44 protein-coding genes and 1 pseudogene (2 of these 45 running past the window's edge) are annotated in these 57,671 nt (G+C 63.2%); 20 read left to right on the plus strand and 25 right to left on the minus strand.

Annotated elements, in window-relative coordinates:
- The 3 genes from ACMGFH_RS18785 to ACMGFH_RS18795 form a co-directional block, all read left to right on the plus strand.
- Positions 1–52, plus strand: partial view of an NAD-dependent epimerase/dehydratase family protein gene (locus ACMGFH_RS18785; RefSeq protein ID WP_415380061.1) — the end only. The gene continues 890 nt to the left of window position 1, outside the view; only the last 52 of its 942 coding nucleotides appear in the window; its start codon lies beyond the left edge, outside the window; the stop codon is at positions 50–52.
- Entirely contained in the window at positions 49–1,266 is a 1,218-nt protein-coding gene (locus tag ACMGFH_RS18790) for a DegT/DnrJ/EryC1/StrS family aminotransferase (protein WP_415380062.1), read from the plus strand. The genes ACMGFH_RS18785 and ACMGFH_RS18790 overlap by 4 nt, the downstream gene beginning before the upstream one ends.
- A 63-nt stretch (positions 1,267–1,329) precedes the next feature.
- The gene (locus ACMGFH_RS18795; RefSeq protein ID WP_415380063.1) at positions 1,330–2,388 is read left to right on the plus strand and encodes an N-acetylneuraminate synthase family protein; all 1,059 of its coding nucleotides are present in this window, start codon (positions 1,330–1,332) and stop codon (positions 2,386–2,388) included.
- On the opposite strand, the gene ACMGFH_RS18800 is transcribed toward ACMGFH_RS18795, so the two are convergent.
- A complete protein-coding gene (locus ACMGFH_RS18800; RefSeq protein ID WP_415380065.1) occupies positions 2,376–2,897 on the minus strand; it encodes a GNAT family N-acetyltransferase in 522 nt (173 codons plus the stop codon). The genes ACMGFH_RS18795 and ACMGFH_RS18800 overlap by 13 nt on opposite strands.
- 83 nt (positions 2,898–2,980) lie before the next feature.
- Here ACMGFH_RS18800 and ACMGFH_RS18805 point away from each other — a divergent pair, with 83 nt between their 5' ends.
- Positions 2,981–3,658 (plus strand): PIG-L deacetylase family protein, encoded by a 678-nt coding sequence (locus ACMGFH_RS18805; RefSeq protein WP_415380066.1) that lies wholly within the window; start codon positions 2,981–2,983, stop codon positions 3,656–3,658.
- Here the strand turns inward: ACMGFH_RS18805 and ACMGFH_RS18810 are convergent, their stop codons facing one another.
- From ACMGFH_RS18810 to ACMGFH_RS18825, 4 genes are all read right to left on the minus strand, one after another.
- Positions 3,659–4,909 carry a methionyl-tRNA formyltransferase gene (locus tag ACMGFH_RS18810; RefSeq protein WP_415380067.1) on the minus strand — a complete coding sequence of 417 codons (1,251 nt, stop codon included), beginning with the start codon at positions 4,907–4,909 and terminating at the stop codon, positions 3,659–3,661.
- A gap of 71 nt (positions 4,910–4,980) precedes the next feature.
- Entirely contained in the window at positions 4,981–5,985 is a 1,005-nt protein-coding gene (locus ACMGFH_RS18815) for a PseG/SpsG family protein (protein WP_415380068.1), read from the minus strand.
- Positions 5,986–5,990: 5 nt separating this feature from the next.
- The gene (locus tag ACMGFH_RS18820) at positions 5,991–6,644 is read right to left on the minus strand and encodes a fumarylacetoacetate hydrolase family protein (RefSeq protein ID WP_415380069.1); all 654 of its coding nucleotides are present in this window, start codon (positions 6,642–6,644) and stop codon (positions 5,991–5,993) included.
- Positions 6,645–6,728: 84 nt separating this feature from the next.
- Positions 6,729–8,048: an aminotransferase class III-fold pyridoxal phosphate-dependent enzyme gene (locus tag ACMGFH_RS18825; protein WP_415380071.1), complete on the minus strand. Its 1,320-nt coding sequence runs from the start codon at positions 8,046–8,048 to the stop codon at positions 6,729–6,731.
- Positions 8,049–8,230: 182 nt separating this feature from the next.
- On the opposite strand from ACMGFH_RS18825, the gene ACMGFH_RS18830 reads away from it, so the two are divergent.
- A complete protein-coding gene (locus tag ACMGFH_RS18830) occupies positions 8,231–9,829 on the plus strand; it encodes a hypothetical protein (RefSeq protein ID WP_415380072.1) in 1,599 nt (532 codons plus the stop codon).
- A 171-nt stretch (positions 9,830–10,000) separates the two neighbouring features.
- Positions 10,001–10,639: a pseudaminic acid biosynthesis-associated methylase gene (locus ACMGFH_RS18835; protein WP_415380073.1), complete on the plus strand. Its 639-nt coding sequence runs from the start codon at positions 10,001–10,003 to the stop codon at positions 10,637–10,639.
- 101 nt (positions 10,640–10,740) lie between these two features.
- On the opposite strand, the gene ACMGFH_RS18840 is transcribed toward ACMGFH_RS18835, so the two are convergent.
- From ACMGFH_RS18840 to ACMGFH_RS18860, 5 genes are all read right to left on the minus strand, one after another.
- On the minus strand, positions 10,741–11,757 hold the full coding sequence (locus ACMGFH_RS18840; RefSeq protein ID WP_415380074.1) for a Gfo/Idh/MocA family protein: 1,017 nt from the start codon (positions 11,755–11,757) through the stop codon (positions 10,741–10,743).
- A gap of 151 nt (positions 11,758–11,908) precedes the next feature.
- A complete protein-coding gene (locus ACMGFH_RS18845) occupies positions 11,909–12,610 on the minus strand; it encodes a cytidylyltransferase domain-containing protein (protein ID WP_415380075.1) in 702 nt (233 codons plus the stop codon).
- 86 nt (positions 12,611–12,696) lie between these two features.
- On the minus strand, positions 12,697–13,824 hold the full coding sequence (locus ACMGFH_RS18850; protein ID WP_415380076.1) for an N-acetylneuraminate synthase family protein: 1,128 nt from the start codon (positions 13,822–13,824) through the stop codon (positions 12,697–12,699).
- Positions 13,825–14,101: 277 nt separating this feature from the next.
- A complete protein-coding gene (locus ACMGFH_RS18855) occupies positions 14,102–14,857 on the minus strand; it encodes a cytidylyltransferase domain-containing protein (RefSeq protein WP_415380077.1) in 756 nt (251 codons plus the stop codon).
- Positions 14,850–16,307 carry a glycosyltransferase family 2 protein gene (locus ACMGFH_RS18860; protein ID WP_415380079.1) on the minus strand — a complete coding sequence of 486 codons (1,458 nt, stop codon included), beginning with the start codon at positions 16,305–16,307 and terminating at the stop codon, positions 14,850–14,852. The genes ACMGFH_RS18855 and ACMGFH_RS18860 overlap by 8 nt, the downstream gene beginning before the upstream one ends.
- Before the next feature lie 166 nt (positions 16,308–16,473).
- On the opposite strand from ACMGFH_RS18860, the gene ACMGFH_RS18865 reads away from it, so the two are divergent.
- The gene (locus ACMGFH_RS18865; RefSeq protein WP_415380080.1) at positions 16,474–18,111 is read left to right on the plus strand and encodes a hypothetical protein; all 1,638 of its coding nucleotides are present in this window, start codon (positions 16,474–16,476) and stop codon (positions 18,109–18,111) included.
- 104 nt (positions 18,112–18,215) lie between these two features.
- Positions 18,216–18,971 carry a class I SAM-dependent methyltransferase gene (locus tag ACMGFH_RS18870; RefSeq protein ID WP_415380081.1) on the plus strand — a complete coding sequence of 252 codons (756 nt, stop codon included), beginning with the start codon at positions 18,216–18,218 and terminating at the stop codon, positions 18,969–18,971.
- Between the two features lie 31 nt (positions 18,972–19,002).
- Here ACMGFH_RS18870 and ACMGFH_RS18875 read toward each other — a convergent pair whose 3' ends face one another.
- Positions 19,003–19,950 carry a hypothetical protein gene (locus ACMGFH_RS18875; protein ID WP_415380083.1) on the minus strand — a complete coding sequence of 316 codons (948 nt, stop codon included), beginning with the start codon at positions 19,948–19,950 and terminating at the stop codon, positions 19,003–19,005.
- Positions 19,951–20,039: 89 nt separating this feature from the next.
- Between ACMGFH_RS18875 and ACMGFH_RS18880 the strand changes: the two genes are divergently transcribed.
- From ACMGFH_RS18880 to ACMGFH_RS18890, 3 genes are all read left to right on the plus strand, one after another.
- The gene (locus ACMGFH_RS18880; RefSeq protein ID WP_415380084.1) at positions 20,040–21,359 is read left to right on the plus strand and encodes an O-antigen ligase family protein; all 1,320 of its coding nucleotides are present in this window, start codon (positions 20,040–20,042) and stop codon (positions 21,357–21,359) included.
- Between the two features lie 69 nt (positions 21,360–21,428).
- The gene (locus ACMGFH_RS18885) at positions 21,429–22,376 is read left to right on the plus strand and encodes a glycosyltransferase family 2 protein (protein WP_415380086.1); all 948 of its coding nucleotides are present in this window, start codon (positions 21,429–21,431) and stop codon (positions 22,374–22,376) included.
- Positions 22,377–22,498: 122 nt separating this feature from the next.
- Positions 22,499–23,530, plus strand: coding sequence for a glycosyltransferase family 4 protein (locus ACMGFH_RS18890; protein ID WP_415380088.1), 1,032 nt, complete (start codon positions 22,499–22,501; stop codon positions 23,528–23,530).
- 36 nt (positions 23,531–23,566) lie between these two features.
- Here ACMGFH_RS18890 and ACMGFH_RS18895 read toward each other — a convergent pair whose 3' ends face one another.
- Together ACMGFH_RS18895 and ACMGFH_RS18900 are read right to left on the minus strand one after the other, a co-directional pair.
- Positions 23,567–24,091 carry a hypothetical protein gene (locus tag ACMGFH_RS18895; RefSeq protein ID WP_415380090.1) on the minus strand — a complete coding sequence of 175 codons (525 nt, stop codon included), beginning with the start codon at positions 24,089–24,091 and terminating at the stop codon, positions 23,567–23,569.
- A gap of 2 nt (positions 24,092–24,093) precedes the next feature.
- The gene (locus tag ACMGFH_RS18900; RefSeq protein ID WP_415380092.1) at positions 24,094–24,567 is read right to left on the minus strand and encodes a hypothetical protein; all 474 of its coding nucleotides are present in this window, start codon (positions 24,565–24,567) and stop codon (positions 24,094–24,096) included.
- Between the two features lie 149 nt (positions 24,568–24,716).
- On the opposite strand from ACMGFH_RS18900, the gene ACMGFH_RS18905 reads away from it, so the two are divergent.
- From ACMGFH_RS18905 to ACMGFH_RS18915, 3 genes are all read left to right on the plus strand, one after another.
- Positions 24,717–25,622 (plus strand): hypothetical protein, encoded by a 906-nt coding sequence (locus ACMGFH_RS18905; protein WP_415380094.1) that lies wholly within the window; start codon positions 24,717–24,719, stop codon positions 25,620–25,622.
- A gap of 105 nt (positions 25,623–25,727) precedes the next feature.
- A complete protein-coding gene (locus ACMGFH_RS18910; protein ID WP_415380096.1) occupies positions 25,728–27,062 on the plus strand; it encodes a sulfatase in 1,335 nt (444 codons plus the stop codon).
- A complete protein-coding gene (locus tag ACMGFH_RS18915) occupies positions 27,059–28,543 on the plus strand; it encodes a sulfatase (RefSeq protein ID WP_415380098.1) in 1,485 nt (494 codons plus the stop codon). The genes ACMGFH_RS18910 and ACMGFH_RS18915 overlap by 4 nt, the downstream gene beginning before the upstream one ends.
- 50 nt (positions 28,544–28,593) lie before the next feature.
- Here ACMGFH_RS18915 and ACMGFH_RS18920 read toward each other — a convergent pair whose 3' ends face one another.
- The 5 genes from ACMGFH_RS18920 to ACMGFH_RS18940 all read right to left on the minus strand — a co-directional run bounded on the left by ACMGFH_RS18920 (position 28,594) and on the right by ACMGFH_RS18940 (position 37,266).
- Positions 28,594–29,682: a glycosyltransferase family 4 protein gene (locus ACMGFH_RS18920; RefSeq protein WP_415380100.1), complete on the minus strand. Its 1,089-nt coding sequence runs from the start codon at positions 29,680–29,682 to the stop codon at positions 28,594–28,596.
- Positions 29,683–29,748: 66 nt separating this feature from the next.
- Entirely contained in the window at positions 29,749–32,160 is a 2,412-nt protein-coding gene (locus tag ACMGFH_RS18925) for a hypothetical protein (RefSeq protein ID WP_415380102.1), read from the minus strand.
- A 112-nt stretch (positions 32,161–32,272) separates the two neighbouring features.
- Positions 32,273–33,712: a sugar transferase gene (locus ACMGFH_RS18930; RefSeq protein WP_415380103.1), complete on the minus strand. Its 1,440-nt coding sequence runs from the start codon at positions 33,710–33,712 to the stop codon at positions 32,273–32,275.
- Between the two features lie 1,215 nt (positions 33,713–34,927).
- The gene (locus tag ACMGFH_RS18935) at positions 34,928–36,184 is read right to left on the minus strand and encodes an RNA-guided endonuclease InsQ/TnpB family protein (RefSeq protein WP_415380105.1); all 1,257 of its coding nucleotides are present in this window, start codon (positions 36,182–36,184) and stop codon (positions 34,928–34,930) included.
- Positions 36,185–36,975: 791 nt separating this feature from the next.
- Positions 36,976–37,266 (minus strand): hypothetical protein, encoded by a 291-nt coding sequence (locus ACMGFH_RS18940; RefSeq protein ID WP_415380107.1) that lies wholly within the window; start codon positions 37,264–37,266, stop codon positions 36,976–36,978.
- Positions 37,267–37,841: 575 nt separating this feature from the next.
- Between ACMGFH_RS18940 and ACMGFH_RS18945 the strand changes: the two genes are divergently transcribed.
- Positions 37,842–43,118 carry a right-handed parallel beta-helix repeat-containing protein gene (locus tag ACMGFH_RS18945; RefSeq protein WP_415380108.1) on the plus strand — a complete coding sequence of 1,759 codons (5,277 nt, stop codon included), beginning with the start codon at positions 37,842–37,844 and terminating at the stop codon, positions 43,116–43,118.
- Positions 43,119–43,340: 222 nt separating this feature from the next.
- Positions 43,341–45,020, plus strand: a complete 1,680-nt coding sequence (locus tag ACMGFH_RS18950) for a PKD domain-containing protein (RefSeq protein ID WP_415380109.1) — start codon at positions 43,341–43,343, stop codon at positions 45,018–45,020.
- 34 nt (positions 45,021–45,054) lie between these two features.
- Here the strand turns inward: ACMGFH_RS18950 and ACMGFH_RS18955 are convergent, their stop codons facing one another.
- Positions 45,055–45,210, minus strand: a complete 156-nt coding sequence (locus tag ACMGFH_RS18955; protein ID WP_415380111.1) for a hypothetical protein — start codon at positions 45,208–45,210, stop codon at positions 45,055–45,057.
- Between the two features lie 50 nt (positions 45,211–45,260).
- Between ACMGFH_RS18955 and ACMGFH_RS18960 the strand changes: the two are divergent.
- The 3 genes and pseudogenes from ACMGFH_RS18960 to ACMGFH_RS18970 form a co-directional block, all read left to right on the plus strand.
- Positions 45,261–45,443 (plus strand): annotated as a pseudogene (locus ACMGFH_RS18960) (RNA-splicing ligase RtcB); the annotation flags it as partial.
- 1,051 nt (positions 45,444–46,494) lie between these two features.
- Positions 46,495–47,061 (plus strand): gluconate 2-dehydrogenase subunit 3 family protein, encoded by a 567-nt coding sequence (locus tag ACMGFH_RS18965; protein ID WP_415380112.1) that lies wholly within the window; start codon positions 46,495–46,497, stop codon positions 47,059–47,061.
- On the plus strand, positions 47,058–48,656 hold the full coding sequence (locus tag ACMGFH_RS18970) for a GMC family oxidoreductase (protein ID WP_415380113.1): 1,599 nt from the start codon (positions 47,058–47,060) through the stop codon (positions 48,654–48,656). Before ACMGFH_RS18965 ends, ACMGFH_RS18970 begins: the two co-directional genes overlap by 4 nt.
- A gap of 118 nt (positions 48,657–48,774) precedes the next feature.
- Here the strand turns inward: ACMGFH_RS18970 and ACMGFH_RS18975 are convergent, their stop codons facing one another.
- From ACMGFH_RS18975 to ACMGFH_RS18995, 5 genes are all read right to left on the minus strand, one after another.
- Entirely contained in the window at positions 48,775–49,473 is a 699-nt protein-coding gene (locus ACMGFH_RS18975) for a hypothetical protein (RefSeq protein ID WP_415380114.1), read from the minus strand.
- Positions 49,474–49,846: 373 nt separating this feature from the next.
- Complete coding sequence (locus ACMGFH_RS18980) at positions 49,847–50,734, minus strand: carbohydrate ABC transporter permease (RefSeq protein ID WP_415380115.1); 888 nt, start codon at positions 50,732–50,734, stop codon at positions 49,847–49,849.
- Positions 50,727–51,665 (minus strand): carbohydrate ABC transporter permease, encoded by a 939-nt coding sequence (locus tag ACMGFH_RS18985; RefSeq protein WP_415380116.1) that lies wholly within the window; start codon positions 51,663–51,665, stop codon positions 50,727–50,729. The genes ACMGFH_RS18980 and ACMGFH_RS18985 overlap by 8 nt, the downstream gene beginning before the upstream one ends.
- 24 nt (positions 51,666–51,689) lie before the next feature.
- Positions 51,690–53,099: an extracellular solute-binding protein gene (locus ACMGFH_RS18990; RefSeq protein ID WP_415380117.1), complete on the minus strand. Its 1,410-nt coding sequence runs from the start codon at positions 53,097–53,099 to the stop codon at positions 51,690–51,692.
- A gap of 164 nt (positions 53,100–53,263) precedes the next feature.
- A complete protein-coding gene (locus tag ACMGFH_RS18995) occupies positions 53,264–54,430 on the minus strand; it encodes an ABC transporter ATP-binding protein (RefSeq protein ID WP_415380118.1) in 1,167 nt (388 codons plus the stop codon).
- Positions 54,431–54,582: 152 nt separating this feature from the next.
- Between ACMGFH_RS18995 and ACMGFH_RS19000 the strand changes: the two genes are divergently transcribed.
- Complete coding sequence (locus ACMGFH_RS19000) at positions 54,583–56,178, plus strand: GMC family oxidoreductase (protein ID WP_415380119.1); 1,596 nt, start codon at positions 54,583–54,585, stop codon at positions 56,176–56,178.
- 83 nt (positions 56,179–56,261) lie between these two features.
- Here the strand turns inward: ACMGFH_RS19000 and ACMGFH_RS19005 are convergent, their stop codons facing one another.
- Positions 56,262–57,671, minus strand: the 3' portion of a protein-coding gene (locus tag ACMGFH_RS19005; protein WP_415380121.1) for an alpha-N-arabinofuranosidase. The gene runs 78 nt beyond the window's last position; the window shows 1,410 of its 1,488 coding nt (coding positions 79–1,488); the start codon falls outside the window, past its right edge; its stop codon occupies positions 56,262–56,264.

Genomic DNA, 57,671 nt, shown 5'->3' on the forward strand with positions numbered 1-57,671 from the left:
TGAGGAGGGTGTCGACCGACTGCGGACTTGGATGTGCGAAAAGGAAATATGACTGACAATTCGGCTTTGAAGGGCGGCGACGGCACCGACCGCCCAGCGGCCTATGGCGGCGAACCGGTCCGCGAGGAGGGAATGGGTTACGGCGGCCAGTCGATCACGGAGGCCGACAAGGAAGCGGTCGTCGAGGCGCTGGAAGGGGACTACATCACGCGGGGGCCCACTGTCGAACGATTTGAGGAGCGCGTCTCCGACCTCGTCGGCGTTGACCACGCCGTCGCCGTCACCTCTGGGACTGCCGCGTTGCATCTCTGTGGTCGCGCCGCGGGCTTCGGCTCTGACGACGAGGTGGTCACGACCCCGTTGACTTTCGCCTCGACGGCCCACGCCGCCACGTACGCCGACGCTACGCCGGTGTTCGCCGATATCGATCCACAGACCCGGACACTCGACCCCGTCGCCGTCCGCGAAGCGATCACCGAGGACACCGCCGGGTTGATCCCGATGCACTACGCCGGTCACCCGCCCGATGTCACCGCCTTCCTTGAGATCGCGGATGAGCACGACCTCACGGTCATCTGGGACGCCTGTCACGGTTTCGGCGGGGATCACCGAGGCGAACCCGTTGGGTCGCGACCAGATATGGCGATCTTCAGTTTCCACCCGGTGAAGAACGTCACAACCGGTGAGGGCGGGATGGTCGTCACTGACGACGACCGGCTTGCCGAGCGTGTCCGGCGGTTGCGTTCGTTCGACATGAACTACGACCCGTTTGGTCACGAAGACGAGCCTTGGTACCAGATCATCGAAGGCGAGGGATACAACTACAACGTCACCGACTTCCAGGCCGCGCTTGGGCTCTCGCAACTCGACAGGCTATACGAGTTCAAACGCCGCCGCGACGAGATCATCGCCCGCTACGATGAAGCGTTCGCCGATATCGAGGGCCTGCGGACACCGCCCAACGCACCGGACAGTGACCCGATGTACCACCTCTACGCGGCCGAAGTGCGGGAGGAGTTCGGCTGTGACCGGGCAGAGTTCGTTGAGGCGATGCACGCCGAGAACATCTATGTGCAGGTCCACTACGTCCCGCTGCACTTCCACCCGTTCTTCCAGGACGAGTTCGGCTACGAACGCGGCGAGTTCCCCGTGACCGAGCACGTCTACGAGGGACTCGTGAGCCTCCCGCTGTACCCGGCGATGGACGACGGGGACGTCGAAGACGTGGTCAGCGCGGTCCGGCGACTGCACGCCTATCATGGATAACACCGCGGCCCGTGCCTGGTTCAGTGAGGGAGGTTTTTTGCCACCGCCAAGCAGTGTGTCACCATGGACACGTTCGAGATCGGCGATCGGACTATTGAACCGAACAGTCCGACGTTCGTCATCGCCGAAGCGGGGTCGAACCACAACGGCGAGTTTGACCTCGCGACAGATCTGATCGATGCCGCCGCTTCAGCCGGTGCTGACGCAGTGAAGTTCCAGACATTCCGAGCGGAGGATATGTACGTACGTGACAGCGGCGAGGTCGAATATCTCGACGACGACCGCTCCATCTACGAGATCATCGAGTCGATGGAAATGCCCTATGAATGGATCCCGCGCCTGCACGAGTACTGCCAAGAGCAGAACCTGTATTTTATGTCGACGCCGTTCGACGAACGCTCGGCCGACGAACTGGCGGAGTACGTCCCAGCATGGAAAGTGGCGAGTTACACCAGCGGCCATCACCCGTTCCTCCGACACCTCGCGTCGACGAACAAACCCGTCATCATGTCCACCGGCGCACACGAGCTCGCCGAGATGCGCGAGTCGGTCGAGGTCCTGAAGCAGGCGAGCGCCGACGGACTGGCGCTCTTGCAGTGTGTCGCAGCCTATCCGACGCCCCTTTCAGACATAAACGTGCGCGTCGTTAGCACGCTGGCCGAAGAGTTTGGCGTCCCGGCCGGACTCTCGGACCACACGCTCGACCCGGTTACCGCGCCCGCGACGGCCGTTGCGCTCGGAGCCTGCATCGTCGAGAAACACGTCACGCTCGACAAGACGATGGAGGGACCCGACCACGAGTTCGCGCTGGAACCCGACGAACTCGATGCAATGGTCTCGGCTGTACGCGACACGGAAGTCGCACTTGGGAGCGGTGACAAGCGGGTCCTCGACATTGAGCGAGAACTCTACGAGAAAGCCCGGCGCGCGATCCACGCCGTGACGGATATCGAGGCGGGCGACACCCTCACTGAGGACAACATCGCAGTCCTACGCCCGGGCGAGCGGGAGGCCGGGATCCAACCTAAACACTACGAGGACGTCCTCGGGACGACGGCGGCCCGCCGGATTCGTGAGGGAGAGGGTATCCAGCCCGAGGCACTGTTGGACTACGACTCGTAGACGTATCGTATCCAGTCACCCGTCTGCTTCTTGCGTTCGAACCCGCAATGCTCGAACAGTCGCTTAGATGCGTCGTTGTCCGCGTGGACGTCGGCGAACAGTGGTGCCCTGTCGGCAAAGCGGTCACACAACCACCTGACAGCGTTTGTCGCGACGCCTTGGCCGCGTGCAGAGACATCGCCGAGGTAGACACTCACCGCGTCGTCGTCGTCCAGACTCACTACACCGACGCGACGTTCGTCGTAGCTGATCACGAAGTCGTGTCGGCGTACGTCACGCGATTCGAACCACTCGACGTGGTCCTCCCATTCGAGAGGGGCGTCCTGGTCTCGGAAATGACGGTACACCTCTGTATTCGACCGCCAGGCCAGAACGAGTTCGAGATCGGTACGCTCGAGTGGGGCGACCGAGATGTCGAGGTCCCGTCCCGCGAGTGCCACACAGGCCCCGCAACGTTCGTCCTCGTGCTCCCTGTCCATCGGGAGTCTACACTCCGCACAGACGTTCATCGTCTCATTTCACGCCCACACCCTCAAATACCTGTGGCCCGCCGACCCGATACTTTATGCGCCGACGCCGACAAGGCGTGAGTATGTCGGTTCTCTGTATTGTCGCACATCCTGACGACGAGGTTCTCGGCGTCGGCGGAACGCTCGCGAGACACGCGGCGGTGGGCGAAGACGTTCACGTTTGCATCCTCTCGGACGGAGTCACTTCTCGGTACGACGACGAGAGCGCCGCAGACGACGAAATAGAGCGTCGCCGTGACCGCGCCCGGCGAGCCTGTGAGACGCTCGGAGCGACCATGAGCTGCTACGGGTTCCCGGACAACAGTTTCGATACCGTCCCGTTGCTGGACCTCGTCCAGACGGTCGAAACCGAACTCGAAGACCACGACCCCAGGGTCGTCTATACACATCACTACGGCGATCTCAACGTTGACCACGAACTCACATGTCGGGCAACCCTCACCGCGGCGCGTCCCCTCCCCGAGAGCAGCGTCGACCGTGTCCTCGCTTTCGAAACACTCTCTGCCTCCGAGTGGGCTGTCCCGGAATCAGGAAACGCGTTCCAACCGACGTCGTTCGTGGACGTCACCGGGCACCTCGAGACGAAAGTGGACGCTCTGTCAGTCTACGAAGGAGAGTTGCGAGACCGACCCCACCCACGAAACATCGAAACTGTGCGGGACAACGCCCGGGTGTGGGGAGCAAAGGCAGGTATCTCAGCGGCTGAACCGTTCGAAGTACTCCGAGAAGTCCGGCGGTGACTACTCGCCGACGAACAGTTTGAGGTGCCGGGTATCGACGCGCTCACCGTCCCGGTCGAACGCAACGGTGAGTGTCCGCGTCTCTGGTTCTGAGGAGGCGTACTCAACGCGACGACGATACTCGGGAGCGACCGTCACGGAACGCCGGAAGAGGACACGGTCGTCGAGTGAGACCGACACATCGAGGTCGTGGCTCGACCCCGAGAAGGCGACGACATCGACTGCACCGGTCTTGCCTGGCATCAGGTTCGTCTGGAACGCTGTCGGTCGTTTCGGTCCGCGGATCCCGGTGTAGAGCCACGCGGCCGGTGCCTGCTCGCGACCGAATGCGTCACCTTCTGACAGGTTCATCTCGCGCGCGTACTGGTCGCCCCACCGTGGTGGGCTACGTCCCGGCTGGACCTGGACCAGTCTGAGCACGCCGTCGCCCGTCGCGACATCGAGTCCAGCGCCGTCCACGATGTCGACTACCGTCCCCGGCGCCATGTCCGGAGTCGATCCCTCGATGGGCGTGCTCTCCCAGACCGTTAGGCGCGTTCCGTCGTCGAATGTGTACGCCCCTGGATAGGGGTCAGTCTGTGCTCGAACCCAGTCGTACTGCGCTGTGGGGCCCCGGCTCCAATCGATGATCCCGTCCTGTGGCTGGCGTCGTGGCCGGTAGGTGGCGTCGGCGAGCGACTGTGGGTCGGCACGTACAGCGTCGGCGGCCAATTTCGGGTACACCCCCGAGAGGAGGCGACACGCCTCGACGGCCAGCGCGTCGAACACGGTCGCCACGTCGTCGCGCGGTTCGACCGGGACCGACCCCTGCGCGACGACGTCGCCAGCGTCGACCTCCGTGTCGTAGTAAAACAGCGAGATCCACACCTCGTCACTGCCGTCGATGAGGGCCCAGTTGACCGGCGCACCACCACGACCCTCGGGGAGCCGACTCGAATGGAAGCCAAGGAATCCCTCGGACGGGACGTTGAGAACCGATTCGTCGATGATCTGGGACCACCCTCCGCAGAGACAGACGTCGGGGTCGCGGTCACGGAGCCATTCGACGGTTCCGCTGCTGTTGATATCGCTTGTCTCGTGGAGGACGCAGTCGGTCCCGGCGACGAGCGCGTCGAACGGAACGAAATTCGCCTGGCTCTTGGCGAGACGTCCCTCGGGGACGACCACCCCGACGACGTCCCAGTCCCCGGCGAGCGCCTGCCGGAGAACGTGCCGCGCGAGTTTCCGATTGCCGACAACGACCGTTCGCATTATACCGAACCTCCGGTAGAAGCGTGCCAACCCCCGGCCGAAGGGGACACAGAACTAGTTAGGGACATAGGTCAGGCGTCGGCGGCCGAGCGTATCACGTCTGCGGTTCGCTCGACGCCGCGGCCGTCAACGAGCGACCGCCCGCGTTCCCGGTACTCGCGGCGGAGATCGCTGTCCGTCAAGTATCGCTCGACCGCGCGCCGACACTGGTCGGTCTCGGCGCCGCGGTCAAGGACGAGCGCCACGTCCCGTCGCCGGAGCGCCTCGGCGATCGGCTCCTGATTGTCCGCGACCGGGAGACTCACGATCGGCGTTCCGAGCGCGAGCAGTTCGTATGTCGTCGTACTGGCCGTACTGACCGCGAGATCCGCCTCGAACAGCAACTCGGCCATCGCGTCAGGGTCACAGTGGACACGGACGTCACCGGCCGCCGTACGTGCCGCGTCGCGAACCGCTGTCTCCTGACTGGCGGAAAACCCCGGACCGACAACAACGTCCACTTCGATCGACAAACCGTCGAAGGCTCGAACGACGTCGGGCGTCACTTCGGCGACATCGCTGCCACCCATCGAGACGAGCGCGCGTTCGGCGCGCGCGCGCCACGGGGGCTGTCTCGCGGCCCGTTCCCTGATCGCCTCCCGCAGGAGGACGTAGTCCATCCCGAGATACGTTCGCGGCTCCGCCCCACGGAACTTGTATGCGAGGTCCTGGGCGTAGAGGTTTCCGTTGATGAACGCGTCCGCACAGACCGCGTGCCGAGCGTCGTCCTGCCAGACCACGAGCGGCGCGTGGTCGCGGACTGCGCGTTGATACGCCGTGCCGACCGGGTAGGCGTCGGTGAAGACGACGTCCGGCTCGTGGGTCGCCACCCAGTCGACGAACGGGCCCGGACGGTGGCGGTCGGGGAGTTCGAGGACGGCGATACCCGGGCAGATCTCGCGGGCGGCCGTCGCCGTCGCCGTCGCGAACGTGACCGCGTGACCACGAGCGACCAGTTCCGCCGCCAGCGCCCCAGTTCGAACGAGGTGACCGTAGCCGATCTCCGGGCCACCGTCTGCCCGAACAGTGACCTCCATCGGACTTACGTCCGTTCGACGGGGTTCGTGAGCGTCCCGACTTCCGCGACGCGACAGGTAACGGACTCCGCGTCGTCGAGAAACTTCGACGGGCGGCCGGGATCCCCGAGCGCGACGACGTCGTTCTCCTCGAGCGGAACGATCTTGCTGGCGAACGAGACGAGTTCGGGGATTGAGAACGCGAGTAGCGCCGTCGTCCCCTCGACGGCCAGTTCGTCGTCGACGTGGACGGCCACTTCGAGGTCTTCGTACTCCACCAGATCGCGCTTGGGGACGTACTCGGTCAGGATCGGTGAAAACGTCGGCAGGAGTTTGTACCCGACGCCAGTGATCATCCCGTGGTCGGGATCCGACCAACCGGGCCAGTCGCCCGAGGCGGTCACGTCGTTGGAGACGGTGAACCCCTTGATCGCCTCCCAGGCCTCCGTTTCGTCGGCGTCCTGGATCGTTTCGCCGATGACCGCCGTGAGTTCGCTCCCCGGTTTGATATCTTCGACGCTGTCGGGAATGCGGATAGGATCCCCGTCCGGGATCACGGCCGTATCGGGGACGATCCACAGGTCGGGCCATCGATATGCGCGTTCTTTCTCGTCGAGGTGGGTGTGAAACGTCCCACCGAGAGCGACGAACGTCCCGATCGAGTCAACTGGCAGGTTCATGCTGGTATCAGATCTCCGTCCGGTATAATTCTTTCCGCACGGACGATTCGGGAGGGACGGCACACGCGACAGCGAACTCCCTCGTCAGGAGCCGTCGTGTCTCGTCCGTCGGAACGCCGGACTGATCATCTCGCCGTCGAGTCGTTCGTACACCTCGTCATCCCGTATCGCGTCGGACAACGTCTCGAATGCGGCGTCGTACACGTCCAGCGTCCGCTCTATGTCATCGCTCGTGTGTGCGTCACAGAAGAAGTGGTTTCCGTTGAACAGGACACCTCGGTTGACGACCTCGCGCTGGAAGAGGCTCTTCAGCGCGAGGTCGTAATCGTCCGGGTCATTGGCCCCGCCCTCGAAGTCAAGAACTGGCCACGGTTCGAGACCTTTCATTTCGACGTGGTCGGCGAGTGCGTGTCGCTCAACGAGTGTCTCCGTCCGAGTTTGTAGTGTCTCTCCCAGATCCCACATGTGGTCGATCACGTTTTCGTTCTCCAGGACGTCGAGGGTGGCCTCTGCAGCGGCGAGCGAGGCGAGTTCACCGCCGTAGGTGAACGAAAAGAAGACGTCCTTGAGTTCACGCATGACGTCGGCACGACCGACGAGCACGGACAGCGGGAACCCGTTCGCAATCCCCTTTCCGAAGGCGGCGAGATCGGGTGTCACACCGAAGTGTTCCTGCGCGCCGCCCAAGGAAAACCGGAAGCCAGTGATAACCTCGTCGAAAATCAACAGCGCGCCGTTGTCGTGGGCGATTTCCTTGACGCCAGCCAGGAAGTCGGGGTCCGGTCCCTCGGTCTCCATGGGCTCCATGATGACGGCCGCGATGTCGTCGTACTCGTCGAACAGTGTCTTGAGGTCCTCCAAGTCGTTGTATTTCCAGGACTGCGTGTACGGTTGCACGCTATCTGGAATTCCGCTGTCGTTATCAGTGTCTGCAATGGACCAGTCCTGCCAGCCGTGATAGCCGCACTTTGCAATCCTGTCACGGCCGGTGTACGCCCGGGCAAGGCGGACGGCAGCTGACGTGGCATCCGATCCGTTCTTGCCGAACCGCACCATCTCTGCGGCGGGAACGAGTTCACAGATCCGTTCGGACAGGTCGACTTCCCGGGGGTGTGGCTGCGAGAGCAACACGCCGTCCTCGAGCTGATCTCGGACGATGCGGTTGACTCGTTCGTCGGCGTATCCGACTGTGACGGGCCCAAGCCCCATGATGAAGTCGACGTACTCGTTTCCGTCAACGTCGAAGACGTGCGATCCGGACCCGCGCTGCAGGAAGAACGGCGCGTCGTCACCGACGCGGTACCCCGCAGATTTCGTGAACGTCTGTGTCCCGACCGGTATGACTCGTTCGGCCCGTCGTTTCAGCTCTTTCGACCGCCGATATCTGTCTGGGTCGTCGGTCATCCTCTGAGCAAAGATGTGCCAGTGACTTACATATGCGTATCGCATTCCCCACCAGACGGCACCTCGATCCCGCTCAATCGTTCGGGTCTCAGAAACGGTTACCCGGGCGCCGACTACTGTCAAAAACATAATCTGGGGATAGCGATGGGCTTAATTAGCGTGGTTCAAATGAGATTGAATACATGGATCATCGAGCCAGGGTCATCAATCTGGCCACGAAGACCGGCGTTGACCGTCAACTCCTCTACGCGTACTACGATCTCTTCGGAAACGATATTGAACTGGACATCGACGACAGGATCACCTCCTATACGCTGGCCGACGAAGACAGAAAAGGCCGTGTGCTGTTCCCGCTGATAGAGGGAGGCAAGCACGCGTGGACGTACATTTCGTCGATTCTCGGCCACGCCTTTCGAACGCGGGGATACGAACCCGTGTTTCTCCTCTGTGACGGCTGCCTGAGTTTCTGCCCGCGACGGGCGCAGCGAAGCGACGACCCCTCGACCTGTCGAAAGTGCCACTACAAGGGCGACCGCATCCTCAGCCAGTTCGGATACGACCATCTGACGGTCAGCAAGGTACTCCCAGACGACTACCAGCCGCCGGCGATAGAGAACGTCGAGTCGGCACGGGACCGCGTTCAGGACGGGATTGAGGTATCGGAGTTTGCTCTCGCGTCGACCCGACAGGTACTGAAGCGATACCATATCGACTTCGATGACCCCGACGAGGGCGAAATGTATCGCCGACTGGTCGAAAACGCCGTCATGCTCGTTGACGCGATGACCGAACTACTCGATACCCTAGAGATAGACTACGTGATAGGGTCGCGCCCGGTATACATGTACGAAGGGATGCTTCTCGAAGTGGCTGCCCAGCGAGGAATCCCCGCTCGCACGTACGCTTCCTCGGGATACAGGTCCGGGAAGATCAACTTCGGGGACATGACTAACAGACACACGAATCAGATCTACACCGACTACGACTACGTCCAGGAGGTCCTCGAAGAACCACTCACAGAGGCGGAGGCCAGAGAGATAGACCGAATCATGGAGGGGCGTCAAGACGGAACCGAGTCACGTGTACACTACACGAAAGGGGCCGACCGGTCAATCGAGGCGGCCGACGACGAGACGACGCTGGGACTGTTCACGAACGTCCTGTGGGACGCCGCGCTGGAGATCGAACAGATCGTCTTCGACGACATTTTCGACTGGGTGAGGGAAACGATCGACCACGTCGACGGGGACGAGGAGACCCGCCTCGTGATCAAGCCACACCCCGGCGAGGTTGGGCGGACAAACGAGAGTATGTACGACTGGGTCCAGAAGAATCTAGCACCCCTCCCGTCGAACGTCGACCTGTTGCGACCCGATACGGATGTCGACACCTACGAGTTGATCGAAGACCTCGACGGAGGGCTGGTGTACAACTCGACAGTCGGGTTAGAGATGGCGTACTATGGCTATCCGGTAGTCGTGGCGGGTATGACACACTACCGTGATCTCGGGTTCACGTTTGACCCGACCACGTTCGACGAATACACGTCGTTTATCGACCACACGGAAGAACTGACCGTCACTGACGAGATGCGTGACCGGGCCCGTCGTTACGCACATCTCGTGTTCGTCAGAAAGCAACTGGACTTCCCGTTTCATTCTGTCACAGGGTACGGACTCGGCGAGCTCAGACCGGTTTCGCACGACGACCTCACCCCCGGGAACCCGACGTTCGATACGATCGTTGAGCGTATCGTCGCCGACGAACCCGTCGTCCAGTGACCCACACCATCGCACTGGATATTCACGCGTCGACGCAGACCCCCGGTGCGCACAACCGGAAGCGGACCCTGCACCCGGAAGCCGACTCGTACCACGCCGGTCGGGTATCGAAACGCGGCCCCCGACCACGGAAACTAAACACCTATACCAAAGCCACTGCATCCCAGAACTATGACAGGCGGGACCGACCCGGCCGGCACGTGGGACGGCGAGTTCGGGAAGGAGTGGACGGAACGTAATCCCGACACCGTTGAGGAGCTCGACAATCAGTATCAACAGAAGTTCGGGCAGACCCGGACAGCCCTCAACGAACAATTCCTGGGCGAAATCGAGACGGATGCACGTGTCCTCGAAGTGGGGTGTAATACCGGCGTTCAATTGAAGGCACTCCGCGAACTCGGGTTCGAATCGCTGTATGGAATCGACGTGATGGAATACGTGATACGAGAGACCCACAGAAAGTCACCGGAGCTGAACGTCATTGAGGGGGACGTCCTCGACATCCCATTTAAAACAAATTTCTTCGATCTCGTTTTCACGTCCGGAACACTCATCCACGTCCCCCCATCGGACATCGACAGTGCAATGAGAGAAATAGCGCGGTGTGCAGACACGTACGTCTGGGGCTATGAGTACTACGCCGAGGAGTACGTCGAGATCGACTACAGGGACCACGAGAACTTGCTCTGGAAAACGGACTTCCCCGAGCGCTTCGAGGTTGAGACCGACTTGGAATTAGTGGCCACCGAGTATCTGGAGTACCCTGATTCCGACAACAGAGACGTAATGTATCTGTTGAAACACTCGTAGTGATCGCATCGCAACCGTCCTGGCGTTGCCCCGACATCGCGTTGCGGCGCGCGTGACCGATGTCTCGCCCACATGTGACTGAATCCCGCTGTTAGCGTGGATCACTCACGGGCTCGCATGACTGTTCGTGTGCGGCCGTCCGCCGCCGCAGCCCGGATCTGTTCCGCGAGTTCCACGAGACGCTGTCCATCGGCGATATCGACCACTGGCTCCGCCTCGCCATCGATACACGAAAAGAAGTGGTCGAGTTCTGCCACGTACATCTCCTCAAACGTCGAGGCGTACGTTTCAGTCTCGCGCTGGTTCGTCTCGGTGTCGTAGAGCCACACCGTCGATTCCTCCGGGTTCTTTCCCTCGGCGTCCCACCGGATCATCCCCTCGGTTCCGATGAGCTCGTACGTCCGCGCTCGGACGGGTCGGAGATAATCGAGATGGACCGACGCCATCGCCGTCTCATCCTCACGTTCGATCAGGATCTCCGCGGTATCCTCGACGTCAAGCGCCAGATCGCTGTAGGTGCCGGTCGCACTCGTGACGGTGCCGGGGCGCCCTAACCACCACGACGCGAGGTCGAGTTCGTGAATGGCGTCGAGAACGATCCCACCGCCCTGTTCGGGGTCGGTGCTATACGATTCGGTGTAGTCATCCGGCCGCCAGTTCGGGAGATAGTTCCCGTACCGAAGACGCGCGTACTCGAGTCGACCGATCTCGCCCGCCGTGAGCCAGTCGGTGATCCGGGCGACAGGCGGGTGAAACCGCATATTACAGCCGACCAGACCGACACGGTCAGCCTCCCGAACTCGTTCGGCCAGTTCTGCCGCCCTCTCGCTGTCTGCTGCGACCGGTTTCTCCACAAAAACGTGTGCGCCAGCGTCAATCGCCTTGCGAGCGATATCGACGTGACTGGTCGGCGGAGTACACACGAGGACTGCGTCGGGAGCGGCGTCAAGCGCTTCGTCGAGGTCAGTCGTCGACGTGACCCCGTACTCGTCACTCAGGGCGGCCACCTGTCGTTCGTCGACGTCACAGACGCTAACCTCGACGTCGAACGATTCCACGAGATTTCCGACGTGACGGGACCCGATCGAGCCACATCCGACTACGAGGACGTGTCTCACACGGACCACCTCCGGAACCAGATAAACGCAAACTCGAAGGGTGATCGATCGAGCGTATCGGTTTCGGTCAATCGGTCACGGAACCGGCGACACATACGTCGAGGTTCGTCGGGGTCGCATATGTCCGTATCGGCATCGTCCACGGGAGGTTCTACTCGGTTCGCCGTTCGAGCAGGAACTCAGCGAACTCGAAGTCGAACCGTTCGTCCACGTCGACCGAACGTTCGGGCGGCATGTAATGAGGAATGAGCTTCTCGCCGTAGAAAATACGCTCACGTCGGTAAGCCTCGACGTCCATGAGATAGGCGGCCCCGTTGTCGACGACGAGATCGGGGCGCTCTTGGCTCCGCGTCCCATAAAACGAATCCTCATCCCAGTACTCCTCAAGCCAGCCGTCGCGTTCGACGAGCGCCTCGAACGGTGAGAACTGGTACTCCGTGACGCACATCAGAAACTCCGCCTCCTCGTGGTCGCGAAAGCGGTCGGCGGCCCCGCGCAGGTCCGTCGCCGATCGGAGCGGCGAGGTCGGCAACAGGGCGCCCAGTTCCGTGAACTCCTCGCCCCGCTCGTCGTAGTACTCCAGCGCGTGGTCGACGACGTCGACCACCTGCGCGGTGTCCGACGCCAGTTCGGCGGGCCGCTCGAAGGGCACCGTCGCGCCGTACTCCTCGGAGACGGTGGCGATCTCTTCGTCCTCCGTCGAGACGATGACCGTGTCGAAAACGCCGCTGTCGAGTGCCGCCTCGATCGTGTACGCGATCATCGGCTTCCCGGCCAGCGGTTTGACGTTCTTGCGCTCGAGACGCTTCGAGCCGCCCCGGGCGGGGATCACACAGAGTGACCGTGGCTCCATGGCCGCCACTTTCTCCACGCACACAATCACTCTGTCGGTGTCCGGGATGGGTCGGCTGAGCCGTGTGCCGCCCCGGAACCGGGCTGTCAGGAAAGATCGACGTCGTTCTCGGTCAGAAGCGAGTTCGCGCCGAGGTCGATCCTCGCGCGGGCGCCGACCACGTCGTCGATCCGACGCGGGTCGATGCCCGTTGCGGGCCGCAATGCCGTGAGCACATCCTCGGTCAGACGATCGCCCGCAGAAACCGGTTCGGAAACCGCGAGGCTGCGCCGCATGTCGGTACGGATCTCCTCCTCTACCGGTAGGTAGGTCTCGCGATCCCAGTCGTTGACCATCGCGGCGACGCGTTCGCTCTCCTCGACGATCGTCGCCATCTCCTCAGGATTCGCGGAGAGTCGGTGGTCGCCGACGTCTTTTGACTTGTCCAGCGTAAAGTGTTTCTCGATCACGGTCGCACCGCGGGCGACGGCTGCGAGGGGTGCACGGACGCCGATTGTATGGTCGGAGTAGCCTACCGGCACGTCGAACTCCTCGGCGAGCACGTCCATCAGTTCTAGGTGGGCCTGTTCGTCGGGCGTCGGATACGACCCCACGCAGTGTAGGAGCGTGAGGTCGACGTCGGGCAGTTGTGCGACGGCTGTCCGGATTTCGTCCATCGTCGCGAATCCCGTCGACATGACGACTGGTTCCCCAAGGTCGTTGAGATGCCGGAGGAAGGGGATGTTCGTCACCTCGCCTGAAGCGACCTTGATGAAGGGAGCAAGTTCGGCAGTCAGATTGGCAAGTTCTCGGTCGAACGCACTCGCGGCGAAATCGACATCGTGGTCATCGGCCAGCGCCGAGAGTTCGCGCCACTCCGCTTCGGTGAGCTGGAGGTTGCGGAACCGCTGGAACTGAGAGTCGACGTCATCGCTGGCCAGCGGGAGTGGGTCTGCGTCCTCGATAATAAGCGTCTCGGCCCGGTAGAGCTGGAACTTGACCGCGTCGGCGCCCGCCTCCGCGGCCGCCTTGAGGTAGCGTTTCGCAGTCTCGACATCGCCGCCGTGGTTGCCACCGACCTCGGCGATGATGTACGGTGTGTCTCCGCGGAAACTCATGTCTCGACGAAACAGGGGCCGGGGCTTAAAAGTCGCGACAACGGAGCGGTGCCGTCGGGACCCCTCTACAAGAGGCACATACGGACCGCTAGCGGAGTCCTCGATTACCGCGATCACGGGGCCCTCGGTGAACTCGCTAGATCGCTTAACGCCGACCGTCAGTTCGTCCCGGACTACCTGCTTGTTCTCGTAGCCGTCGCACGTTCCCTTGACCGTGTACGAGAACTTGATTTTCTAGTGTTGGTGTTCGTAAAGAAGATATTGTTGTCGTTGACGGCTGAGACAACCATGCACTCGGGATGGTCCACTGGGCGATATCCCTAGTTTTATTGTCAATAATTTCGCCGTCGTTGCCGCCGGCAGCGACAGTGAATGCGCCCGACGCGGACTTGACCTACTGGTCGAACGTCGCCGGCGGTTCGACGCCGGTCGGAAACTCAGCCTCGATCCCATCGTAAGCTACCAGAGCGCGGGCGAGTTCGAGCTGGAACTCGGTGTCGATCTCGACCGTCGACCGTCCAGACTGGACGACCGCGCGCACGTCTTCGCCGAGTCCGAAGTCGGTCCCGTCCCACGTTAAGAGCAACTCCGTCCGGCGGAGGTATATCGCGCCGGTGAACCCGTACACATCTAAACGATCCTGACGTTGTTCCGCTGCCGTCACCGTCAGCCCCTCGATCGGCTTCACGCGGTCGTCCTCCAGCCGATATGCACGATACGGATGGGTCTCGGTCACGCGCTCGACGCTGACGACCGAGTCACATCCCGTCTCCTGAATCTTCTCGACCGCGCTGTCGATCTCCGCACCCGTGGTGAACGGCGAGGTGGGCTGGAGTCCCAGGGTGTAGGCGGGCGCCCCGTGTTCTTCCCGCCAGTACTCGGCGGCGTGAGCGAAGGCAGCGATGACCGGTACGTCGTCGGCGGCGAGGTCCGGTGGCCGCATGAACGGGACCGCTGCGCCTGCTTCCCGGGCCGCGTCGGCAATCTCGTCGTCATCGGTCGAGACAATGACCTCGTCGACGGTCTCGGCATCTAGTGCCGCCTCGATCTGGTGGGCGACCAGCGGCTTGCCGTCGAGCAGTCGCAGGTTCTTCCCAGGGACGCCCTTGGAACCGCCACGTGCTGGGATGACGGCGAGGACCTTAGTCATCGTCCTCTGTGAGTGTGTTTACTGGTGTCCCGGTCTCGGTCGCCGTCTCGAGGACCTGCTCGCACAGTTTGAGATCGATCCAGGAGTCGACGTGCACCGACGTGTGTCGCTGCATCAGGACGTGGCCGACGTGCTCACCGGTGATCTCTGACCGGTTACGGACGACCGACGGTCTGGTCACGTAGACAGCGCCATTCTCTTGGTAGAGTCCTTCTTTCTCCTCGCGGAGGAGTCGCTCCTCGAAGAGGGGTTCGAGCCCGAATTTCCCGGGTTGCCATAGGAACTTCTTGTTCTGTTCAACCGAAATCACGGAGTCGACCGAAAAGATCTGCATCGTGTCGACCGCCTCATCGACGTGGCCGGCTGTGCGCAAGGGTGTGACGTACGGCAGGACCGCGACGACATCGGGTTCGTAGGCGTCGCTCGCGGCGATGATGTCCAGATGGTTCTCGATGACCTCGGGAAGCTGAACGTGTGGGTCAGCTAGTCGGTCCGGGCGCAACGCTGGAACCTCGGCGCCCGCTTCACGGGCCGCTTCCGCGATGGCCTCGCTCTCCGTCGAGACGGTGACTCTGTCGACGCGGTCAGCGTCTCTGGCTGCCTCGATCGTGTACTTGATGAGCGGGCGCCCGTTCAGTTCGTACAACGCAAGTGGCTGTCCGTTGAGCGGGTCTTTGACCCCGTTCGGGGCGTCCACGCGGCGTTCCTCACGGGCCGGGATCACCGCGAGGACATCCCGGGACTCGAGGTCCTCGGCCAGGTTCGTCTCGACGAACTCACGTTTGACCGACCGGCGGGCGTCAAGGCGCCCGCTCAGGTTTGTCGACATGCTGTCGCCGTGCTGGCGGTAGTACATCAGTGGGAGGTTTACGTTCTTGACCTCGAACTCCGAGATGAAACGGATCCAGAAGTCGTAGTCCTCCTGATAGTCTAGAGACTCGTTGTACCCCTCCAGTTGCTCCCAAGCGGACTTGCGGTACATCGCGCCGGCCGCGAGTGGGCTCCTGTTCAAAAGCTTGAGTTCCTCGCCAACTTGCGGGAGCCGCACATGGTTAATGATCTCTTCCCCATCGTCGAACGTGTAGTAGTCGGGGTAGACCAGGTTGACGTCGGGATTGGCGTCGAGGTAGCTCGCCAGCACCGTCAGGATGTTCTCGTCAAAGTAGTCGTCGGCGTCGAGTCTGACGACGTACTCTCCCTCAGCGGCGTCGATCCCGGCGTTGGCCGCGGTGGGGAGTCCCTCGCCTGAGAGCCTAACCACCGTGAAGAGGTCGGGGTACTCGTAGGTATACTCCCGTAAGATATCGGGTGTCTCGTCGGTAGAGCCATCGTCGACCACGACCACCTCGTAGTCGTCATAGGTCTGGGAGACCGCACTGTCGAGACAGGCCTTGAGGTACTCGGCGTAGTTGTGTGCAGTGACGACGATGCTGACTTTCGGCGAGGACATTCGTCTTCCGTTGTGGTCTTCTGGCCACGAAAGTATAGCTGTCGTTTCTCCGAGCCGACGGTAGAGGGGTACACGGGCCAATCAGTCATTGGAGTGGGTTCGCGAGTTTGACGATACAGTATCGAATGTGAAAGGGTTATATCCGGCTCCTAACTACCCCGTGATCATGCCGACGCGACACGACCTGAAGTGGTGGGCCATAGAAGGGATGCTGCCCGTCGCGTCAGCCCTCGGTCAGCGTGAGGCGGTGATCGACCGAGTTATCGACCGGATTACCGATGAACACGAAATCGTCGACCCGGCGATCCGCCAGTTCGAGTACAAGGGCGAACCCAAGGGGCGGATCGTTTATCCGGTCGTCCAGGGACGGGCACCGGTCCGCAACTACATGGTCTGTACGCTGGCTCACGCTTTTCGCGTCCGGGGGTACGAGCCCGTCTTCCTGCTCTGTGACTCGAGCCTCTCGATGTGCATGAAAAAACGCCGCGATGGCCACGACGACGCGAGGTGTGAGGTCTGTACGCACACCGGACGGCGGCTCTTCGAAGCGTTCGGGTACGACCCCGTTACGCTGAGCGAGTTACCGGGAGCCGACCACAACGCAACGGTGGAGGTTGACGACCTTGCGGACCCGTTCGACATCACATATAGAGGAGTTGATCTCTCTGATTTCGCGGTCGCGTCGACACGTAATCACCTCAAGATGAACGAAATCGACCTTTCGGACCCGGAGACCCGGGCGCTCTACGAGGGGCTCCTTGACGGGGGCGCACACCTTGTCGACGCGACTGCCGCCCTCATCAAAGAGACGGGCGCGACCCGGATTGTTGGGAATCACCCGGCGTATATCTACGGCGGCGTTCCACTGGCGACCGCCAGAGAACAGGGGCTTCAGGCGGTCACGATTATGGGTGGCAAGCGTGACCGGACACTGCTCGTCGGATACTTCGATGAGGAGACACCACTACCGACGTACACCGACCAAGACTACCTCGACGAAGTACTCGACCGCCCGCTGAGCGACGGGCAGGACGCAGAGGTAGAAGAGATCATGGCGGGCCGACGCGACGGTTCAGAGATACGGTATCACTACGCCAGCAACTCGGAGGTGTCAGTTGAGGCCGGGAGCGGGGACGGACTCACTGTCGGCGTCTTCTCGAATCTCATGTGGGACGCCTCACTGGCCTCGAAAGCGATCACGTTTGCCGACCCCTACGAGTGGGTTGTCCGGACATTGTCGGTTCTCGCCAGACGTGAGGATGTCCACGTCGTAATGAAACCACACCCCGCCGAAGCAATGCGCGAGTCCAACCGCCGGGTGGACCGTTGGCTCGAAAGCGAACACCCAGACATCGTCGACCGCATCGAGTTGCTCCCGCCGGACACGGACGTCAGTCCCTACGAACTGATGGGCGACCTTGATGTCGGCGTCGTCTACAGCACCAACCTCGCACTGGAAATGGCCATCGACGGGATCCCGGCGGTCGTCGCCGCCGACGTCCACTACCGTGGTAACGGTTTCACGATAGACCCAGAGAACCGAGAGGCGTATCTAGAGATACTCCGGAACATCGACAACGTTGGGATGACCGACGAAATGCAGACACGCGCCCGGCGATACGCCCACTTGCTGTGGGTCCGCAAGCACATTCCGTATCGCGTCTATGAGACGAGTTCGAAAGACGACTTTGGGAGCGTTCACGCGCTCCCTGTTGAACACGAAGATCTAACACCCGGGAACGAACACGTCGACTTCATTATCGACCAAGTGCTCGCCGGCGAACCGGTTGTCCGACCGCTCTGAGTGGAGGTCGACACACGCTCGAAACTGTGGATCCTGGGGCCAGGGATCCGACCGACTATTCCCGGACCGACATTCTTACTATGGTCTGTTTGCAAGCGGATTTCATGACGAACGACGCGGTCGCGGCCATCGACGCACTCGCCGAAACCCGGCCGTTCTCCCCTGACGAGGACCTTGACGACTGGGCGGGCGAGTACTTCGAGAGCCATCGCGGGTACTACGTCGACATCCTCCGGCGGTTGCCCGACCCCGAGTGCGTCGACCGTGTCCTCGAGGTCGGTTCGATCCCCTGTCACCTCACATTCGGGATGGACGCACTGGGATACGATGTCGTTGGTCTCGACATTGACCCCAAGCGGTTCGACACGTTCATCGCCGAGCACGGACTTGACATCCGCCAGTGCGACATCGAGCGCAACGAGTTCCCTTTCCCGGACGTTACCTTCGATTTCGTCCTTTTTAGCGAGGTGTTCGAGCACCTGCGCGTAGACCCGATCCATACCCTCGAAGAGATCGAACGCGTGCTCGTACCCGGCGGGACCCTGCTGTTGACGACGCCGAACCTCTACTTCATTGGGCACGTCTACCGGTACCTCCGAGGCAACGCCTACGACGAGCCCTACCACGAGTTCGCGAAACTCCGGACACTCGGTCATATGGGCCACGTCCGGGAGTATTCGACCGATCAGGTCGAAACCTTCCTCCGGAATACCGGGTTCGAACCCGTCGATGTGGACTACGCCAACTGGCACTGGGACGGGTCACACCGCGGTCTCTCGGGAGATATCGGACGATGTGTCTCGTCTCTGATCCCCTCGGTGCGTCGCTTCCAGATCATCGAGGCGAAGACCACAGTCTGAATCGAGCCCGTCGACTCCCCAAAGCATACGTTCACTTGTACCCGAGTGCCTCCAGTCGTCGGTCGGCGTCGTCCCCGATCGACTCGTCGGCCCGCGACCGCTCGCCAGCGGTCACTTGCTTGCGCTCACCTCGCTCGAAAATCAGCCACGGCACCTCGACCAGTTCGGGCGTGTAGATGCCATAGGGGTGGCCATACAGGCGAAACGGGAGAGGACCGACGCGCTCGCCAGCCATGTTGCCGTGGTCGGAAGTCACGACGGTCCGGCCGGTAAACGCCTCTAGGAGGGTCTCGATGTGAGGGAGGACGAGTTCGAGGTTCTCGACGTAGGCGCTCCAAACTGTTTCGTGGTCGAGTTCGCCTGCCTGGAGACGTTCCCAGACGGTGGCGTGGTCGCGGTCAGGGTCCACCTTGCCGTCGGCGAGGCGCCGGGAGAGTTCGGCCCCGGACTGCTCGCCGATCGCCGCACGGGCAGTTTCACCGACGAACGGGTAGTGTGGTTGCATGTAGTGGACAACGATTCGCTTGTCGGGGTACTGCTCGTAGGCGTCGATGGCCGCTTCGGTCACTGGGGCGGGCGGGACCGTCCCCAGCTGTTCGTCCCAGGCGGACTCCCAGACGCTCACCACTTGATAACACTCCCCATCAAGGTGGACATCAACCTGTGGGTTGCCAGTGACGTAGACCGTATCGAGCAGGTCCCGGTCGACGAAGTTCTCTTTCAGGAATTCAGGAGTGTTGGACCCTCGCGAGCGGCGAGACTCTAGCCGATCTGCGTGCCAGCCGGTTTCAGTGAGCATATCGTAACGGCAGGCATCGAGCACCACTAGGTTGTCCCAGTCTTCCTCGAGTACGCGGATCCCGCGGTGGGTGAGCCGGTAGTATGTCGTCCGGAGGAGATGAGGGATCGCGACGTCACGCCACCAGTCACGGTCTGTCGCGCTCGCTCGAACTGCCCGAAGGGACCGGCGTAGCTTCACCGGTTCGATGTTTCCGACAATCGCATTAATAGCTTGTGACCGTCGGGCGCGAGAGAAGGGTTTACTGTGGACCACACAAGTGTCCAGATATGGCGACCGGCTCCTGGAATGACTTGGAGAAGCAGGGAGCGGAGGCGCCGAGGGATACCACGAGAGTGCTCACGATAGCGTGTTTCTGGCTCGGTCTCGCGGTCGTCTTTACCATGCCGTGGCGTAACGCACTCTTCCCGTTCGGGACCGTTAGCATTGGCATCTACGTGGGTGCGCTCTTCGGCTTGATGTGGGCGGTGAAGGTACTGCTAACCGGGACGACGCGCTCGCCGAACGCGCTCCACCTCGTGTTCGTGGTCTTCGCTTGTCTGAATCTGATTTCGGTACTGTGGGCAATCGACCCGGGGCGGGCGTTAAGTCGGTCGATCCGGTACGTCTACTTCACAGGATTTCTCCTCGCGCTGTGGGACACGCTCCGAACGCGCCGGGAACTGTTCTTCGCCCTCCAGGCATGGGCGTTCGGCGGTTTGACCCTGCTCACGACAGTAGGTATCAAAGCAGTCTTCGGCGTCGTGCAGCGCTACGAGGCGTACAACCGCCTCTCGGCGATTGGATACGGGCCCAACAGCACCGCAGCGTTCCTCGCGCTGACGGTACCCGTCGCCTGGTATCTCACCCAGTCCGAAGACGCGCCGGGCGGGACTGCGCTAACCATATTCAATTTCCTCTATACCGTCCTCGGATCTGCAGCTGTTTTCGCTACCGCCTCTCGAGGTGGCCTCATCGCGTTCGTGCCTGCGGTCGTCTTCATCGTCGCCTACGGCTTCGAACACCCGATGTTCCGACGGCACCGCTGGGCGTTTCTCACCGCCGGCGCCGTCGCTGCAACGATAGTACTCCAGTCGATCTCGGCAGCCACATACAGCCGTTTGGCAACTCTCCCGACAGCGATCGTTAAGAATCTGCAGGGCGACGGCCGGATGCGCTTCTGGCTGGCTGGTCTCGACGTGTTCCGCCAGCATCCTCTCCTCGGAGTGGGAAGCGCTGGGTTCAAGCCCGCTATGATCCCGTACTTCGGTCGCCAGCACTCCCCGCACAACACATTTGTCTCCGTCGGGGTCGACCTGGGATTGGTCGGACTTCTCGTCTACGGGGCGTTACTTGTTGTCGTCCTCCGTAACCTCCTCCAGCGCGACCGGACGCTTTCACGTCTCTGGATGACTCTGTTCGCCGTGTGGTTCGTCGCCGCCAACGCCTTCGGTTACCAGACCGCTATCGCGACGTATGTCCTGTTTACGCTCATCCTCGTCGGTTCGTACGCGCCCGACGCAGCCGGTTCGACGAGCGACCGCGACGCCGATATCGACAGACCTGTGGAGTACGGGAATCCCGACCGCGACTCGAACCCCGCGGACTGACTTATGGGGTCGTCCGTCGGTACCCGGAAAATCGAGTATTTAACTGGGTCGGTAGCGAACCGTGGTAGTGTGTCGACACCGCTCGTGAGTGCCGTCGTTCCCGCCTACGACACCGATGGAACCGTCGCACGGGCCGTCAGGAGCGTCGCCGCACAGACCTACGACCCGATCGAACTCGTCGTCGTCGACGACTGCTCGCCCCAGCCGGTTGCGGACACCCTCACCGACGTCGACATATCGATATTCGCCGGCGTTGAAGTCGTCCGCCACGAGGAGAACCAAGGCGCCAGCGCCGCCCGCAACACCGGGATCGGAGCCGCTGACGGGGACCTCGTTGCTTTCCTCGACGACGACGACGAGTGGCGCCCGAAGAAGCTCGAGCAGCAGGTCGCCCGCTACCGCGAAACCGACGAGTCGGTTCAGGCCGTCTACACCGGGATCGAACAGGTCGACGCGACGGGTGAAACCAACGCTGTCTCGCCCGCCAAGCACGAAGGCAACCTGCGAAAGCGGCTCCTGTTCGGCAACGTCGTCGGGTCGTTCTCTGTTCTACTTGCCGGGGCCGACGCACTCGCGAAGACCGGGCCGCTCGACGAGCGCTTTCCATCTTGGCAGGACTGGGAGTACTACGTCCGCCTTGCGGAAGTGACGCGCTTTGCTGCAGTTCCCGACCCGCTAGTCGTCCGGCACAACGAGGGCAACCAGATCAGCCGGAACTACGTGACCAAAGCAGAAACGTCCGCCCCGCTGTTTGCCGAGAAGTACGGCCCGGTTGCCGCCGAATACGGTCGCCTCTTCCACCGGCGGTTCCGGGGCCACCTGGCCCACGAACTCGGCTACGCCGCGCTCGCAAACGGCCAGTGCGCTGCAGGCCGGCGTCACCTCCTCCGGGCCGTGGCACTGGACCCGTTCCAGCCCGGCGTTTACCCTCACCTTCTAGCCGCCCTTGGCGGCGAACGCGTCTACGAGGGTGCCCGGCGACTCAAACGGTCACTCGCCACGAGCGGTGAGTCGTGACCGCGTGGCGGGTCGCTATCCCATTGTTCGCTATCACAATGACTAACCATTGACCGCCCAACCACACGGACATGGCGTCGGTCCTGTTCCTGGTAGGGTCAGTCTCGGCGACGTCAATCCCCATGGAACTCGCAGTTGTCCTGGCGCGCGAGACCGACACTGACGTGACGGTCGTCGCGTTCTACGACGACGACCAACCGTCGGACGTGCCGGGACTCGAAGCGGTCGACGTCGTGACTCTCGGCGCGGATTCACGATTCGACACTGCCGCGTTCCGCGCGCTGTGGGCGCTGTTGCGCGGTCGCCGGGTCGATGTTATCCACACTCACGACAACTTCCTCGGGTCGGCCGGGCGCGTCCTCGGAGCTGCTGCCCGGACGCGGATGGTCGACACTGAGCACCGCGCCCACGACTCAATGACCACGCTTCAGAACCTTGTAAACGGACCGACACTCCCACTGGCGTCGGTCGTCGTCGGGAACTCCCAGACGACGCTCGATTCGTTCGGACGTGCCGAACGGATACTACTGCGGGCGACTCGAACGCCGACGAGGGTCGTCCACAACGGCGTCGACACAGAGCGCGTCCGGGCGGCGACGCCTGCGGACCTCGGCGACGGACCAGCAGTGGTCTGTGCGGCGCGGTTCGCGCCGGTCAAGAACCATGAGACACTGGTTCGAGCGTTCGCACAGACGCTGACAGACGTTCCCGACGCACAGCTCGTGCTCGCAGGCGACGGTCCGCGCCGTCCGGCGGTCGAATCACTCGTGGCCGACCTCGACATTAAGGATGCCGTCCGGTTCGTGGGGTCGGTGCCCCGCGAGTGCGTCTACGAATTGTACGCCGGGGCGGACGCGTTCGCAGTCGCTTCCCGCGCAGAGGGGTTTTGCGTCGCCGCAGTGGAGGCGATGGCCGCCGGCCTCCCCGTCGTCGCGAGCGACATTCCGGTCTTCCACGAGGTGCTCGGCGAGGCCGCAGCCCTCGTCGATCCGACCGACCCCGCGGCGTTCGGGTCGCAACTCGGCGACGTGCTCACTATGCCCGACCTGGCGGCGCAACTCGGCGACGCAAGTGCCGAACGGGCTGAGGCGTTCCGGATCGAACGGACCGCCCGCGAGTACGCCGCAGTCTACGACGACATCCTGTGCGAATGACGAGGTAACCGGTCGCCGCCGCGGAGCGATCTGCGCTCACTCGGCGGCAGACGCCCCGCTGTCTAGCAGGAGTTGGCCCCGTCGCCGGTAGCGGTCCGCGAAGAATACGGTGACGCTCACCGTCAGCACCGTCGCAAGCACGCGCGGGTCGGACGTGATGTAGAGGCTCGGCGTTGGCGGGCGCCACCAGGTGAAGGGGTAGAGGTAGAAGTCGGCGTGTCCGTCTGCGTAGACGCGCAGCCCGTCGACCAGCAGCGACGACAGCCCGCCGAAGACGAGGAAGGCGTAGGCCTGTCGCCACCGGGAGCCGAAAAACACGGCCACTGCGCCGGCCACCAGGAGCACGCCGCCCAGACGGCTGAAGCCGGCGAACGCCAGGTCGACGCCGAACACCGACCGGAAGCCGAAAACGCCGAACACTACGATCCTTGCCTTCACGAGGTCGGGCATCACGGCCCCGCACATGGCGACGACGATCCATCTTTGAGGGATGTCCACGCGCCAACTCGCGAAGGTTAGGACGACATATGGGATGAGAACGTGAGTGAGCAGGTCCGCCACGGCTATCGCACCTCGAACGTCAGCGTTCCGGGATCGATGCGCCAGTTCCGGAAAAAGAGGGCAATGACGAGGAGCGCCCCGACCGCGGAGACGGCGTACTTGTAACGCTCCGATGTCCGTGCGGGGTTGACGACGCGGACGGTTTCGGCGTCAACCACATCGTCGGGCCGGAACACGCCGTACACCTGAACGACGCCGCCGGGCCGGACGTCGGCGTCGAACCCCCTGACCGTGACCGTGACTGCACCGCCGGCGTAGGTGGACCTAACCTGTCCCGTGGCGTTTGTCGAATCGATAGAGACGACTTCGCCCTGCATGAACACCTGCTCGCCGGCATACGCGCTGGGGCGCTCAGCGAGCTCCTCGTCCATCGGGTATTCCCAGTGAGCGCTCCGGTTGGCACTGTAGTGGATGCCGAGCCCGAACACGCTGGCGACCAGCACCAGGGCCACACCGACACGGACGGCCGCGTGCATGCTCACCCCGTTTATCGGGATGCTTCTGTACGTTTCGGTATCGGTCGTGCGGTTCGAACCCTGCCAATACAGGGGCGACAGGCCGCGGATCACCGGAGTATGCAGCATGGACCGTCACGCTTTTTAGCGGTATCACTGCTAAGACGAGTATGTATTCCCTCTCGGACTTGCAGACTGCTTTGGACAATCCGGAGTGGTTCGCCAGGGAGGCAAACCGACTCTGGACCCACCGGTTCAACCTTCGCGATCACAACCCGAAGGGGATCGATGTCTTTGCGGCCGACTGGGATAACCTCCTGATCCTCGATGCCTGCCGCTACGACGAGTTCGAGCGGGCCTGTGATCTGCGGGGCGACCTCTCGAAAGTGCGCTCGCGTGGGGCGACCAGTTCGGAGTTCGTCAGGGGAAACTTCACCGGTCGGACCCTCCACGATGTCGTATACGTCTCCGCGAACGTCTACTACCCCTACCTCAGAGAGGAGATCGACGCCGAAGTCCACGCGTTCATCGGCCTCCACGAGGACGACAAGCGCGACGCCGGTGAGGGACTGACGACCCACCCCGAGACGGTCACAGAACACGCGCTTGCCGCCCACAAACAATACCCGAACAAGCGCTTGATGGTCCACTACCTCCAGCCCCACCAGCCATACATCGGACCGTACGGTCGGGAGCGGTTCGACGCCGGCCGCGGGCTCATCGACACCGTTAAACAGAGTAACCCCTCACGGGAGGAGCTCTTGCGCGCGTACCGAGAGAACTTGGAGATCGTTCTCGAAGAGGTCGAAGTTTTACTTGCCGAGCTCCCGGGTAAGACCATTGTCACCGCTGACCACGGCGAGATGCTCGGCGAGCGAATGCGACCGATCCCCGTCACCGACTACGGCCACCACGCTGGCGTCTACATTGACGAGTTGCTGGACGTTCCCTGGTTCGTGTCGGAGAACGGCCCCCGCAAGGAAATCGTCGCGAAGATGCCTGAGACCGACAAGGACGCCGAGGTCGACAGCGAGGAACTGGCTGCGCAACTGCGCGCGCTGGGCTACCGGGAGTAACGACCGCGGTCCCCATCGGCGGTCTTCAGCGGCGATCCAGATCGATCGTGGGCTGTCATCTCCCGTCAGAAACGCTTAATCGTCTCGATCCTGAATCCGGTGGCAATGAGCGCCAATGTCCTGTTTCTCGTCGTCGACTCCCTCCGGTACGACGCCGTCTTCGGCGACGAGTTCGATACCCCAAATCTGGACGCTCTCGCGAGTGAAGGGGTGACCTTCAAACGATGTTTCGCCCAGGGGATCAGTACCGCGCCGTCGATGACATCGATGTTGACCGGACGATACCCTCTCGATTACGGCGGACACTGGTACCTCGAGGAGAACCAGCCGACGATGGCAGAGCAGTTCCAGCGCAACGGCTACGAAACCGGAGCCATCCACTCCAACCCAAACGTCTCCCGGCTGCGCAACTTCCACCGCGGATTCGACACCTTCGAGGAGAATATTCTCCCCTACGACCCGGACGGCCTCGTCGAAAACGCGCCCGACGAGCTGTTGTTATACGCCAATAAGTTCGCCCGAATCCTCAGGCGGACGCCCTACAGGCCTGCCGGGAGAGTCAACGCTGACCTCGCGTCGTGGGTGCGGGCCGCCGGGGAACCGTGGTTCCTCTGGACTCAGTACATGGATGTCCACGGCCCGTATCTCCCCGGCGACGACTTTACCTATCGAAACAAGTTCAGGGCGGAGCGGCTCTGGCGTAAGGCTGCCGTCAATTCCCCCGAGGCCATCACCGAGGCCGAACACGCTGAGCTGTGGACCAACTACCGGAAGGAAGTCGAGTATCTTGACCACGAGATCGGGCGGCTCCTCGACGATCTCGAAGCCAGCGGTGACCTCGCGAACACGGCGGTAATCATCGTCGGCGACCACGGCGACGAGTTCATGGAACACGGCCGCTACGGCCACGGGAACCTCCCCTACGACGAACTCACGCGCGTCCCCTGTATCGTCCGATTCCCCGACGACACCGACGTGACCCAACCGTCTGATGTTGATGCGCTCGTCCGGACCGTCGACCTGCTCCCGACGATGCTTGATCTCGCCAACGCGGACCTCTCAGCCGAGATGGAAACCCGCATGGAAGGTGAGTCGCTGATACCCATCCTCGAGGGCGCAGAGCCGAGCTACGATGTCGTCGTGACCGAAAAGGAGATGCGCGGCGACGACGCACTCCGCTTCGGCTTTCGGACCGACAAGTGGAAGTTCCTCTACGACGGGCAGGTTGACGAACAACTGCTGTACAATATCGAGGCCGACCCCGAAGAAGAGACCGATGTCTCCGCAGACTTTCCCGACGTGCTTGACCGTTTCTGTGAGCGTCTGGACGCGCGTATCGATAGCATCGAGGCGACCTCCGAAGGCGTCGATGTCCCCGATATCGAGGAGCACGAGGACGATGCGGTATCCGAGCGGCTTGAGGCACTGGGCTACAAATGATCACATCTGCCGGCAACGGGACCAGCGTCGTCCTAATCGTTCTAGACACCGCCCGTGCCAAGACCGTCTTAACCGATGGGCGGCGTGTCGACGGCGAGGCCTTCCCCGAGTTGTCGCGACTAGCCGACGAGGGGGTGGTCGTCCCCGACGCGTTCGCGACAGCACCCTGGACCTTGCCTTCCCATGCCTCGCTCTTTACCGGCGCCCACTCCTCGAGGCATGGTGCCCACGCCGACCACAAGCGACTCGAAGAGGAGCACCCGACGATCGCCGAGGCGTTCGCAGCGGCGGGCTACGAGACCGTAGCCGTCTCGAACAACACCTGGGTCAGCGAGGAGTTCGGCTTCGCACGGGGTTTCGATACGTTCTTCAAGACTTGGCAGTACGTCCAGTCTGACACCGACCTCGGACGGGTCGCCCGTGAGCACGAAGGTGCCGATATGTTCCAGGCACTCATCGGGGCGCTCGCGGACGGGAACCCCATAGTCAACGTCATGAACGCGCTGTACGGGCGGTTCTTTCGCAAGACCGACGACGACGGGGCCGCCCGGACAAACGAGTGGATTGCTGACTGGCTGGTCAACCGCGACCCCGGACCGTTCTTCCTGTTCGTCAACTACCTCGAACCGCACCTCGAATATCGCCCGCCGCGGACTCACGCCGACCGGTTCCTGCCCGACGGCGTCGAGTACAACGAGGCGATGGCTGTCGAGCAGGACGCCTGGGGATACGTCGCCGGGACGGTCGACATCACGGAACGGGAGTTCGAGATACTGCGAGCGCTCTACCGCGCCGAGCTCGCCTACATTGACGACCGGATCGGCGAGCTCCGATCCCTGCTGGAGGCCGCAGGGGAGTGGGAAGACACGGTCGTCGTCGTCACCGGTGACCACGGTGAGAACGTCGGCGAGCATGGACTGATGGACCACCAGTACTGCCTCTACGATACACTGTTGCACGTTCCGCTGATCCTTCATGGCGGTCCCTTCACCGGTGGCGCTGTCGATGGCCCGGTACAGCTGACGGACGTCGCACCGACGCTACTTGATGCCGCCGGCGTCGAGGCACCGGCCTTTCGTGAGGCAGCTCAGGGTCGCTCGTTCCATCCGGAGGCCGACGCGACGTCTCGCACGTGGACGGTCGCAGAGTACATGGCGCCACAGCCATCGATGGCGGCGCTCGAGGACCGCGTGGGCGAGTTACCGTCAGAGGTCCGCCGGTATGACCGTGAACTCCGGTCGATACGCACGTCGGAGTGGAAACTGGTTCGTGGGTCCGACGAGACGACCGAACTCTACCGGGTCGCGGAGGACCCGGAGGAGATGACCGACCTTGCCGCCGAATACCCTGATGTCCGGGACCGGTTGGTAGCCGACCTTGACGGGTGGTGCGACTCGTTCGAACATGTCGAGTACAACGATGATGTCGAGATGGGCACTGACACCACTGAGCGACTGGAGGATCTAGGCTACCTGCAGTGAACGGCCATAACCAAGCTGAGCCGGTGTCCTCGGTGCGAATCGCCGCGGACTCACGAACATAGTGACTTGAGTTGTTCTGTCGTCCGATCGACCGTTGTCGCCCAGGTGTGTTCGCCTCCAAGTGGGTCTACCGTGCCGTCGTCTAGCCACTCACGGACCGCCTCGGCGAACTCCGTGGGCTCAGTCCCGTTAACGAGAGTGCCACGTCCGGAGACGACAGCCTCGAGTTGATCGAGATGCGAGCAGACTACAGGAACGCCACACGCGATCGCTTCCAAGACTGTCCGCGGCAGTCCCTCAGCACGACTTGGCAACAGCAGAACGTCGCCGCTTCTGAACACTGCCGGCATCTTCTCGTAGGGGACGTGGCCCAGAAACTGAACCCCTCTGGAAACGCCGAGTTCATTTGCTCGATCGGATAAATCTGCACGGAGCGGCCCGTCGCCACAGATGTAGAGCACGGCTTCAGGATGGCTCTCGCGGACTGCTGCGAGGGCTTCGACGGCCAGTTCGGGACGCTTGCCGCTTATCAATCGCCCTACAAATAAGAGGGCCGGTCCGTCGCTATCGATGTGCTCGCTCGTTGAGCCGTCCGGGCAGAAACGGCTCGTGTCGATACCGTTCGGGATGACATTGATGTGGGTCGAGACTCCGAACTCACGAAGCCGCTGTCGGTCGGTGTCGGTGTAACAGAACACGACATCGGCGCGGTTGAACGTCCACCTGCCGAGCGTTCTAAGATAGTAGTCGAACACTCGCTCCGGCGCAGTCTGAGAATAGAGGCCGTGATTAGTGATCGCCAGCGGTGTGTCGCCGAGGCGGCGCTTGAGCGCCGCGACGTTCGTTGAGAAGTATAGGTGCGAGTGAGCGTGAACCACGTCGTATCCCGTGGTGTCGAAAACTGACTTCGCAAGTCGCGGGCTGATCTCGTTGCCCAGCAGCGTCACCGCTGGGTCGTAGCGTCTAATCGTGTACCCGGCACGTTCTTCTCTTGCGGGTATACCGGAGTTGCGCCGGATGGTAACGAGCGTGACTTCGTGGCCCATCGCCGCCTGATCGCGGCTCAGCGCGTGGACGTGATAGGCACCCCCGCCTTTTACGTCTGGATATACGGTCTGTGCGACCCGAAGGATCCGCATGTACCTCAAATGTGGAGTCGGGGGGCACATGAACGCCGTGATCCAAGACAGTGGCCTAACCGACAGTTACTCTCCCATATCACCCGTAACGTCGGTCGTGAGGACCCGCTTCCCGTTCAAGACTGCCGACTCGTTGACTACGACCGTGTCATCTCCGATCTGGTACGTACCCGGATACGGGACACGGAAGAATACTCCCCCGCTTGCACTCGCAGCCGCCTGTTCGGTATAGGTGAACGACTCGCCGGAGACGGTGACGTTTACCCGGGCGGTCACGGTCGAGTTCGGTGTGGCGACATCTTCGATCACCGCTCCCTGCACGAGTGTGAACACCTTGAACTCGTCCTCAATGTGGACAAGACGGTAGTGGTCGAGTGACGGTACCGCGCCCGTGCCGCTCCCGTGGTTGCGATAAAGTCGCGTCCCGATCTGCGACTGCTTGCTCACGACGGCCGGTGTCGTGACGACGAAGCCGGCCTGGTTCCGGAGTCGTTTGTACCACTGACTACCGTCCCCCGACGTGACGAACCGCCCGTAGTTTTCCTGTGCGTAGTCGTCGGATCGCGATTCCCCGTTGACGAAGTAGTTGAACATCCGGTTCTGGCCCCAGGGACTGAATACGTAGTTGTCTGGGTACTCCCAACTGCGCTCGTCAGCATAGTCGTCCATCCATGCGGCCGTTCGGTATTCGCCACCGTCGGTCACCACCTGACTCATCTTGACCGGGACCTGCACGAACCCGAGGCTACCAATGAGCGCGAAGAGGACGGCCAGTTGTGCGACGCGGCGCCACTCGAACAATTCTATCGGTGTGGTCTCACTTTCGTCGGCGAACGGTACTGGTGGCGCCGTCAGGTCGACGACGTGGGCGGCGTGGACGAACGCCAACCCTGCAAAGACGGCCACAAACATCGACAGCTGGCCGGCGAACCGAACCTGAAAGAACGTTAGCCCAAGCAAATACCAACCGTAGACTACCGGTAGGTACCACCCCGATGCGCCGCGGTAGCTCTCGACGGTCGCCCACAGAAGATATGGGACCGCTATGACGAGGACGAACCCGAACAGGAGCAGCCAGCCAAACGTGTCCGCGTCCAGCAGCGCCTGCGTCTCGGCGATACTTCGGGACGCCAATATCGTCTGGAGTCCGGCGACTAACGACGATGAGAGATCCGGGACGAACGTATGGACGGCAACTACCCCAAAGATCAACAACGCGGCCAAGCGGCTCGCGAATGCCGACACTGACAGTTCGAAACGTAGGGCGAGCTCTCCAGCGATGACGACCACGAAAACTCCGAGAAAGAGTAGTACAGGAACGATTGCGACTGTCGCCGAGTGCCAGTCGAAAACAGTATGGACCGCGTAGACGACGCCAGCCGCGAGCGCAATAGCCGCTACCGTCGGACCGTGCGTTACAACCGGTCGTATCCCGGTGCGGACATCGGAGAAGACTCGCGCTACGACGTAGCCGCCCAGCGGAACCAGGAACAGGGGCCCTGCATCCCACGCGAGAGTCTGCCCGACGACCCCGACGGCAATTAGCCCTGCCCACGTCCATCGGTGGAGGTCTCGAAGTGTTCCAGTCCCGAGACCGCCCGCCTCGCCGCCGGTTTCTCCCCCAAACGGCGGTGTGGCTCGGACGAGCGCTGTGGCAGTCACGAGTAGCCATACGTAGTCAAAGGCATGGTGGTCGGCGAACCCCAGAGACGTCCGGAAGGCGTGGGCCGGGGTTATCGCGAGTAACAGCACCGCCGCCAGCGCGACCCGGCGGTCGTCGGTCACCGCCCTCGTCAGTAGATACGTCAGTCCACCAGTGATAGCGGCGGCGAGGACGGGATACCACGCAAGCACCCACCCGGCGGCGGTCGCATCGCCGCCGAAGAGTACCGCGAACGCCCACAGGGTCGCGACGAATAGCGGTTCCCCTTCAAGGATCCCCCGCGGGAGCGTCGCGAGCCCCGACGGATTAAATGCCCCACCCGAGGCAGCCAGCACCTGTTCGACCCAGTAGCGATAGTGATAGGGGTCATTCCCCGAGAGGACGACCGCCCCGTCCCGAAATATTGACCCGTAGACGTATACTCGTGCGAGAATGACCGCTAATATCGCCCCCGCGAAAGCTGTGACCGCAGTCAAATCGACGGTATACACCGGCGCGGCGAGAGTGTCCCCACCCAGCGGCGGTCCGCGGTCGGAAACACCTTTCGACCCGCCCCCCGTTCCGAGTTCGTCCCTCCCATCGTTCGCGAGCGCCACGCGGGCCGCTCTGGGGTCCGTGACGCGGTACCCTTCGCCATCTTCAACCTGTTCGATGAGTCCGCGTGAGACGAGTTCGCCGAATGCACCGGAGTCTACCGGCAGTTCCTCGAACGTCCAGGCGTCGGTCTCCTCATCGATTGCCAGTGCGGTCTTGAGCGGGGATTCAAGTTCTGGACGCTCGTCAAGAACGTTGGCGACAGCGTCCGCGTCATCCATACGGCGACTAATTTACGGTCGAAAAATAAACCCATCGGGATGCCGTCCCGTGGCGGCACCACATCCAGCATCTAGCATCTCGTCCGTGGCAGCCCACGACAGTGAATTATACTTAGTCACCGGATCTGAGGACGGCGTCAAAGGCGTCTGTACCGACCAACCACAGCTGGCGGATGACGACCTTCAGATCGAACCAGAACGACTGTTTTCGGATGTACTCGATGTCGTAGCGCAACTTCTCGGCCGGTTCGTGACCTGTCGCGTCATTCACCTGTGCGAGACCGGTCAACCCAGGACGGACGAACCAGCGCCTGCGCCATTCCCCCACAGAGGACTCGATGTCTTCGTCAAGTTCAGGTCTTTCGGGCCGTGGCCCGACGACACTCATGTCGCCGACTAGAATGGACCACAGTTGGGGGATCTCGTCCAAGTGTGTCCTCCGAAGTACGCCCCCCACCCGGGTCACCCGTGGGTCAATACCGCCGTGGTCCTCCTCACTCAGCTTCGCCCCGGTCTCGGCCTCAGCGTCGGTGATCATGCTCCGGAACTTGTAGACGGTGAAGGTATCGCCAAACTCGGCGGTTCGTTTCTGGGCGTACAATACTGGTCCAGGACTGTCGAGCTTGATCGTTGCCGCGATGACGGTAAGTAGCGGTGAGAGAACGGCCAACGCCGACAGCGCAAAGGTAACATCGAAGGCTCGCTTGGTGACGTGGTCCTGCCAGTCCCACGGTTCGAGGTCAACCTCGACGATGTCACCGCCCGCGACTCCTTCGGTCAGGACGGTATCGGCATAGTCGCGGTGAACCTGTGCGGTCACACCATGATCATAGCATTCCGCCAGCGTTCCAAAGAACTCCGCCCGATCGGTCTCAGTGAATGCCAGAAGGGCGGTGTCGATATCGTATTTCACTAGCACTTCGTCGAGCCGTGAGAGCCCACCCAGCGCCGATAACTCGTTGAGCCGACTCGTTGTGATTCCCCCGTCTGCCATCTCGGGGGACCCGAACTCTCGACGGTCAGCGGCAACGTATGAGGACGGCGGCGAGACGTATCCCAGCACAGGCACGTCTGTTGCTGCCAGCAGGTCCTCCATCGCCTGCGGGTCGTCGCCGATGATGATTGCTCGCGATTGTGACCTCGGACGCCGGCGAATCGCAATCATCCAGGCCGGTAACGCAGCGAGTAGGAAGACCGTCAGGAGCATGAGCGTCGACCGCGGCACGCTGTAACTGTAGTCGTAATAGCCCAGCGCCGCGAGGCCGACCATCGCGAGGAAGACCCGCTTCTGGGTCAATAGCATCGTATCGAGAATGCGGCGAGGGCGCGGTTTGAAGACCGGCCACATCGCGGCCAGCGTCACGACGAGAACCGTCGACATGGCGCCGGTCAGATCACCATCGGCGAGGACGGCCGGAGCAGGTCGTCCGAAGTACGGGACCTGACTGAACAGCTCTTGCACGACGGCGTGATTGGCGATTAACACCGCGAACGCTGTCAGGAACACAGTCCCGACAACGCTCGCGAGGCGATACCGCCACCGGATGGCCATTATTATCTGTAACTACTGGGGGATGGCATAAGGGCTACGACAGTCATGCGCGAGAGACGACGACTCGCAACCCTCGCACCGAGTGAAAATTCGCGGGACTACAGTCAGTTCAGTTTCGACAAGGCAAGCAATTCACTGACGATTTCCGGACTCACACGGAACAGTGCTTTCCGCTCGAAATCGTTCGTTATCGGATCACACCCTCGAGGTAATCTGCCATATTCTCGACTATCTCTCCCAATCGAACCGCGATCTTCAAACCCCTGCAATTCTCACATCGGACGGAACAACCCTGGGTCTCGCCTATGGTTAGCACATCCTTCTTGCTTCATTACCCGCTATAATCCGGTTTTCACACCCCAAACTGCGTTCAGACACTCCAGAAATCCCTCGTTTGCGACTCCCTGGAAATGGGCCAGTATTGGACACTCGCCGTACAGAGACACATTTTTTCGTTGACCTCGTCGATGAGGCCAGTCACGAAAACATGTTAATAACCCCATTGCATCGCACCACTGAGATCGGAAACCTTGGCGTGAGAGCCGTTCATACGCTAAGGTTGCAACAATTTGGAATTGCGACAATGTTCGATGCAGGCCAATTACTGACTGCGCTCCATGAGGATTTCGGCCGGGTGAGTGTCTCAGGAGCATCTCACTCCTTCATTCCAGTGGTCTACCGATTGTCTAGACACGATTCTGATGAATCTGCCACTATACTAGCGGATATTCTCCACCATTGCATTTCGGAATTCTATGGAACTCTGGCCGAATTGTGGGAAATCTGCCGACCACCGAGTGGTTGTAGATCCGAGAAATAACTAGTAACACGACTGTCAGCTGATAATCGCTGTTCCCGGTGACCACTTCAACCTTGAGGTACTGTCGATGGCTCTGCGTGAAATCGAAGATTAGCAACGGGCCTTCTGGAGTAAAGAAGGACGATCAGCTGTTGCCGTACGAGATGGCCATATGCCAGCGGGGGTGGTGTTGAACTAGACGGTCCCAGTCTCTCGAACTAATCCAGCCCACTTCTGACCAGTTCCACCATCCATGCCACACACCCCTCGCACCGAGTGAAAATCCAACGGACGGCAGTCAGTTCGACTCCGACATGTCGAGCGCTTCGACGACGATTTCCGGGTCCCGCAAGAGACGGTGTTCGAGTTGACATCCTCCTCCGGCTAAAGCCGGAGGAATCCCGAGCGTTGGGATATTACGGTTTGCAGTCTCTCTGCTCTCTCGGTGTGAACCGTCCGCTCTCGCGGTCGAACAGGAAGACTCCGTGCTGTGCCAACCAGCCATTACTCATATCCCCCGTCGGGAGACTCTGAGTTATCTTTCGCCGGATGTTCACCGCACCATTCACATCTGCATTCATCGTCGTTTTGCACGACGAACAGACGTACAGTCCACGCTCCACACGGTTACTGTCACGGATCTGCCCGCAACACGAACACGTCTTCGATGTGTTCTCCTCATCTACACGGTCAACGAGGATGCCGTGTTCTTCGGCCTTGTATTCGAGCAGACGAGTGAATCGGTCGAACTCCCATCCGTGGAGTTTCTTGTTCCCCGACGCACCCCAATTCCGAGTCTCTCCACCATCGTCTTCTCGAATGCCGCTGAGGTCGCCAACTGCTATCTTCTCTACGCCTTCTTCGACACACCGTTGCACGGTGTATTTCGAGAGGGTGTGGAGCAAGTGGTCTTTGCGTCGGGAGAGTGTCTGCCGAGCCTCCAACGCACGTTTCGACGGGCCGTTCTCGCCTTCGGTCTGGTACTCCCCGCGGGTGAAGTAATGCTTGTCTTCTTTTAGTACGTTGCCCGGATACAGTTCACTCGCACCGTCTTCGTAGTCGATGGCGAGATAGTTGCTGACGCCGAGGTCGATGCCCGCCGTCTTGTCTCCGGGTGTGTCTTCGACTGCAATCTCTTTCTTACAGACGAGATGGAGTTCCCACTCGTCGCCGTTCCAGACGGCACGCACCTGCTGGATATTCTCGACTTGTACGTCGGGGCGGGTTTCGTACTCCGCGAGGATGAAGTCCGATCGACTCTCTTTCAAGTTAAAGCCTTTCGAGAGGCGGAGTTGACCGTGCTTATCGTCGTGTTTGATAGCTCGCTTCTTCCACGTGACGGTGGAGCGCGGGTGGTCGTCGCCACGTTTCCGGTAGCCCGGTGGGTTGTTACCGTCGTCGGAGTTGTACCAGCCGGTGAACGCCTCAGCAAGTTCTTCGAGAACTCGCTGACTCGACTGCGAATGCAGGTCACTATAGCGTTCGTAATCTTTCAATTCCGACTTCAGCTCGGCTTCGTCGGGTATCTCACCGTCATCATCCCACCGCTGTTGGATGTAGTAGCGTCCGACGTTCCACAGTTTCGAAGCGGAGACCCCACACTGGTCGAGGTCGCCACGAACCTGACTGTGGTTCGTGATTTGGGCGACGTACGTGCGGGTTGTCTCCAGCATCGTGCTGTGTTCATAAATCAGTTATACTAGCGGGGAGTTTCCAACCTTGACTTCCGGAAGTATCTGCTACTGAGGCCGTATTAAGGGGAAATCATCGATATCGTGGGGTTGCAGATATGCGGCGTGGTCGATTCAATATATCATCCGCGGACAATTGGTGTCACCGGTGGACGCAGCAACTGGGTACAGTGACGCTGGCCGACGACTGCCGATCGAGACCCGAGACGACTAGCTACCGACGCCAGACGAACACCCGCGCTTGCCCTATTCGTTCGTATCCGTCACCCAATTCGTGCCCGGTTAGGCGGCTCTCTCGCTCCGTCGACGCTAGTCACCGGCGACACCAGTTGTCGCTGGAGTCGATGACAGCACCAAGCCGCTCCTCCTCGTGAGTGCAAGTAAACAGACGACTCGGTCGGACGAGGGCTCCTTCGGGACCTCGAGTCACCCGAAGCGGAGGTACGGTGGCGCGGATCGGATCGTTCGGTCAGCTACGGGCTGTTTTCGAAACGGGAGTTCACTGCTGATCTCCGCGAATACGCGGCTGACCGTTCCGATGTGAGTCTGTTCACGACCGATGACGTATTCGAGTGCTTCGATGCGTACACGACTGACCGTCGTTCGGCGCGACACGCCGCTCTCCATTTTCTTCATCTGCGAGCGTTCTCTATCGGTCTTACTGTCGTGCGGTAGCGCCCCTCCCGTCGAGCGAAGACTGACTGAAACAGTCTACGATTGTATCGAAGGGAATCACTTCGAGGAGCAGGCCTCGCCCGACTGCGAACTCAGTTTCATCCATCTCTTCCGCTACGTCTGATCGTTACTAGCGTCCCGTCCGTGAACTTCGCTTCCAGACTGACGTCCTCTCCGTCGATTACGCTGTGGAACTCGAAGATACCGTGATACGAGACGTCTGTCCAGCCACGGTGGACCTTCCGCTGGCTTCCCCTCATTTCGTCGAGTGATGTCTCGAACCCCTCGATCTCCTCGTCGTATCCCGGTCGTTCCGTTTCGGGCACGAGCTCGTAGTCTGTCTCTTCCCTGAAGAGGCGGCCATCCGCTGTGCTCTTGTAATTATCCATTAGGGGGCAACCGATGGACTTCGTCTGCCACGTGATCTCGGACGGTTAGGTCACCACGTTCGGAAATTCGGCGTCGAGCCCGTCTTCGAATAGGAGTCGGTCGTAGAGGTCTATTGGTCCCCTCAGGTCGGCCAGTACTGCGGTAGCGTTCTGTTACTCCGTCCTCACGATACTCCGTCGCCGCCATCGTTGTTCTCCTGTCTCCGCGACAAAGGCGTATTTGATCCACGGTATCAGTAAACACTGTCCTCACTCACGGGCTGGAGACAGTCCGCCGTGTTGAACGCGATGTGCCCCGGAGATTGGAGTCTCCATCGTGCCCGCTCTCCAGGCAGCGCCACAGTAGGGTCCGGTTGTCACGGCTGCTTCTCGCACCGAGCGGGTAACCTGAACTTACGGATTTGTCCCCGAAACCGACGGTCTCAGGGGTTTATCTGTCGACTGAGTTTACCGTCCTCTCGTCAGATACGGCGAGCGATCCGCTCGCCACACCCTCAGATAATGACTTACCGAACTATTCCACCACGAGTTTCGAGCGGACGCGAACGACGTAGCGACGACCGCTGGAGGCGACGATGAACGACGCGGTCCCGATCGGACTCGTCGTCCTGATGGTCTGTAGCGTCTTCGCGCCGACAGTCGCGGCGACAGACGGAGCACAACCCGACTCGATAGACGATCGGACGACAGTCGACGCACAGCCAGGCGTATCGACACAGTCACCAGCTAGCCAGCAGTCGTCGGCAGATCCAACGACACCGACCTCGCTTCAGGAAGTCGACGAGGTTCCCTACGACGAACTTAGTGATCAACTCGAAGCACTCGCGAGCGTTGACGCCGATACTGACGTCTCCGTCAACGAGTCGCTGAACGAAAGCCAGCAGGAGGCCGCGAGAGCGGGCGCACGTGAAGGTGCACAACTCGTCCAGGAGCAGGGCGTCAACGTCACCCAGGCCCAGCTCAACGCGACCATCAACAGCTCGCTCCGCGCGGCCGCGCAGTTCCAGAACGCGTCCGTCGAGCAGATCCAGGCCGCCACGAAGGGCGCGTCCCACGGCGCGCTACTGCAGTCCCAGCAGGTGAACATCACGCAGGTCCAGGCCGGCGTGTACGCGAGTGCGGCGGGCGCGATGTCGCAGTCGGCGAGCGTCACGCAGCAGCAGGCCGCAGCGTACGGCGCGGCCCACGGTTCGGTCGCTCAGCACCAGCGCGCGAACGTCACGCAGATCCAGTTCGCCGCGGTCGGCGCCGCGGCCGGCGCGGCGCACGCGAATCCGGCCGCTGACGACGAGTCTCAGGGCGCGACGCAGACCCAGCGGGTGAACGTCACGCAGGTTCAGGAAGCCGCGCAGGGCGCCGCCTACGGCTCGCTCGAACAGCGCCAGCGCGTGAACGTCACGCAACGGCAGGCGGCGGCGTTCGGCGCAGCGGGCGGCGCGGTCGAGAGTCCGAGCGGCGCGAACCCGAAGAAGGTCCAGGAGTCGGCGATGGGCGCCGCGCAGGGCACGCTCGTTCAGGTCCAGCAGGTGACGATCACGCAGATCCAGGCAGCGGCGCGAGGCGCCTGTAAGGGCGCGTTGGCCCAGAGCCAGAACGTAACCGTCGCCCAGATCCAGCAATCGTCGATGGGCGCCGCCGAGGGCGCGCTCTCCCAATCTCAGGGCGCGACGGTCGTCCAGATTCAGGCTGCGGCGCTCGGGGCCGCCAGCGGAACGCTCACGCAGGCCCAGTCGGTGCGGATCGTGCAGGTCCAGCAGGCGGCGTTCGGCGCGGCCGCGGGCGCGGTCGGCTCCGCGGTCCAGTACCAGGTGACGAACGTCCGGCAGATTCAGGCCGCGGCCACCGGCGCGGCATCGGGCACCGTCATCCAGATCCAGCAGATCAACATCGTCCAGATACAGATCATCGCCGACAGCGCGGCCAGGGGCGCGCTTTCGCAGTCCCAGGGCGCATCGGTCGTCCAGATTCAGGCAGCGGCACAGGGAGCGAGTGAGGGGTCGCTCGCACTCACGCAAGCTCAGGACGTCAGCATCGAACAGATACAGACGTCGACCCAGCGCGCGGCCGCCACCACCGTCCAGACGGCGATCGAGATCAACGTCACCCAGGAAGTGACCATCTACAACTACGCGAAGGGGACCGCCGAGGACCCCGAGGCCGACGAGCGGGATGACGACGACGGTGACGACGGAGACGAACCGGACCGCCTGCGCAGCCTGTTCGCCTCGGCCGACGACGAGACGGTGTTCCTCGCCAATCCGAACGACGTCGCGGTCACCGTGACGGTGACGAGCGACGCCGGCGACCTGCAGACGGTCACGCTCGCGTCCGGCGAGTCCACCACGCTCGAACTCGACCCCGGGACGTACACGCTCACCGCGGAGACCGAGGACGGCCGCGATGTCGAACTCGCCGGCCGAACCGAACTCACCGTCTCGGTCGGGGACGAACTGCAGAGCCTCAGCGCGACCGTCGAGAATCGAACGCTCACCGTCGACAACCCGAACGACCAGCGCGTGGCCGTGACGGCCACCGCAGACGACGGCGAGCGAGAGACCTTCGAGGTCCCCCGCGACTGGACGGTCGAACAGCGACTCGACCCGGGAACGTACACGCTCACCGCCGAGACGACCGAGGGTCGGTCGGTGCAGGTCAACGGCCAGTCCGAAGCGGAGGTGACGATCGAAGCCATCGGCTCCGAACCGGACGAACCCGAGGCGATCGAGCTGAACGCGAGCGTCGAGGGGCAGACCCTCACGCTGGAGAATCCGAGTAACGCCACCGCCACGGTCACGGCGACCGAGGACGCCGGCGACGAACAGAGCGTCGAAGTCGCCGCGGACGCGACCGAGACGCTGACGCTCGATCCGGGGACGTACACCCTGACCGGCGAGGCCGACGACCGCGAGGTCGTCTTCGAGGGCCAGTCCACCTACGAGTTCACGATCACCGAGGTGGCGCCGATCGACCTCGACGTCACCGTGGAGGACCAGAACGTTACCATCGAGAACCCGAGCGACAGCGCCGTCACGGTCACGGCCTCGGGCGATGCGATCGACAACCGGACGATCGAGATCGCGGCCGGCGAGACCGTCACCGAGCAGTTCGAACCCGGCTCCTATTCGCTCACGGCTGATAGCGACGCTCGTCAGGTCCTCGTCGACGGAGAATCCACGTACGAATTCACCGTCACTGCGCCCGACGAGCCGGCGCCGATCGATCTCGCCGTCGTCGTCGACGGCCAGAACGCCTCGATCACGAACCCGAACGAGACCGCCGTCACAGTGACGGCGTCCGCAGAGGGCGTCGAGAACCGCACGCTCGAGATCGGCCCCAACGAGACCGTCACCGATCAGTTCCAGGCGGGGACCTACACGCTGACCGGCGAGAGCGAGAATCGCGACGTGCTCGTCGAAGGCGAGTCCGCCTACGAGATCGCGATCAACGAGAGCGCCGAACCGGACCCGATCGCTCTCAACGTGACCGCCGCGAACCAGAACCTCACGGTCCAGAACCCGAGCGATGCCGCGGCCACGGTAACGGCGGCCGCCGAGGGCGTCGAAAACAGGACGTTCGACGTCGCCGCCAACGAGACCGTTACCGAGCAGTTCGAACCGGGAACCTACACGCTGACCGGCGAGAGCGCCGAGAGAACTGTCCTACTGAACGGCGAGACGAACCTGACCGTCACCGTCGAGGCGACGGGTCCCGACCTGACGATAGATGCCTGTCGGAACGTCACCCAACCTGGCCAGTACGAACTGACTGCGGACCTCCAGGCGACGGGTGACAGTTCCTGCCTCGGGATCCAGTCATCGGACGTGACGATCGACGGAAACGGGTACGTGATCGAGGGAGACGGCCCGGTCCCGAACACGACGCTCGAACCGGGCTCGGCCAACGCCGGGATCTTCATCTACAGCGAGGAGGCCGACTTCGACGATGCGCCCCTCGACAACGTCACCATCCGCGACGTGGAGGCGACCGGTTGGAACGCGGGCGTCCAGTCTGACTTCGACCCGCTCGGCGCCGTGTTCAACGTCACGATCGCCGACTCTGTCTTCCGTGACAACGGCGACGGCGTCTCGCTCCTCGGCCGGAACGCGACGCTCCGGAACGTCACGCTGGCCGACAACGAGTTCGGCCTCAGCGGCTACGAGGCCGGCCCCGTCGCGGTCGAGAACGCGACTATCGAGGGCAACGAGTGGGGCGTGAGCGCGACCGAAGGCACGAACGTCACGTTCGACCGCTCCATCGTCCGGAACAACGCCGAATCCGGGGTCGTCACCAGCTTCGGCGGCGTCGCCACGGTCGTGAACAGTACCGTCACCGGGAACGACGGCGCCGGCGTCGAGTCAGATACGAGCGGCGCTATCGCCCTCACCGAGACGACCGTTTCCAACAACGGTGGCGCGGGCGTGCAGGCCGACGGCGGACTCGGTGTCGACCTCGAAAACGTCACCGTCGCCGACAACGGCGCCGAGGGTCTGCTACTCAACGAGAGCGCGACGCTCGACAACGTCACGGTCACCGACAACGTTGGCCTCGCGCTCGACGCGACCGAGGAGAGTGCGACCGCGACCGCGCTCCGCCTCGGCTCGACGCTGAACACCACGTTCACCGACGAGTCGGTCGCGCTCGACGACGTCGAACAGGCGGCGCTCCCCGAACTTCCCGAGGACGGCACCGCACTCGGCCCGGGCCTGAACGCGAGTAGCCTGGACGGTGACCTCCAGGTGCGATTCGAACTCGACGACGAGACCGACGAAACCGATACGACCGGCGAGACCGACGACATCGTCCAGCTCTGGCGCTACGACGGAACCGAGTGGACGACGGTCGCGAACGAGACGGAATCCGTGGACGGGGTCGTCACGGAGACGATCACCGACGACGGGATCTACGCGCTCGTCACCGTCCCGGCCGAGGCCGACCTCGCCGTGAACGCGACGGTCGGGAATCGCGTCGTCTGGGCGGAGAACCCGACGGACAGCCCGCTCGCCGTGACCGTGACGAACGAGTCCGGGACGATCCGGTCGCTCCAGGTCGACGCGGGCGCGAACGAGTCGATCACCGGTCTCGAGCCGGGCAACTACACGCTGACCGCCGCGACCCTGGCCGGTGAATCCGTGCCCGTCAACGGGGAGTCCGAGTGGCAGTTCGAACTCCCGCCGAACCTCGACTCGCTCGCGCTGACCGTCGATGACAACGTCTCCGTGGCGAACCCCAACGACGAGTCGGTCGACCTGACCCTGGCGAACGAGACTGGTGTCGTGACGACCGTCACGGCCGAAGCCGGGACGACAGCACAGATCGACGGAACCGAACTCGAAACGGGGACCTACACGGCCAGCGCCGAGGCAGTCGACGGCCGGAGCGTCCCCGTCGACGGCGAGTGGAACCTGACCTTCGCGTTCGAACGTCCGGAGGAACCAACGGACACGCCGACGGCAACGCCGACCGGGACCCTCACCGGAACGGCGACTGAGACGGCAACCGCAACCTCAACGGAGACGCCGGGCACGGAGACCGCGACAGAGACGGCGACCGCAACGGCAACGGACACGGCGACCGCAACGGCAACGGCGACGGCAACCGATACGGCGACAGCGACCGGAACCCCGACGGAAACGCCGACCGCGATGCTGACGGCGGCACCGACTCCGTCGCCGACGGAGACCGCGACGGCGGCACCGACGGCAACGGCGACCGAGACGGAAACCGCCACGACGACGGATGTCGCACTAACCGCCCAGACACCGACCGAGACGGCGGGCGAACTTGCGGAAGCGAGGGCGACCCTCGACGCGGCGGTGTCGCGACTGGGGGACCTCTTCGTCAGTCTCGGCTGACGCGAGCGGTCGGCTCCACTCGGTCGCTCGTCCCGGCAGTTTCTACTCCGTCAGGATGTTCGCGCCGTCGACAGGCCGAGCACACTGTTGACGCTGGCGATTACTTCACCCTGGGTTCGCCAGACCGGGATCGTTTCAGAGAGTGAAATCCACCGATCATTAGTTCGACGACGTTTCATTCAACCATGGTATTAAATCGTGCTGTTCCGATGACAAAGCGCAATGGTACCAGATACCGATCCGCACGGATCAGACGAGCGGGGAACGGGCACACAGGGACGGACGGCGACGCGGCGGGGCGTCCTCCGGGCGACCGGCGCGGGCGTGGCCGGAGTCGCCCTCGGCGGCTTCGCGGGGACCGCAGCGGCCGACGGAGAGACACCGCCGCGGCTGCACACCGACGGCAGGTGGGTGAGAGACGCCGACGGCGAGGCAGTCAGACTGCGCGGTCTCGCGACGGCGTCGATGGGGTTCTACGAGGTCGACGGCATCCACCCGAAGACGCCGACGGAAGTCGTCGACTGGGCGAGCGACCCTGCACGCGGCTGGTACCCCAACGTCGTCCGGCTGCCGGTCACCCAGTGGGACGTGGACCAGTTGGGGGTCGAGACGCTGGTCTCCGACGTACTCAGACCGGTCGTCGACCTGCTGGGCGAGCGGGGCACCTACGCACTGATCGACTACCACATCATCCATCCGTACACCGAGGCGGCCGCGGACGACGCCGACTACGACACCAGCCCGGACGAGATCGTCCGAAACTTCTGGGGCGGCGTCGCGCCGGCGTTCGCCGACGACGACCACGTCCTCTACGAGCTGTTCAACGAGCCCACCTATCCGATCTTCTGGAGCGATAACGGCGAGACCGTCGAGAGCCCAGAAGACGAGTGGCTGCTGTGGCGCGAGATCGCCCAACCGTGGGTGGACATGGTCCGCGAGGAGGCTCCGGAGACCCCCATCGTCATCGGCTCGCCGAGCTGGACCTCCCGGACGAACTTCGCTCCGGAGTACCCCTTCGAGGGCGAGAACCTGGTCTACGCCGCGCACATCTACCCCGACAACGGCCAGCCCGAGGCGTTCGACGACACCTACGGCGCGCCCGCCGAGGACGTGCCCGTCTTCGTCACCGAGTTCGGCTGGGACCCCTACAGCGAGGACCTCGACCAGGGCACAAACACCGACTGGGGCCGGCCGTTCCGCGAGTGGGTCGAGAACTACGACAACATGGGGTGGGCGGCCTGGTGTTTCGACGACTCCTGGGCACCGGCGATGTTCGACTCGCCCGGCGCGGGCGGCGCCGACGACTGGACGCTGCGCTCGGCCCCCGAGGAACACGGCGGGTTCATCAGGCAGTGGCTCGCCGAAACCTCCGCGGAGCCCATCGCGCTCCACGAACCCGGCAAGACCCAGGCCACGGAGGGCGACACGGTCCAGTTCGAGGCCCGCGACCGCTCCAGCGGGGACAACTGGATCACCGGTCTGGAGTGGGCGTTCGGCGACGGCACCACGGCCGAGGGCTGGTCGGCTTCCCACACGTTCGACGACCCCGGTCAGTACGACGTGGAACTCACCGCGACGAACGACGCCGGCGAGTCGACGACCCACGGGCTGGCGATCACTGTCACCGAGCTGACCGAGAAGGTCGCGAAAGCCGACCCGAGCACGACCGCCCCGGCAGTCGACGAGACCGTCGAGTTCGAGGCCCGGGACACCTCCGGCGACGACCGCTGGATCGACGCGCTGACCTGGGCGTTCGGCGACGGCACGACTGCGGAGGGTTGGTGGGCGTCTCACGCCTACGGCTCTACGGGAACCTACACCGTCGAACTGACCGCGACCGACAACACCGGCCACTCGACGACCCACGAGGTCGAGATCACCGTCGAGGAGGCCGATACCTAATTCGGGGAGCGCTGAATTTGCCCCTCTGGACTCGCTATTCGGCTGAAAGAACGGCCCTGAGGGTCTCGGAATCGAACAGCGAAACGTCGTCCTCGACGTCGTCTTCGAGAGCGGGAATGACAGGTTGCCCTGGCGACTCCAACGCCCGGTCGAGGGCCTCGAGTTCATCGTCCCTGTCATAGAAGGTCATTATCTGGATAATTATTATCGCGATAATGATCTAGTAGTTGTCGCGAATCGCTCTCGCTCGACGAGTTCGAGGCGTCGATGGAGGGGGTCTACTCCGAGTCTGTCGTCGACGACGTCCTCGACGAGGCACCGATGGCGTACAAGCCCGCGGAGGCGATCGCGGGGGCCGTCGAACCGACCGCCGAAATCGTCGACTGGCTCGACCCCGTCCATAACCTGAAGGCGCTGGAGTGAACCGATGCGGCTGGCGAATTGAGTTCACTCTCGACGTCCGAAACGCGATCGAGCGTCCTGTTCTTTTCCCCAGCTCGTCGCCAAAATTCGTCGGTGAACTCCACTCGTGGAGTCTCATCGTCGATTGGATTTGGAAATCACGATTTCTGAAATCACGATTTCCGAAATTCCGTCTCGATCATTACCTCGCTGTGAGTATCGAGAGCGACAGTATCGATGAATGAGGTCAGGGCAGATGGTTCGAGGACTGCCCCGACTGAGTCATGGCAAGCCACCAATAAACGCTGATGAACTTGCAATACGTGCAAAGCGCCTGGGGGTACTAACAATTTCTCCTCCATACCTATCCTTGCCGACGAATTTCCCGCCCGAGGTAGATCCGGGGGATCTGATTCGGCCGGATCGGCTCCGTTCGTCTCTCAGTTCTGTCTCGAAATCCGCCAGGTTATAATAGGGATCTGACTACAATCAATAAAGGTAAGATAAATGTAACACATCTGCATACCTGATGAACCCCATTTACCTCCCCGAGCTCGTCAAAAGAAAAGAGACGGTGATGTAGCTTGTCGATCGAATGATTCAGTGGCACCACGCTGAATACGCCGGGGATAGGCCTGATAGACAGGGACTCATCCGAGACAGGGGACCCCCATTCCCAGACCGATCGTCTTTGAAATCCATCAGTAGACGTTCGCCGAAGGGGGAAAGAGAAGTTGGCGCGGTTCGAACGCTACGACGCGGAAGGGCGAGTTACTGAGTACAGAACACCGAGAGAACACATTCGATCCGAACCACAGCACGACTCTGACACCGGAATTTAATATTGTTTTCTGACATACTATGTAATTTTATACTAGTTCTGAAATCCTCGTCAGGACGCACGCCAGCGATGGGGACGAGGCAATCGATCGAACCGTGGTTTGGATTCTCGCTGTCGGCTACCGGCCCGCCACTGGGAACGCCGATTATACTCCGCTTCCGTCTCGGACGCTCGTCGGGCGATTCCGTTCTGAGCACAAGAGTTAACTGAAGTTGCGTGCTGAGTGCGTTCATGGAATTGACACGCCGCGACGCGGTAGCGGCGCTTGCGGCCATCGGTGTCGGCGGTGGGGTGGTGTACGGCGCGTCTGAACTGCGGGACAGTGACGAACCCGACGAGAACGACGGATCCGTCGGAACGTCGGCGGGAAGTGACGATACGGAGGTGCTCCTGGCGACGACAGTCGCCCTCGCCGAGGTCGTCTACCCATCCGAGGTCAGTGAGGTGGAGCCGTTCGTCCGGACGTTCGTATCCGGGCGGACCGAGAGCGACGAGGACCACCGCGCCGCAATGGTCGACGCCGCGACAGCCCTGGACGACCGCGCCCGTTCGGAACACAGCGCACCGTTCCGCGAACTGGAACCCGAAGAGGGGGACGCGCTCCTCCAGTCCCTCCGAATGTCGCAGGTCGAGCCCGACCCCGAGGGCGACGAACTCGAACGGATCCGGTACTACCTCGTCAACGAGTTGCTCTACGGGCTGATGCGCTCGCCGAAGGGCGGGGAACTGGTCGGCATCGAGAACCCGCCGGGCCACCCCGGCGGACTCGACGCGTACCAGCAGGGACCCGACCGATGAGCGCGACGGACCGTACACCGTCAGAACGGGCCGACGTGTGTATCGTCGGCGCGGGACCTGCTGGCGGCATCGTCGCGCACTCGCTGGCGCAGCGCGGTCACGACGTGGTCGTCCTCGAAGCCGGCCCCCGGGTCCCCCCTGACGAGCGCCTGGAGCGCATGGAACGCCATCAGCGCCCGGCCCACGACTGGACGGACGTCTGGGGGATGGGCGGCGACCGCGACGCCTACGCGTCCACGGGCGACGTGGACTATCCGCTCAACTCGACGCGCATCAAGGGCGTCGGCGGGACGACGCTCCACTGGATCGGCTACACGCCGCGACTCCACCCGAAGGACTTTGAGATGGACAGCCGCTACGGCCTCGCTACCGACTGGCCCATCTCCTACGACGACCTCCGGCCCTACTACGCCGACGCGGAGACGGAGCTGGGCGTCTCGGGCGCCGACGACAACCCCTTCGCGCCCCCACGCGAGGAGTCGTTCCCGATGGACGCGTTCCCGCCGAGCCATTCCGACACGATCCTCGGCGAGGCCTGCGAGGAACTGGACATCGACGTCCACTCGGTCGCGCAGGCGCGCAACAGCGAGGGGTACGACGGCCGCAGCGCCTGTGTCGGCTACGGCACCTGCACCCCGGTCTGTCCCTCCGGCGCGAAGTACGACGGCTCGGTCCACGTCCGCAAGGCCGAGTCCGAAGGCGCCCGCGTCCTCGACCGCGTCCCGGTCCAGCGACTCGAACACGACGCCGACGGCGAGCGCGTGGAGGCCGCCGTCTACGCCACGCCCGACGGGACCGAACACCGCCAGGAAGCCCGCCAGTTCGTGATCGCTTGCGGCGCCATCGAGACGCCGCGCCTGCTGTTGCTCTCGCAGTCCGATGCCTACCCCGACGGGCTCGCCAACTCCTCCGGAGCAGTGGGTCGGTACCTGATGGACCACCTGCTGTACCTCGTCACCGGCCAGCTCCCGGAGCCCACCGGGCAACACCAGGTCGGCTTCACCACGTCGGTCACCCACCAGTTCTACGACCACGAGGAGGAGACGCCGGGGAGTTTCTTCGTCGGCTTCCTCAACTACGCCGGCCCCTCGCCGGTCGAGGCCGCGCTGGGCGACGGCGGGTGGGGAGACGACGTCACGGCCGCAGTCCAGCGCTCGTACGGCGGCCACATCGGAACAGAAGCGCTCGTCGAGCAACTCCCGAATCCGAACAGCCGTGTCACGCTCGACGACTCGCAGACCGACGACCACGGCAATCCCGTCCCGGACGTCCACTGGACGATCGGCGACCACGGGCGGGCGACCGCCGAGAAAGCCATTCAGGTCCAGCGCGATATCCTCAGCGAGGCCGGCGCGCGCGTCGACTACGCCACCCCGGCTCACAGCCCGCTGTCGGGAAGCCATCCGATGGGGACGACTCGGATGGGTGACGACCCCGCCGAAAGCGTCGTGGATCCCCGGCTTCGCACCCACGATCTGGAGAATCTCTCCATCGCGTCCAGCAGCGTCTTCCCAACCGGCGGCGCGATGAACCCGACGCTCACCATCGCCGCGCTCTCCCTGAAAGCCGCCGAGCACGTCGACGCCGCCCTCTGACGGCCTGACCGGCTCCATCCGTCCCCGTCCAATCCCGTCCCGTTTGCACTACGTTTCGAAGACGACCGCAAATGACTGCCGACCGACCGGACGAGTCAGTCGTCCGGACGAGGACGGGTCAGCCGCCCCGCGACCCTGCGTACCCCGCTGACCCGGAGCGGTCCTCGGCACCGCTGACCAGTTCGCCCTCCGGCACGAACAGCGGCTCCAGCAACGTCGTGTGGAACCAGGCGGCGACCGCCGGGAACACCAGCACGAACGCGACGGTGAGCAGGAGCGACAGCGCCAGGAGGACGCCGGTGAGCAACAGCATCGAGAGCGCGGCCACCGAGTGCGAGATGGTCCACCGATAGCTCGTCCTGATGGCCTCCGCGAACGGGACACCGGCGGCCAGTCCGACGAACGTCGGGACCAGGACCAGCACGAGGTGGACGGTCACGTACAGGCCCGCGACGCCGAGGACGCCGGCGACCGTCGCCTCCGTCCGCACGAACTGGGCGACGTAGAGGACGCTGATTCCCGCCAGCAGGACGACGACGCCCCCGAGCAGGAAGGCGTTGAGGCCGTGGTCGCGCACCGTTTCGCGGACCGCGCCGACGTCGACGGACCCCTGCTCGCGCAGCGAGGCGACTGCGGCGTAGGCGCCCAGCGTCGCCGGCCCCACCGTGACCAGCGGGAGCGACGCCAGCGTCCACGCGAGGCTCACGCCGACGACTGTGAGGGCGTTCTCTGCGATGAACCGGAACGACGCGCTGAACGCGCCGTGGACCGCCTCGATGCCGACGTCGGTATCGACCTCGGTTTCGGTGTCGCTCATGGGTCACCTGCTCGCTCGCGGTCGGTTCGCGGTGCGACGCCCCGGTCGGTGCCGGCCGCGACTGGCGGCACGGTGCGACCGCCCGTAGCCGGCGCGACTCGCGGCGCGCGCCGCCGTCCGCGGGTGTCGCGCGCCGTCGCGTGGGCCGGGAGCGAGCCGCCGGAGTCAGTCATGGCTGACACTGCGAGACCGGGCTCCCTCCCTCGTTCGATCCCGGCCAAACTTGCTGTATCCGCGCCCGTCGCCGGGGTCGGACGGTCCACTCGGAACGCGGGAGCCACGGCCACGGGCGGTGTGTCGGCCGAAGAGAGCGGGACGACGGACTGGCGATGGGGCCGGCGAGAGAAGACGGCAGAGGGGGCCGGGACAGGGGTCACTCGGTGACGCCCTGCATCTCGACGGCCTGCACGAGGTACCGCTGGAGCAGGAGGAAGACCAACAGCAGCGGCACCGACGCGATGAGCGCCGCGGCCATGGTGCGGCCCGGCCGGTAGATCTGGGCGTTGAGCAGCGAGACGAGCCCGATCGGGAGCGTGAACGCCGCGTTGTCCTGCAACACGACGAGCGGCCACAGGAACGCGTTCCAGTTGAAGACGAACTGGAACAGCGCCAGCGCGGTCAACACCGGCCGCGAGAGCGGCAGGATGAGCCGCGTGAAGATCTGGAACGTCGAGAACCCGTCGAGGCGTGCGGCCTCCTCGTACTCGTCGGGGATGTCCTTGAAGAACTGATAGAGCAGGAACACGCCCAGCGGACTCGCCGCCGCGGGCAGGACGACGCCCCAGTAGCTGTTGACGAGGCCCAGGTCCGCGATGATCGTGAACAGCGGCACGATGTTCAGATAGTACGGGACCATGAAGCTGGCGACGATGATCCCGAGGATGGCGCCCTGGCCGGGCCAGCTCAGCCGGGACAGCGAGTAGGCGATCATCGCGTCGACGATCAGGATCAGCACGGTCGCCCCGCCCGCGATGATGAACGTGTTGATCGTCCAGTCGACGATGAGCGAGTTCTCGAACAGGTACTGGTAGTGTTCGAGCGTGAACTCCGGCGGGATCCAGTACGGGATGCCGTCGATCGCGGTGCTCCGGGGCTGGAACGACAGCGTCAGCATGTAGAGATACGGGAGCAGGAAGATCAGCGCGACCCCGTAGAGGAACGCGTGAACGCCGACACTTTCGAGCGTGAGGCTGCTAGTCAGTCCGTCGAACGACCGCGAGGCGCGGCCGGCTATCGACTCGTCGGGGCGTGCGTCACTCATTGTCTCCTCCGATGACGTAGTAGTTCACGAGCGAGATCAGGACCAGAATGGCGAACAGGATGTACCCGATCGCCGCGGCGTAGCCGAAGGACTGCTGGTTGAACGCCGACTGGTAGAGATAGTAGACGATCGTCCGCGTCGACTGGTCCGGGCCGCCGCTGGTCATGACGTAGGGCTGGCCGAAGACCTGGAACTGATAGATGAACTGGATGATGACGACGAACAGCATGGCGTTTCGCATCTGCGGGAGCGTGATGTCCCGGAACTGGCGCCAGGTGCTGGCGCCGTCGAGCCGTGCGGCCTCGTACAGCCGCTGGGGGACGTTCTGGCGGGCTGCGAGGAGTATCACGAAGTTGAACCCCAGCAGCCACCAGACCGTCGTCGTCGCCAGCGATGGCATCGCGAGCAGTTCCGAGGTCAGCCACTGGGGACGGATCCCGAAGAACATGTCGAGGTAGTAGTTGATCGGTCCGAAGTCCGTCGACAGGAACTCCAGCCAGACGATCGCCACGACCGCGATCGTCAACACGTAAGGGCTGAAGTAGATGGTGCGGAGCGCGGTCTTGCCCTTCACGTTGCGGTTGACACCCAGCGCGAGGACCAGACTCAGGACCACCATCGGGGCCACCGTCAGGATCACGAAGTAGATCGTGTTCCAGAGGGCGCCCCAGAAGAACGGGTCGTTCAGCAGCTCCACGTAGTTCTGGATCCCGATCCACTCCGACTCCGAGGGGAGCAGCGGGTTCCAGTCGTGGGCGCTCATCCACAGTCCCTTGCCCAGGGGCCACAGGAGGAACACGGCGAACGCGGCCAGATACGGCAGGGCCCAGAGATAGCCCTGGATAGTCTCCCGGCTGACCGGGCCGATGTTCTGGCGCTTGTGGCCCTCTTCGGTCCGTGTCAGGCCTGACAATCGGTTACGTATCGACATGATAGTAGTGTAGACCCCGCGGTGTCAGTTCCCGATGGCGTTGTTGATCGTCTGTTCGGCTCCCTGAATGGCCTCGTCGGGCTCGGAGTTGTGCGCCCAGACGTCGACCAGCCAGCTCCAGTTGGCCTCGTCGTTCGGGTCACCCTGCGGCCACTGCGGGTGGAAGAAGTACTCCTCGGCCTCGGCCATCTCGAGGAACTTGCTGAGCGTCTTGTCGTAGATCGCCGCCTCTTCGAGCGCGCCGGATTCGCTTATCTCCCGACTGGCGGGCAGGTGGCCCGCCTCGGTCCCCCACTCGGGGTTCTGGGTGGTGATCCAGCTGGCCGCCTCGGCGGCCAGTCGAGTCTTCCGCTCGTTTCGGTCGGCGCTCTGGGGCAGGATAACGGTGTGTCCGTCCGCCCAGGCGGCGTTCTGCTCGTGCCCGGGAGCGACGTAGGGCTTGAAAAAGCCCCAGTCGAAGTCCTCGAGTTCGCGCATGACGTTGACGTACCAGGTCCCGTTCGTGACCATCCCGAGGTTCCCGTTCTGGAAGACGCGGTTACCCCAGTTCTCCTCGGACGTCTGCTCGGCCCAGCCCCAGTCGCCGGTCATGTCGTAGAACGTCTGGGTCATCTCCTGGCCGACTTCGTTGTTGAACAGGGGCTCGCTGGCGTCCTCGTTGAACAGTTCGCCGCCGGCCTGTTTGACCCAGCCACTCCAGGCGCGGTAGGATCCGACCCCGTCCTGGTAGGGCGTCGGACACCACGCGTGGTTGTCGGTCTCCGAGACGATCGTATCGCCCGCGGCCTTGAATTCCTCCCAGTTGCTCGGCGGGCTCTCCGGGTCGAGGCCCGCCTCCTCGAAGATGGTCTTGTTGTAGTAGATGCCGGCCGGGTGGAAGTCCATCGGCAGGGCCTGGGCCTCGCCGTTGATCGTGACCAGGTCGCTGTGTGAGGCGAGGTAGTCGTCCTCCAGACTGGCGTCGAGGTGCTGCGTCGGGTCCACGAGGACGTCGCTGAACCGCCGCAGCAGCGACCCGTGCATGATCGCCATGTCGGGGGCCGCGTCGCCGGTCAGGGCCGTGAACAACCTGTCGTAGTACTGGTCCCACGGGACGCGCTGGCGCCGGATGCCGACGCCGTCCCCGAGCGGCCGTTCCTGGTTGAACTTGTCGATGATGCTCGCCATCACGACGCCGTCGCCGCCGCCGAACAGCGTCCAGTACGTGAGCACCGTATCCGCGTCCGGCGGCGTCGCGCTCGGGGTTCCGGTCGCGGTGCCGCCGCCACCGCCACCACCGCCGCCACCGCCGTCACTGCCGTCACTGCCGTCACCGCCTCCATCGCCGCCATCGCCGCCACCACTACAACCGGCTAATCCCACGGCACCTGTGATACCGACCGCCTTGATAAATTTACGGCGACGCCTGTTCACGCCGTTGTCATCGAGTGACATAGAGAACGATATAGAACGGACATATATAACAATTATGTATGGTTATATACATTTGTGGGGGCTGTGGAACTGGAACACGTGAGAGGGATCGAGAGCGATCGGACTGGGGGCGCGCCGACCGTGACGCACGGCAATCGGTCGGCGGAGTTCAGGTCCTATCGCGGTCAGTCTTCGGCGGTCGCGACAGAACTCTCACCGGATGCCTGTGCCTGCGCCGCCGGTTCGACGTCCGCGAGGACGTTCCGGCCGGTCTTCTCGCGGAAGAGGTGGAGGTTCGACTCGTCGAACCGGACCGTGAGGTCGGTCCCCTCCTCGGGTTTGACGTCCCCGGGGACGCGGACCCGACACTCCTCGCCGCCCATCGTGAGATAGAGGTAGTTGTCGCTGCCTATCGGCTCCCGGACGTCGAGGTGAGCCCGGATGGCGTTCTCCTCGGTGCTCTCGGCCAGGTGGATGTTCTCCGGGCGGATGCCCAGGATGAGCTGTTCCCCGTCGCTGGCGTCCTCTCTGACTCGTTCGAGGTGCTGGTCCGAGAGGTGGTAGTCGAAGGCCTCGCCCACGAGCGTGTTGCCGTTCAGCTCAACGTCGAAGGTGTTCATCGACGGGCTGCCGACGAAGTCGGCGACGAACAGGTTCGCGGGTTCGTTGTAGATCTCCTCTGGCGTCCCGACCTGCTGGATCTGCCCCGCGTCCAGGACGACGATCCGGTCGGACATCGTCATGGCCTCCTCCTGGTCGTGGGTCACGTAGATAGAGGTCGTCCCGAGCTCCTCCTGGATGCGCTGGAGCTCCGTGCGCATGTGGACGCGCAGCTTCGCGTCGAGGTTCGAGAGGGGTTCGTCGAACAGGAACACCTCGGGGTCGCGCACGATCGCCCGCCCGGTGGCGACGCGCTGTTGCTGGCCGCCCGAGAGGCTCCCCGGCTTCTTGTCCAGCTGGTCTTCGATCCCCATCATCTCGGCGGCCTCCTCGACGCGTTCCGCGACCTTCTCGTCCGAGAGGTCCGAGGTCAGTTTCAGTCCGTAGGACATGTTCTTCCGCGCGGTCATGTGAGGGTACAGCGCGTAGTTCTGGAACACCATCGCCACCCCTCTGTCCTGGGGCTGGACGTCGTTGATGACCCGATCCCCGATCTTCATCGTTCCCTCGGTGATGTCCTCGAGGCCTGCGACCATCCGCAGCAACGTCGACTTCCCCGACCCCGACGGACCGACGATGGTTACGAACTCGCCGTCCTCGACCTCCAGACTGACGCCGTCGACGGCCAGTATCCGCCCCTCGTCACTGTCCTCGTAGATCTTCGTCACGTCGTCGATGCTAACACTAGCCATATCGCCTCATATGCCGGGACCTGTTAAAATAGCTTTGGCCATCTGGTCGCTATCGACGAAACAGTTAAGCGTCCCATCCCGATACCGGGGAGTATGCGCTCCGAGCGAGCGACTGGTCCCGGGATCGCGGCCCCCGTGCGTCGAGGTGGACAGTGAACGGACCGCGGACACCGTCCGACCGCGTCGACGTCTGTATCGTCGGGTCCGGTCCCGCTGGCGCCGTCACCGCCGCCGCGCTCGCCGTCCGCGGCCACGAAGTGGTCGTCCTCGAAGCGGGCCCGCGGTTCGATGTCGCCGACCGACAGCGCCGGATGGAGCGGCACCTGCGTCCCGCGCACGGCTGGACGGACGTCTGGGACATGGGCGGACCGCGGGACGCCTACACCTCCAGCGGGGAGATCCACTACCCCCTGAACACGACCCGCGTGAAAGGCGTCGGCGGCACGACGTTGCATTGGCTCGGACTCACGCCCCGCTTTCACGAGAAGGACTTCGAGATGGAGAGCCGCTACGGCCTCGCTACCGACTGGCCCATCTCCTACGGCGACCTCCGGCCCTACTACGCCGAGGCCGAGTCGGAGCTGGGCGTCGCCGGAAGCGAGGACAACCCCTTCGCCCCGCCCCGCGAGGAGCCGTTCCCCATGGATCGGTTCCCGCCGAGTTACTCGGACTCGCTGTTCGCCGCGGCCTGCGAGGAACTCGACGTCGCGGCCCACTCGGTCCCGCAGGCGCGCAACAGCGAACCGTACGACGGCCGGTCGGCGTGCCAGGGCTGGGGCACCTGTGCGCCGGTCTGTCCCTCGGGCGCGAAGTACGACGCGACCGTTCACGTCCGGAACGCCGAGCAAGCGGGCGCACGCGTCGTCGACCGGGCGCCGGTCCAGCGGCTCGAACACGACACCGACGGCGAGCGCGTGGAGGCCGCCGTCTACGCCACACCCGACGGGACCGAACACCGCCAGGAAGCCCGTCAGTTCGTGATCGCCTGCGGCGGCATCGAGACGCCGCGCCTATTGCTGCTGTCGAAGTCCGAACGGTACCCCGACGGACTGGCCAACTCCTCCGGTGCGGTGGGGCGCTACCTAATGGAACACGCTTTCGCGGGCACGAACGCGGTCCTGATGGAGCGAACCGAACAGCACGAGATCGGGTTCATCACCAGCGAGTCCCACCAGTTCTACGACCACGAGGACCCGACCCCGGGGAGCATCAAACTCGAGTTCTTCAACTACGCTGGTCCGTCGCCGTTGGACGTCACGCTCGGGGACGGGCGGTGGGGCACGGACCTGCAGGAGGCCGTCGACTTCGAGTTCGGCAACCGCCTGCAGATAGGTGCCCTCGTCGAACAGTTGCCCGACCCGACGAACCGCGTCACGCTCGACACCGACGAGACCGACGACCACGGCAACCCCGTCCCGGACGTCTCCTGGGACGTCGGCGACCACGCCGTCGCGGCGATGGAGCGCGCCCACGAGATCCAGCGACGAATCCTCATCAGGATGGGGGCGCGTGTCACCGGACAGACGGACGTCCACCACCCCGGCCCGGCGCGCCACCCGATGGGAACGACCCGGATGGGGACGGATCCGGCCGAGAGCGTCGTCGACTCGCGGCTTCGGACGCACGACCTCGACAATCTCTCGATCGCCTCCAGCAGCGTCTTCCCGACCGGCGGCGCGATGAATCCCACGCTCACCATCGTCGCGCTCGCGCTCAAAATGGTCGAGCACGTCGACGAGGATCTGTAGGGGCGACGAGCCGCGGCGTCGCCCGGGGCCATCGGACTCCCGACGCGGTCCGGAAGTCCAGTACTACCGGGAGGGAGGGGTTCTCACTGGATGGAGATGCCCGCGACCGTCGCGGGGCCGAGGTCGGCGGTCAGCGTCCCGTCACTGACGGACACGTCGAGGTCGTCGGGCTCGAACTCGCCGGCGTTGTCGGCGTCGACCTCCGCGTCGGGTTCCTGCCCGTCGAACAGCGTCTGCGCGTCGACCGTCTCGGCCGCGACGCTTCCGAGGTCTATCTCCACGGTGTGGCGCTCCCGGCAGTCGAGGTTCGTCGCGGTGACGTACACCCCGCCGTCCTCGTCGACCGAGGCCGAGGCGCCCACGAGCGGCAACTCGCCGTCGTCCAGCGCGCGCGTCGGCGCGTCGATCGAGGTCCTGACGGCCTCGTTGCCCTTGTGCGGGGCGTACAGATCGAACACGTGGTAGGTCGGGCGGGCGAAGGCGTCGTCGCCGTCGGTCTCGACGAGGCACTGCAGGACGTTGACGGTCTGGGCGATGTTGGCCATCGTCATCACGTCGGCGTGGTCGTTGAAGATGTCGAGGACGGCGGCCGCCGAGAGCGCGTCGAGGACGGTTCCTGGCTGTTCGAGGCCGGAATCGGCCGTCGCCTCGACGTGCCAGCCGCCCCATTCGTCGATGATGACGCCGATATCGCGAGTGGTCGCGACGGCGTCGATGGCGCCGGCGATCCGTTCGATGTGTCGCTCCATTTCGAGCGCCTCGGCGAGGAACTTGTCGTACTTGTCTTCGTCGGCCTCGGCGACGGACATGTCGCGACCGTAGTAGTGGTGGAGCGTCAGGTGGTCGAGCGGGAACTCGACGCCCCAGGCCGACTCGCCGACTTCCTCCAGGTACCTGCGGTTCCACTCGTGGCGTTCGTACCCGACGGCGATGAGCTCGTGGTCCTCCTCTACCATGAGGTTGTCCATGGTCCCGACGTAGGTAGCGAAGCGGCGGTACTCGCGGGCGTACTGCTCGGGCGACATCTGGCCGCCACAGCCCCAGTTCTCGTTGCCGATGCCCCAGTATTTGACGCCGTAGGGATCCTCGTGGCCGTTCTCGCGTCGACGGTTCGCCAGTTCCGTGTCGCCGTCGTAGTTGCAGTACTCGACCCAGTCGGTGGCCTCCTGGGGGTCGCCCGACCCGACGTTGAGCGCGAGGTACGGCTCGGTGTCGATCCGCTCGCAGAGTTCGAGGAACTCGTCGGTGCCGAAGGTGTTGGGTTCCTCGGGTATCTCCTCGCGGCCCTGCGCCCAAAAGAGGTTCCGTCGGCGGGGGCGGTCCTCGCCGACGCCGTCCTCCCAGTGGTAGTCGTCGGCGAAACAGCCGCCCGGCCAGCGGAGCACGGGCAGGTCGAGGTCGTCGAGGAGGTCGACGACGTCTTCGCGGAACCCCTCGCTGTCGACGGTCTCGTCGTGCCAGATGCCGTCGTAGATACAGCGCCCGAGGTGCTC

Source organism: Halosimplex rarum (assembly GCF_047715405.1).
GTDB lineage: Archaea > Halobacteriota > Halobacteria > Halobacteriales > Haloarculaceae > Halosimplex > Halosimplex rarum.

Coding starts and splice junctions, on each gene's coding strand:
- ACMGFH_RS18790 (WP_415380062.1), top strand. CDS start 49: ATGACTGACAATTCGGCTTTGAAGGGCGGCGACGGCACCGACCGCCCA.
- ACMGFH_RS18795 (WP_415380063.1), top strand. CDS start 1,330: ATGGACACGTTCGAGATCGGCGATCGGACTATTGAACCGAACAGTCCG.
- ACMGFH_RS18800 (WP_415380065.1), bottom strand. CDS start 2,897: ATGAACGTCTGTGCGGAGTGTAGACTCCCGATGGACAGGGAGCACGAG.
- ACMGFH_RS18805 (WP_415380066.1), top strand. CDS start 2,981: ATGTCGGTTCTCTGTATTGTCGCACATCCTGACGACGAGGTTCTCGGC.
- ACMGFH_RS18810 (WP_415380067.1), bottom strand. CDS start 4,909: ATGCGAACGGTCGTTGTCGGCAATCGGAAACTCGCGCGGCACGTTCTC.
- ACMGFH_RS18815 (WP_415380068.1), bottom strand. CDS start 5,985: ATGGAGGTCACTGTTCGGGCAGACGGTGGCCCGGAGATCGGCTACGGT.
- ACMGFH_RS18820 (WP_415380069.1), bottom strand. CDS start 6,644: ATGAACCTGCCAGTTGACTCGATCGGGACGTTCGTCGCTCTCGGTGGG.
- ACMGFH_RS18825 (WP_415380071.1), bottom strand. CDS start 8,048: ATGACCGACGACCCAGACAGATATCGGCGGTCGAAAGAGCTGAAACGA.
- ACMGFH_RS18830 (WP_415380072.1), top strand. CDS start 8,231: ATGGATCATCGAGCCAGGGTCATCAATCTGGCCACGAAGACCGGCGTT.
- ACMGFH_RS18835 (WP_415380073.1), top strand. CDS start 10,001: ATGACAGGCGGGACCGACCCGGCCGGCACGTGGGACGGCGAGTTCGGG.
- ACMGFH_RS18845 (WP_415380075.1), bottom strand. CDS start 12,610: ATGGAGCCACGGTCACTCTGTGTGATCCCCGCCCGGGGCGGCTCGAAG.
- ACMGFH_RS18855 (WP_415380077.1), bottom strand. CDS start 14,857: ATGACTAAGGTCCTCGCCGTCATCCCAGCACGTGGCGGTTCCAAGGGC.
- ACMGFH_RS18860 (WP_415380079.1), bottom strand. CDS start 16,307: ATGTCCTCGCCGAAAGTCAGCATCGTCGTCACTGCACACAACTACGCC.
- ACMGFH_RS18865 (WP_415380080.1), top strand. CDS start 16,474: ATGCCGACGCGACACGACCTGAAGTGGTGGGCCATAGAAGGGATGCTG.
- ACMGFH_RS18870 (WP_415380081.1), top strand. CDS start 18,216: ATGACGAACGACGCGGTCGCGGCCATCGACGCACTCGCCGAAACCCGG.
- ACMGFH_RS18880 (WP_415380084.1), top strand. CDS start 20,040: ATGGCGACCGGCTCCTGGAATGACTTGGAGAAGCAGGGAGCGGAGGCG.
- ACMGFH_RS18890 (WP_415380088.1), top strand. CDS start 22,499: ATGGAACTCGCAGTTGTCCTGGCGCGCGAGACCGACACTGACGTGACG.
- ACMGFH_RS18900 (WP_415380092.1), bottom strand. CDS start 24,567: ATGCACGCGGCCGTCCGTGTCGGTGTGGCCCTGGTGCTGGTCGCCAGC.
- ACMGFH_RS18905 (WP_415380094.1), top strand. CDS start 24,717: ATGTATTCCCTCTCGGACTTGCAGACTGCTTTGGACAATCCGGAGTGG.
- ACMGFH_RS18910 (WP_415380096.1), top strand. CDS start 25,728: ATGAGCGCCAATGTCCTGTTTCTCGTCGTCGACTCCCTCCGGTACGAC.
- ACMGFH_RS18915 (WP_415380098.1), top strand. CDS start 27,059: ATGATCACATCTGCCGGCAACGGGACCAGCGTCGTCCTAATCGTTCTA.
- ACMGFH_RS18920 (WP_415380100.1), bottom strand. CDS start 29,682: ATGCGGATCCTTCGGGTCGCACAGACCGTATATCCAGACGTAAAAGGC.
- ACMGFH_RS18925 (WP_415380102.1), bottom strand. CDS start 32,160: ATGGATGACGCGGACGCTGTCGCCAACGTTCTTGACGAGCGTCCAGAA.
- ACMGFH_RS18930 (WP_415380103.1), bottom strand. CDS start 33,712: ATGGCCATCCGGTGGCGGTATCGCCTCGCGAGCGTTGTCGGGACTGTG.
- ACMGFH_RS18935 (WP_415380105.1), bottom strand. CDS start 36,184: ATGCTGGAGACAACCCGCACGTACGTCGCCCAAATCACGAACCACAGT.
- ACMGFH_RS18940 (WP_415380107.1), bottom strand. CDS start 37,266: ATGGATAATTACAAGAGCACAGCGGATGGCCGCCTCTTCAGGGAAGAG.
- ACMGFH_RS18945 (WP_415380108.1), top strand. CDS start 37,842: ATGAACGACGCGGTCCCGATCGGACTCGTCGTCCTGATGGTCTGTAGC.
- ACMGFH_RS18950 (WP_415380109.1), top strand. CDS start 43,341: ATGGTACCAGATACCGATCCGCACGGATCAGACGAGCGGGGAACGGGC.
- ACMGFH_RS18955 (WP_415380111.1), bottom strand. CDS start 45,210: ATGACCTTCTATGACAGGGACGATGAACTCGAGGCCCTCGACCGGGCG.
- ACMGFH_RS18965 (WP_415380112.1), top strand. CDS start 46,495: ATGGAATTGACACGCCGCGACGCGGTAGCGGCGCTTGCGGCCATCGGT.
- ACMGFH_RS18970 (WP_415380113.1), top strand. CDS start 47,058: ATGAGCGCGACGGACCGTACACCGTCAGAACGGGCCGACGTGTGTATC.
- ACMGFH_RS18975 (WP_415380114.1), bottom strand. CDS start 49,473: ATGAGCGACACCGAAACCGAGGTCGATACCGACGTCGGCATCGAGGCG.
- ACMGFH_RS18980 (WP_415380115.1), bottom strand. CDS start 50,734: ATGAGTGACGCACGCCCCGACGAGTCGATAGCCGGCCGCGCCTCGCGG.
- ACMGFH_RS18985 (WP_415380116.1), bottom strand. CDS start 51,665: ATGTCGATACGTAACCGATTGTCAGGCCTGACACGGACCGAAGAGGGC.
- ACMGFH_RS18990 (WP_415380117.1), bottom strand. CDS start 53,099: ATGTCACTCGATGACAACGGCGTGAACAGGCGTCGCCGTAAATTTATC.
- ACMGFH_RS18995 (WP_415380118.1), bottom strand. CDS start 54,430: ATGGCTAGTGTTAGCATCGACGACGTGACGAAGATCTACGAGGACAGT.